Origin of the sequence: Conyzicola nivalis (genome assembly GCF_040548875.1) — a bacterium.
In the GTDB taxonomy this organism is placed as follows: domain Bacteria; phylum Actinomycetota; class Actinomycetes; order Actinomycetales; family Microbacteriaceae; genus Conyzicola; species Conyzicola nivalis_A.
This window is the reverse complement of the sequence record NZ_JBEPSJ010000001.1, coordinates 786,602-842,953: the sequence shown is the minus strand read 5'-3', so window position 1 is coordinate 842,953 and position 56,352 is coordinate 786,602. Positions and strand designations below refer to the sequence as shown.

At 67.4% G+C, this 56,352-nt stretch carries 55 protein-coding genes and 1 riboswitch (2 of these 56 only partly in view); of the genes, 31 read left to right on the top strand and 24 right to left on the bottom strand.

Annotated elements, in window-relative coordinates; genetic code table 11:
* The 9 genes from uvrC to ABIE21_RS04075 form a co-directional block, all read left to right on the top strand.
* On the top strand, positions 1-699 hold the 3' end of the coding sequence (gene uvrC / locus ABIE21_RS04115) for an excinuclease ABC subunit UvrC (protein ID WP_354023506.1). The gene continues 1,221 nt to the left of window position 1, outside the view; 699 of the gene's 1,920 nt are visible here — the last part of the coding sequence; its start codon lies off the left edge, out of view; it ends in the stop codon at positions 697-699.
* Positions 700-769: 70 nt separating this feature from the next.
* On the top strand, positions 770-1,642 hold the full coding sequence (rapZ, locus tag ABIE21_RS04110) for an RNase adapter RapZ (protein ID WP_354023505.1): 873 nt from the start codon (positions 770-772) through the stop codon (positions 1,640-1,642).
* 61 nt (positions 1,643-1,703) lie between these two features.
* Positions 1,704-2,684 (top strand): DNA-binding protein WhiA, encoded by a 981-nt coding sequence (gene whiA / locus ABIE21_RS04105; RefSeq protein WP_354023504.1) that lies wholly within the window; start codon positions 1,704-1,706, stop codon positions 2,682-2,684.
* Positions 2,685-2,821: 137 nt separating this feature from the next.
* Positions 2,822-3,448 (top strand): superoxide dismutase, encoded by a 627-nt coding sequence (locus tag ABIE21_RS04100; RefSeq protein WP_354023503.1) that lies wholly within the window; start codon positions 2,822-2,824, stop codon positions 3,446-3,448.
* A gap of 88 nt (positions 3,449-3,536) precedes the next feature.
* Positions 3,537-4,544: a type I glyceraldehyde-3-phosphate dehydrogenase gene (gap, locus tag ABIE21_RS04095; protein WP_354023502.1), complete on the top strand. Its 1,008-nt coding sequence runs from the start codon at positions 3,537-3,539 to the stop codon at positions 4,542-4,544.
* Positions 4,545-4,584: 40 nt separating this feature from the next.
* Positions 4,585-5,799: a phosphoglycerate kinase gene (locus ABIE21_RS04090; RefSeq protein WP_354023501.1), complete on the top strand. Its 1,215-nt coding sequence runs from the start codon at positions 4,585-4,587 to the stop codon at positions 5,797-5,799.
* On the top strand, positions 5,790-6,596 hold the full coding sequence (gene tpiA, locus ABIE21_RS04085; RefSeq protein WP_354023500.1) for a triose-phosphate isomerase: 807 nt from the start codon (positions 5,790-5,792) through the stop codon (positions 6,594-6,596). The genes ABIE21_RS04090 and tpiA overlap by 10 nt, the downstream gene beginning before the upstream one ends.
* A 98-nt stretch (positions 6,597-6,694) precedes the next feature.
* The gene (gene secG / locus ABIE21_RS04080) at positions 6,695-6,943 is read left to right on the top strand and encodes a preprotein translocase subunit SecG (RefSeq protein ID WP_354023499.1); all 249 of its coding nucleotides are present in this window, start codon (positions 6,695-6,697) and stop codon (positions 6,941-6,943) included.
* Between the two features lie 22 nt (positions 6,944-6,965).
* Positions 6,966-7,334 (top strand): RNA polymerase-binding protein RbpA, encoded by a 369-nt coding sequence (locus ABIE21_RS04075; protein ID WP_354023498.1) that lies wholly within the window; start codon positions 6,966-6,968, stop codon positions 7,332-7,334.
* A 270-nt stretch (positions 7,335-7,604) separates the two neighbouring features.
* Here ABIE21_RS04075 and pgl read toward each other — a convergent pair whose 3' ends face one another.
* Genes pgl through tkt form a run of 6 tightly spaced genes read right to left on the bottom strand, consistent with a single transcriptional unit; the run spans position 7,605 to position 15,807 of the window.
* Positions 7,605-8,402: a 6-phosphogluconolactonase gene (pgl, locus tag ABIE21_RS04070; protein ID WP_354023497.1), complete on the bottom strand. Its 798-nt coding sequence runs from the start codon at positions 8,400-8,402 to the stop codon at positions 7,605-7,607.
* Positions 8,399-9,406, bottom strand: coding sequence for a glucose-6-phosphate dehydrogenase assembly protein OpcA (locus ABIE21_RS04065; protein ID WP_354023496.1), 1,008 nt, complete (start codon positions 9,404-9,406; stop codon positions 8,399-8,401). The genes pgl and ABIE21_RS04065 overlap by 4 nt, the downstream gene beginning before the upstream one ends.
* A complete protein-coding gene (zwf, locus tag ABIE21_RS04060; protein WP_188509402.1) occupies positions 9,403-10,944 on the bottom strand; it encodes a glucose-6-phosphate dehydrogenase in 1,542 nt (513 codons plus the stop codon). The genes ABIE21_RS04065 and zwf overlap by 4 nt, the downstream gene beginning before the upstream one ends.
* 28 nt (positions 10,945-10,972) lie before the next feature.
* A complete protein-coding gene (locus ABIE21_RS04055) occupies positions 10,973-12,571 on the bottom strand; it encodes a glucose-6-phosphate isomerase (RefSeq protein WP_354023495.1) in 1,599 nt (532 codons plus the stop codon).
* Entirely contained in the window at positions 12,568-13,680 is a 1,113-nt protein-coding gene (gene tal, locus ABIE21_RS04050; protein WP_354023494.1) for a transaldolase, read from the bottom strand. Before tal ends, ABIE21_RS04055 begins: the two co-directional genes overlap by 4 nt.
* A gap of 33 nt (positions 13,681-13,713) precedes the next feature.
* Positions 13,714-15,807, bottom strand: a complete 2,094-nt coding sequence (tkt, locus tag ABIE21_RS04045; RefSeq protein WP_354023493.1) for a transketolase — start codon at positions 15,805-15,807, stop codon at positions 13,714-13,716.
* A 294-nt stretch (positions 15,808-16,101) separates the two neighbouring features.
* On the opposite strand from tkt, the gene ABIE21_RS04040 reads away from it, so the two are divergent.
* A complete protein-coding gene (locus tag ABIE21_RS04040) occupies positions 16,102-17,022 on the top strand; it encodes a heme o synthase (protein ID WP_354023492.1) in 921 nt (306 codons plus the stop codon).
* Between the two features lie 76 nt (positions 17,023-17,098).
* On the opposite strand, the gene ABIE21_RS04035 is transcribed toward ABIE21_RS04040, so the two are convergent.
* Positions 17,099-18,049: a COX15/CtaA family protein gene (locus tag ABIE21_RS04035; protein ID WP_354023491.1), complete on the bottom strand. Its 951-nt coding sequence runs from the start codon at positions 18,047-18,049 to the stop codon at positions 17,099-17,101.
* A gap of 283 nt (positions 18,050-18,332) precedes the next feature.
* Between ABIE21_RS04035 and sufB the strand changes: the two genes are divergently transcribed.
* From sufB to ABIE21_RS04000, 7 genes are read left to right on the top strand one after another with little or no spacing between them, the layout of a single operon-like run.
* Complete coding sequence (gene sufB / locus ABIE21_RS04030) at positions 18,333-19,751, top strand: Fe-S cluster assembly protein SufB (protein WP_354023490.1); 1,419 nt, start codon at positions 18,333-18,335, stop codon at positions 19,749-19,751.
* A 50-nt stretch (positions 19,752-19,801) separates the two neighbouring features.
* Positions 19,802-21,016 carry a Fe-S cluster assembly protein SufD gene (sufD, locus tag ABIE21_RS04025; RefSeq protein WP_354023489.1) on the top strand — a complete coding sequence of 405 codons (1,215 nt, stop codon included), beginning with the start codon at positions 19,802-19,804 and terminating at the stop codon, positions 21,014-21,016.
* Positions 21,016-21,360, top strand: a complete 345-nt coding sequence (locus ABIE21_RS04020; RefSeq protein WP_354023488.1) for a non-heme iron oxygenase ferredoxin subunit — start codon at positions 21,016-21,018, stop codon at positions 21,358-21,360. The genes sufD and ABIE21_RS04020 overlap by 1 nt, the downstream gene beginning before the upstream one ends.
* A gap of 10 nt (positions 21,361-21,370) precedes the next feature.
* Positions 21,371-22,135: a Fe-S cluster assembly ATPase SufC gene (gene sufC / locus ABIE21_RS04015; RefSeq protein ID WP_354023487.1), complete on the top strand. Its 765-nt coding sequence runs from the start codon at positions 21,371-21,373 to the stop codon at positions 22,133-22,135.
* A gap of 4 nt (positions 22,136-22,139) precedes the next feature.
* Positions 22,140-22,469: a metal-sulfur cluster assembly factor gene (locus tag ABIE21_RS04010; RefSeq protein ID WP_354023486.1), complete on the top strand. Its 330-nt coding sequence runs from the start codon at positions 22,140-22,142 to the stop codon at positions 22,467-22,469.
* A gap of 51 nt (positions 22,470-22,520) precedes the next feature.
* Positions 22,521-24,164, top strand: a complete 1,644-nt coding sequence (locus tag ABIE21_RS04005) for a sensor histidine kinase (protein ID WP_354023485.1) — start codon at positions 22,521-22,523, stop codon at positions 24,162-24,164.
* Entirely contained in the window at positions 24,161-25,309 is a 1,149-nt protein-coding gene (locus ABIE21_RS04000) for a GGDEF domain-containing protein (RefSeq protein ID WP_354023484.1), read from the top strand. Before ABIE21_RS04005 ends, ABIE21_RS04000 begins: the two co-directional genes overlap by 4 nt.
* A 24-nt stretch (positions 25,310-25,333) precedes the next feature.
* Here ABIE21_RS04000 and ABIE21_RS03995 read toward each other — a convergent pair whose 3' ends face one another.
* Positions 25,334-25,942, bottom strand: a complete 609-nt coding sequence (locus ABIE21_RS03995) for a hypothetical protein (RefSeq protein WP_354023483.1) — start codon at positions 25,940-25,942, stop codon at positions 25,334-25,336.
* 256 nt (positions 25,943-26,198) lie between these two features.
* On the opposite strand from ABIE21_RS03995, the gene ABIE21_RS03990 reads away from it, so the two are divergent.
* Positions 26,199-27,587, top strand: coding sequence for a glycosyltransferase family 2 protein (locus tag ABIE21_RS03990; RefSeq protein ID WP_354024401.1), 1,389 nt, complete (start codon positions 26,199-26,201; stop codon positions 27,585-27,587).
* Between the two features lie 70 nt (positions 27,588-27,657).
* Here ABIE21_RS03990 and ABIE21_RS03985 read toward each other — a convergent pair whose 3' ends face one another.
* The 3 genes from ABIE21_RS03985 to ABIE21_RS03975 all read right to left on the bottom strand — a co-directional run bounded on the left by ABIE21_RS03985 (position 27,658) and on the right by ABIE21_RS03975 (position 30,366).
* The gene (locus ABIE21_RS03985) at positions 27,658-28,632 is read right to left on the bottom strand and encodes a response regulator transcription factor (RefSeq protein ID WP_354023482.1); all 975 of its coding nucleotides are present in this window, start codon (positions 28,630-28,632) and stop codon (positions 27,658-27,660) included.
* A 56-nt stretch (positions 28,633-28,688) separates the two neighbouring features.
* Positions 28,689-29,672, bottom strand: a complete 984-nt coding sequence (locus tag ABIE21_RS03980; RefSeq protein WP_354023481.1) for a glycoside hydrolase family 6 protein — start codon at positions 29,670-29,672, stop codon at positions 28,689-28,691.
* A gap of 85 nt (positions 29,673-29,757) precedes the next feature.
* Positions 29,758-30,366: a biotin transporter BioY gene (locus ABIE21_RS03975; RefSeq protein WP_354023480.1), complete on the bottom strand. Its 609-nt coding sequence runs from the start codon at positions 30,364-30,366 to the stop codon at positions 29,758-29,760.
* Positions 30,367-30,506: 140 nt separating this feature from the next.
* On the opposite strand from ABIE21_RS03975, the gene ABIE21_RS03970 reads away from it, so the two are divergent.
* A complete protein-coding gene (locus tag ABIE21_RS03970) occupies positions 30,507-32,105 on the top strand; it encodes an ABC-F family ATP-binding cassette domain-containing protein (RefSeq protein WP_354023479.1) in 1,599 nt (532 codons plus the stop codon).
* Between the two features lie 28 nt (positions 32,106-32,133).
* Here the strand turns inward: ABIE21_RS03970 and ABIE21_RS03965 are convergent, their stop codons facing one another.
* Genes ABIE21_RS03965 through ABIE21_RS03955 form a run of 3 tightly spaced genes read right to left on the bottom strand, consistent with a single transcriptional unit; the run spans position 32,134 to position 33,550 of the window.
* Positions 32,134-32,976 (bottom strand): SURF1 family cytochrome oxidase biogenesis protein, encoded by an 843-nt coding sequence (locus tag ABIE21_RS03965; protein ID WP_354023478.1) that lies wholly within the window; start codon positions 32,974-32,976, stop codon positions 32,134-32,136.
* A complete protein-coding gene (locus ABIE21_RS03960; RefSeq protein WP_354023477.1) occupies positions 32,973-33,206 on the bottom strand; it encodes a hypothetical protein in 234 nt (77 codons plus the stop codon). The genes ABIE21_RS03965 and ABIE21_RS03960 overlap by 4 nt, the downstream gene beginning before the upstream one ends.
* Positions 33,203-33,550, bottom strand: a complete 348-nt coding sequence (locus ABIE21_RS03955; RefSeq protein WP_354023476.1) for a DUF3099 domain-containing protein — start codon at positions 33,548-33,550, stop codon at positions 33,203-33,205. Before ABIE21_RS03955 ends, ABIE21_RS03960 begins: the two co-directional genes overlap by 4 nt.
* A 78-nt stretch (positions 33,551-33,628) precedes the next feature.
* Here ABIE21_RS03955 and fabG point away from each other — a divergent pair, with 78 nt between their 5' ends.
* Complete coding sequence (fabG, locus tag ABIE21_RS03950) at positions 33,629-34,351, top strand: 3-oxoacyl-ACP reductase FabG (protein ID WP_354023475.1); 723 nt, start codon at positions 33,629-33,631, stop codon at positions 34,349-34,351.
* A 55-nt stretch (positions 34,352-34,406) separates the two neighbouring features.
* Here fabG and serB read toward each other — a convergent pair whose 3' ends face one another.
* Entirely contained in the window at positions 34,407-35,045 is a 639-nt protein-coding gene (gene serB / locus ABIE21_RS03945) for a phosphoserine phosphatase SerB (protein ID WP_354023474.1), read from the bottom strand.
* A 53-nt stretch (positions 35,046-35,098) separates the two neighbouring features.
* Complete coding sequence (locus ABIE21_RS03940) at positions 35,099-36,340, bottom strand: glucose-1-phosphate adenylyltransferase (protein WP_354023473.1); 1,242 nt, start codon at positions 36,338-36,340, stop codon at positions 35,099-35,101.
* Between the two features lie 45 nt (positions 36,341-36,385).
* On the opposite strand from ABIE21_RS03940, the gene glgA reads away from it, so the two are divergent.
* The 3 genes from glgA to ABIE21_RS03925 all read left to right on the top strand — a co-directional run bounded on the left by glgA (position 36,386) and on the right by ABIE21_RS03925 (position 38,788).
* Positions 36,386-37,576, top strand: a complete 1,191-nt coding sequence (glgA, locus tag ABIE21_RS03935; RefSeq protein WP_354023472.1) for a glycogen synthase — start codon at positions 36,386-36,388, stop codon at positions 37,574-37,576.
* A gap of 57 nt (positions 37,577-37,633) precedes the next feature.
* Entirely contained in the window at positions 37,634-38,416 is a 783-nt protein-coding gene (locus ABIE21_RS03930; RefSeq protein ID WP_354023471.1) for an ABC transporter ATP-binding protein, read from the top strand.
* A 123-nt stretch (positions 38,417-38,539) separates the two neighbouring features.
* Entirely contained in the window at positions 38,540-38,788 is a 249-nt protein-coding gene (locus ABIE21_RS03925) for a type B 50S ribosomal protein L31 (protein ID WP_354023470.1), read from the top strand.
* An 84-nt stretch (positions 38,789-38,872) separates the two neighbouring features.
* Here the strand turns inward: ABIE21_RS03925 and ABIE21_RS03920 are convergent, their stop codons facing one another.
* From ABIE21_RS03920 to treS, 3 genes are all read right to left on the bottom strand, one after another.
* On the bottom strand, positions 38,873-39,196 hold the full coding sequence (locus tag ABIE21_RS03920; protein ID WP_354023469.1) for a DMT family transporter: 324 nt from the start codon (positions 39,194-39,196) through the stop codon (positions 38,873-38,875).
* An 8-nt stretch (positions 39,197-39,204) separates the two neighbouring features.
* Positions 39,205-39,269, bottom strand: a riboswitch (guanidine-III (ykkC-III) riboswitch).
* Positions 39,270-39,337: 68 nt separating this feature from the next.
* Positions 39,338-40,030 (bottom strand): exonuclease domain-containing protein, encoded by a 693-nt coding sequence (locus ABIE21_RS03915; RefSeq protein ID WP_354023468.1) that lies wholly within the window; start codon positions 40,028-40,030, stop codon positions 39,338-39,340.
* Between the two features lie 9 nt (positions 40,031-40,039).
* The gene (gene treS / locus ABIE21_RS03910) at positions 40,040-41,764 is read right to left on the bottom strand and encodes a maltose alpha-D-glucosyltransferase (RefSeq protein WP_354023467.1); all 1,725 of its coding nucleotides are present in this window, start codon (positions 41,762-41,764) and stop codon (positions 40,040-40,042) included.
* 106 nt (positions 41,765-41,870) lie between these two features.
* On the opposite strand from treS, the gene ABIE21_RS03905 reads away from it, so the two are divergent.
* Positions 41,871-42,797: an alpha/beta fold hydrolase gene (locus ABIE21_RS03905; RefSeq protein WP_354023466.1), complete on the top strand. Its 927-nt coding sequence runs from the start codon at positions 41,871-41,873 to the stop codon at positions 42,795-42,797.
* Here the strand turns inward: ABIE21_RS03905 and ABIE21_RS03900 are convergent.
* Positions 42,794-43,423: a histidine phosphatase family protein gene (locus tag ABIE21_RS03900; protein ID WP_354023465.1), complete on the bottom strand. Its 630-nt coding sequence runs from the start codon at positions 43,421-43,423 to the stop codon at positions 42,794-42,796. The genes ABIE21_RS03905 and ABIE21_RS03900 overlap by 4 nt on opposite strands.
* Before the next feature lie 41 nt (positions 43,424-43,464).
* A complete protein-coding gene (locus tag ABIE21_RS03895; protein ID WP_354024400.1) occupies positions 43,465-44,316 on the bottom strand; it encodes a Sir2 family NAD-dependent protein deacetylase in 852 nt (283 codons plus the stop codon).
* Between the two features lie 130 nt (positions 44,317-44,446).
* Here ABIE21_RS03895 and ABIE21_RS03890 point away from each other — a divergent pair, with 130 nt between their 5' ends.
* The 4 genes from ABIE21_RS03890 to ABIE21_RS03875 all read left to right on the top strand — a co-directional run bounded on the left by ABIE21_RS03890 (position 44,447) and on the right by ABIE21_RS03875 (position 49,353).
* Positions 44,447-45,259: a TrmH family RNA methyltransferase gene (locus tag ABIE21_RS03890; RefSeq protein ID WP_354023464.1), complete on the top strand. Its 813-nt coding sequence runs from the start codon at positions 44,447-44,449 to the stop codon at positions 45,257-45,259.
* A gap of 61 nt (positions 45,260-45,320) precedes the next feature.
* Positions 45,321-46,877, top strand: coding sequence for an APC family permease (locus tag ABIE21_RS03885; RefSeq protein WP_354023463.1), 1,557 nt, complete (start codon positions 45,321-45,323; stop codon positions 46,875-46,877).
* A 14-nt stretch (positions 46,878-46,891) separates the two neighbouring features.
* Positions 46,892-48,118 (top strand): D-alanyl-D-alanine carboxypeptidase family protein, encoded by a 1,227-nt coding sequence (locus ABIE21_RS03880; protein WP_354023462.1) that lies wholly within the window; start codon positions 46,892-46,894, stop codon positions 48,116-48,118.
* A 134-nt stretch (positions 48,119-48,252) separates the two neighbouring features.
* Positions 48,253-49,353 carry a fatty acid desaturase family protein gene (locus ABIE21_RS03875; protein ID WP_354023461.1) on the top strand — a complete coding sequence of 367 codons (1,101 nt, stop codon included), beginning with the start codon at positions 48,253-48,255 and terminating at the stop codon, positions 49,351-49,353.
* A gap of 77 nt (positions 49,354-49,430) precedes the next feature.
* Here the strand turns inward: ABIE21_RS03875 and ABIE21_RS03870 are convergent, their stop codons facing one another.
* Positions 49,431-50,204: an SGNH/GDSL hydrolase family protein gene (locus tag ABIE21_RS03870; RefSeq protein WP_354023460.1), complete on the bottom strand. Its 774-nt coding sequence runs from the start codon at positions 50,202-50,204 to the stop codon at positions 49,431-49,433.
* A gap of 165 nt (positions 50,205-50,369) precedes the next feature.
* Between ABIE21_RS03870 and ABIE21_RS03865 the strand changes: the two genes are divergently transcribed.
* The 3 genes from ABIE21_RS03865 to ABIE21_RS03855 all read left to right on the top strand — a co-directional run bounded on the left by ABIE21_RS03865 (position 50,370) and on the right by ABIE21_RS03855 (position 53,946).
* Positions 50,370-50,636 (top strand): GlsB/YeaQ/YmgE family stress response membrane protein, encoded by a 267-nt coding sequence (locus tag ABIE21_RS03865; protein WP_354023459.1) that lies wholly within the window; start codon positions 50,370-50,372, stop codon positions 50,634-50,636.
* 84 nt (positions 50,637-50,720) lie between these two features.
* Positions 50,721-51,977, top strand: coding sequence for a DNA polymerase IV (gene dinB / locus ABIE21_RS03860; protein ID WP_354023458.1), 1,257 nt, complete (start codon positions 50,721-50,723; stop codon positions 51,975-51,977).
* Positions 51,978-52,143: 166 nt separating this feature from the next.
* A complete protein-coding gene (locus ABIE21_RS03855; RefSeq protein ID WP_436232320.1) occupies positions 52,144-53,946 on the top strand; it encodes a DEAD/DEAH box helicase in 1,803 nt (600 codons plus the stop codon).
* 259 nt (positions 53,947-54,205) lie between these two features.
* Here ABIE21_RS03855 and ABIE21_RS03850 read toward each other — a convergent pair whose 3' ends face one another.
* Complete coding sequence (locus tag ABIE21_RS03850) at positions 54,206-54,409, bottom strand: cold-shock protein (RefSeq protein ID WP_131418413.1); 204 nt, start codon at positions 54,407-54,409, stop codon at positions 54,206-54,208.
* A gap of 155 nt (positions 54,410-54,564) precedes the next feature.
* Positions 54,565-56,352: the 3' portion of an error-prone DNA polymerase gene (locus ABIE21_RS03845; RefSeq protein ID WP_354023457.1), read on the bottom strand. It continues 1,707 nt past the right edge of the window; only the last 1,788 of its 3,495 coding nucleotides appear in the window; its start codon lies beyond the right edge, outside the window; its stop codon occupies positions 54,565-54,567.

Sequence of the window (56,352 nt, the reverse complement as noted above, 5' to 3'; positions counted from 1 at the left end):
GTCTCCCACCTCAGCGGCACAAACATCGTCGCCTCGATGGTGGTGTTCGAAGACGGCCTTCCCCGCAAAGACCAGTACCGCCGATTCTCGATCGCCGACTCGACCGACGACACCGAGTCGATCTACCAGACGCTGATGCGCCGGCTCGCCCACCTCGACGACGAACCAGACGCGGGGGAGGCCGCCGAGGCGGCTATCGCCCTGTCGACGGATGCCACGGCGGTGGTCGGCGGGGACGACGTCGCGATAGAGCGCAAGCGGTTCGCCTACCGTCCCAACCTGATCATCGTCGACGGCGGCCAGCCCCAGGTAGCCGCCGCCCAGCGCGCACTCGACGACTCGGGGGTCACGGGCATCCAGCTCTGCGGAATCGCGAAGCGACTCGAGGAGATCTGGCTCCCCGACTCCGACTACCCCGTCATCCTGCCGCGCAACAGCGACGCCCTGTTCCTGTTCCAGCGCATCCGCGACGAGGCCCACCGCTTCGCGATCACCTACCAGCGCCAACGCCGCAAGTCCGACATCACGTCGAAGCTCGCCGACATCCCCGGCCTCGGCCCGGCACGCGTGAGCGAACTCCTCAAGCACTTCGGGTCGGTCACGCGGCTCCGCGGCGCCGACGTGGAGGCGATCACCCAGGTCAAGGGCATCGGAACCGCTCTCGCGCAGCAAATCGTCGACGGTCTGCGCAACCCGTGAACCCGCCGCTCGGTATCCTTGAGAGCGTATGAATCTTTTCGAGCGTGCAAACCATGAAAGTTCGTGACGAATGAGCAACAGGGATCGCCAGGAACTGCTCATCGTGACCGGGATGTCGGGGGCCGGCCGTTCGACGGTCGGTAACGCTCTCGAAGACCTCGGCTGGTACGTGGTCGACAATCTCCCGCCGCAGATGCTCCGCCCCCTCGTCGAGCTTGCCCAGCACGCCGGAAACGCGCTGCCGCGCATCGCGGCGGTGGTCGACGTGCGCGGAGGAAAGCTCTTCGCCGACGTCAAGGACGCCGTCGAGACGATGAGGGCGAACGCGAACGTGCGTGTGCTCTTCCTCGAGGCGACGGATGCGGTGCTGGTGCGACGCTTCGAGCAGGTGCGTCGCCCCCACCCGCTGCAGGACGACGGCACCCTGCTCGACGGCATCACCGCCGAACGGGAGCTGATGCAAGACCTGCGCTCGAGCAGCGACATGATCGTCGACACCTCGGAACTCAACATCCACCAGCTCGCGACGAACATCCAGGAGCGGTTCGCCGAGGCCGAGGCGCCGGGCGCCCAGGTCACCATCCTGAGCTTCGGATTCAAGTACGGGCTCCCCGCCGACGCCGACCTCGTCGCCGACGCACGCTTCCTCCCCAACCCCTTCTGGAACCCAGAACTGCGCCCGCACACGGGCCTCGACGCAGAGGTCAGCGACTACGTGCTCGGGCAGGAGGGCGCCCGCGAGTTCATCGACGGCTACGCCGCCGCTCTCGCTCCCGTGCTCGCCGGCTATCAGCGCGAGAACAAGAGACACGCTACGATCGCAGTTGGATGCACAGGGGGCAAACACCGATCGGTGGCCGTCGCTGAAGAACTGGCGACGTTGCTACGCGGCCTGCCTGGCGTCGCCGTCAGCGTGAAGCACCGCGACCTCGGGCGCGAGTAGCGCTCAGCACGTCCACACGACTTTCCAGCACCCCTGGACTTGGAAGAAAAGAGACTATTCAGTGGCACTAACGGCCGACGTCAAAGAAGAACTCGCGCGGCTTGAGGTCAGCAAGACCACGGTGCGGGCAGCCGAACTCGCCACGATCCTGCGTTTCTCCGGCGGGTTGCACATGATCTCCAACCGCATCGCGGTGGAGTCCGAGCTCGACTCCGCGCCGCTCGCCCGTCGCGTGCGCAAAGACCTCGCGGAGCTCTACGGCGTCCGCAGCGAGGCCGCGGTGATTCCCGCCTCCGGCACGCGCCGCAGCAACCAGTACGTGGTCCGCGTCGTCGAAGGCGGAGAGACCCTCGCCCGGCAGACCGGACTGCTCGACGCCCGCCGTCGCCCGATCCGCGGCCTGCCGAACAAGCTCACCACCGGATCCCGTGACGAGATCGCCGCCGTCTGGCGCGGCGCCTTCCTCGCAGCGGGCTCGCTCACCGACCCCGGCCGTTCCGCCGCCCTCGAGGTCACCTGCCCCGGCAACGAGGCGGCGATGGCCCTCGTCGGCGCCGCAGGCCGTCTCGGCGTGCAGGCCAAGAGCCGCGAAGTGCGGGGCGTGCACCGCGTCGTCATCCGCGACGGTGAGGCCATCGGCACGATGCTGGTGCACATGGGCGCCACCGCGAGTGTCGAGGCCTGGGAGCAGCTGCGTCAGCGCCGCGAGGTGCGCGCCACGGCGAACCGCCTGGTGAACTTCGACGACGCCAACCTGCGCCGCAGCGCGCAGGCCGCGGTGGCCGCGTGCGCCCGTGTGGAGCGCGCGCTCGAGATCCTCGACGACACCACACCGAAGCACCTGAGGTACGCGGGCGAGCTGCGGCTGCGTTTCCGCGACTCCAGTCTCGACGAGCTCGGCCACCACGCCGACCCGCCCATGACCAAGGACGCCGTCGCCGGACGAATCCGCCGCCTGCTCGCGATGGCCGACAAGCGAGCCAGCGACCTCGACATCCCGGGTACCGACGCGAACCTGCCGCCCGACATGGACGACGTCTAACCGACGACGGATAGTGCCCAATCGTCACAAGCGGAAGCATCTCAGGGTGCGGATGGTTGTGGTGAGTAGACTGGAAAAGTCACCCCGGCGAGATCAAACTCACTGTTCCGGGGCCAATTTTGCTAGGAGAAAAATCGATGGCTGACTACACCCTTCCCGACCTTCCCTACGACTACTCGGCCCTGGAGCCGAGCATCAGCGGCGCCATCATGGAGCTGCATCACAGCAAGCACCACCAGGCGTACGTGACCGGCGCGAACACCGCCCTCGCGCAGCTCGCCGAGGCTCGCGACAGCGACAACCTCGCCTACGTCAACAAGCTCGAGAAGGACCTCGCGTTCAACCTCGGCGGACACGTCAACCACTCGATCTTCTGGACCAACATGTCCCCGAACGGCGGAGACAAGCCCACCGGCGACCTCGCCGCGGCGATCGACGACCACTTCGGCTCGTTCGACAAGTTCACCGCCCACTTCACCGCGACCGCCATGGGCGTTCAGGGCTCCGGTTGGTCGGTTCTCGCCTGGGACTCCATCGGCCAGCGCCTCATCATCGTGCAGTTCTTCGACCAGCAGGGCAACCTGCCCGCCGGCATCGTGCCGCTGCTGATGCTCGACGTCTGGGAGCACGCGTACTACCTCGACTACAAGAACGTGCGCGCCGACTACGTCAAGGCGTTCTGGGCGATCACCAACTGGGAGAACGTGCAGCAGCGCTTCGACGTCGCACGCGTGAAGACGGAAGGCCTGCTGCTACTCTCGTAGCGGCATCGTGGCCGGGGCCTCGAGCCCCGGCCTTTCAGCAGAATCCACCACCTGTGCGCCTCAAGGCGCCTGAAAAACTGGAGTTTCATTGAGCGTCAAAATCGGTATCAACGGGTTCGGCCGCATCGGCCGCAACTTTCTTCGCGCCGCACTCGCCACGGGAAGTGATCTCGAGATCGTCGCCGTGAACGACCTCGACAACCCCGCCGCCCTCGCGCACCTGCTCAAGTACGACACCGTCGGAGGCCGCCTCGACGCGACCGTCACGGTCGACGGAGACACGATCTACGTTGACGGCAAGCCGATCAAGGTGCTCGCCGAGCGCGACCCCGCCCTTCTGCCCTGGGGCGAGCTGGGCGTCGACGTCGTCATCGAGTCGACCGGCCGCTTCACCAAGTCCGCCGACGCGCGCAAGCACATCGAAGCCGGCGCCAAGAAGGTCATCGTCTCGGCTCCCGCCTCGGGCGACGACGTCGCGACGCTGGTTCTCGGCGTCAACGAGGACACGTACGACTCCGCCATCCACGACATCATCTCCAACGCCTCGTGCACCACGAACTGCCTCGCGCCGCTCGCAAAGGTGTTCATGGAGAACTTCGGCATCGAGCGCGGCCTGATGACCACGGTCCACGCCTACACCGCCGACCAGAACCTCCAGGACGGCCCGCACAGCGACCTGCGCCGCGCTCGCGCCGCCGCAGCGAACATCATCCCCACCTCGACCGGTGCGGCCAAGGCCCTCGGCCTGGTCATCCCCGAGCTCGTCGGCAAGCTCGACGGCTACGCCCTGCGCGTTCCCGTGATCACCGGCTCGATCACCGACCTCACGGTCACCGCTTCGCGCCCCGTCACGGTCGCCGAGGTAAACGCGGCGTACAAGGCTGCGGCCGAGGGTCCCCTCAAGGGCATCCTCAAGTACACCGAAGACGAGATCGTCTCCAGCGACATCGTGGGCGACCCGCACTCCTCGATCTTCGACGCCGGCCTCACCAAGGTGATCGGCGACCAGGTCAAGGTCGCTTCGTGGTACGACAACGAGTGGGGCTACTCCAACCGTCTCGTCGACATCACCAAGTACGTCGCAGACCGCCTCTAGCGGCTCGTCACCACCACAAGAGAACTGGATACACCCGACCGTGTCGCTTCGTACCATCGACAGCCTCGGCGACCTGAGCGGCAAGCGTGTCCTCGTCCGCTGTGATCTGAACGTTCCGTTGAAAGACGGACAGATCACGGACGACGGGCGCATTCGTGCCTCTCTGCCGACGCTGAACGCACTCATCAACTCCGGCGCTCGCGTCGTCGTGGTCTCCCATCTCGGGCGACCCGAAGGCGCGCCGGACGCCAAGTACAGCCTCGCTCCCGTCGCACAGCGACTGAGCGAGCTGCTCGGCAAGGGTGTCGTGTTCGCAAGCGACACGGTCGGTTCCGCCGCCGGGGAGGCCGTCTCCGGCCTCGCCGACGGCGACATCGCCCTGCTCGAGAACCTGCGTTTCAACGCGGGGGAGACGAGCAAAGACGGCGCGGAGCGGGAGGCCTTCGCCGGCCAGCTCGCCGCGTTCGCCGATGCCTTCGTCTCCGACGGTTTCGGCGTCGTGCACCGCAAGCAGGCCAGCGTCTACGAGGTGGCGCAACTGCTGCCCAGCGCGGCCGGCCTGCTGATCCAGACCGAGCTCGAGGTCCTCGAGCGCCTCACCCGTACCCCCGAGGCGCCGTACACGGTCGTCCTCGGCGGCTCGAAGGTCTCCGACAAGCTCGCCGTGATCGGCGCGCTGCTCCCCAAGGTCGACACGCTGCTCATCGGCGGCGGCATGCTCTTCACCTTCCTCGCGGCCCAGGGCCACAAGGTGGGCGCCAGCCTGCTCGAGACCGACCAGATCGACGCCGTTAAGGGATACCTCGCGGAGGCGGAACGCCTCGGCGTCGAGATCGTCCTCCCCACCGACATCGTGGTCGCCTCGAAGTTCGGCGCAGACGCAGAGGTGGTCACCACCGCGGCCGACGCGATCGAACAGACGCCGTTCGGTTCATCCGGTCTCGGCCTCGACATCGGCCCAGACACCGGCGAGCGATTCGCCGAAGTCATCTCGGCCTCGAAGACCGTGTTCTGGAACGGTCCCATGGGCGTCTTCGAACTCGCACCCTTCGCCGCAGGCACCGAAGCGGTCGCCGCGGCCCTCACCACGATCGACGGCTTGGGTGTAGTCGGTGGTGGCGACTCCGCCGCCGCCGTGCGCGCCCTCGGCTTCACAGACGACCAGTTCGGTCACATCTCAACCGGTGGCGGCGCCTCTCTCGAGTTCCTCGAGGGCAAGCGACTGCCAGGCCTGGAGGTCCTCGGATGGCAGTAGTACCCGGCACGGCGCACAAGCGCGTGCCCTTCATCGCAGGCAACTGGAAGATGAACCTCGACCACCTACAGTCGATCGCGTTCGTGCAGAAGCTCGCCTGGAGTCTCAAAGACGCCCGCCACGACTTCGGCTCGGCCGAGGTCGCGGTCTTCCCGCCCTTCACCGACCTCCGTTCGGTGCAGACGCTCATCTCCGCCGACAAGCTCGAGCTCGCGTTCGGCGCCCAGGACCTCTCGGCCCATGACTCCGGCGCATACACCGGCGAGATCTCAGGGGCATTCCTCAAGGCGCTCGACTGCCAGTACGTAATCATCGGACACTCCGAGCGCCGCACACTGCACAACGAGACCGACGAGGTCGTCGCCGCCAAGGTGGCAGCCGCACTGCGTCACGGGCTCGTCCCGGTGATCTGTGTCGGTGAGACCGCCGAGGACCTCGAGAAGCACGGGGCGAGCGCGGTTCCCGTCGCCCAGCTGCGTGCCGCCCTCGCCGGCGTCACCGGAGCGGTCGACATCGTCGTCGCGTACGAGCCGGTCTGGGCCATCGGCTCCGGCCAGGCCGCAACGCCCGACCAGGCCGAGCAGGTCGCCGCGAAACTGCGCGAGACGCTCGTCGAGATTCTCGGCGACGACGTCGCAGCCGCCACCCGCGTGCTCTACGGCGGCTCGGTCAAGGCCGCCAACATCGCCTCGTTCATGCGGGAGCCCAACGTCGACGGTGCTCTTGTCGGAGGCGCCAGCCTCGACCTCGACGAGTTCGCCAGCATCTCGCGGTTCCACAAGCACGTCGGCACCTGATTTAGCGCAATAGACAATTCGGCGCTACCCCGCTCCAACGGGGCGCCGACGCGCAGATATACTACTTGAGGCCCACCGGCCGCTTCGAAAGGTTACCCGTGGAAATTCTCCAGGTCGCGTTGCAAGTCGTTCTCGGCATCACGAGTCTCTTGCTGACGCTTCTCATCCTCCTGCACCGCGGTCGCGGCGGCGGTCTCTCCGACATGTTCGGGGGTGGAGTGACCTCGAACCTGGGTGCATCCGGTGTCGCTGAACGCAACCTCAACCGCATCACGGTGATACTCGCCGTCGTGTGGATCACTTCGATCGTCGTACTTGGTCTCATCACCAAGTTCACTGGTCAATAGGAACTAGTCAAAAGGGGGCACCGTGGCTTCAGGAGGCAGTGCGATTCGCGGATCGCGTGTGGGCGCAGGCCCAATGGGGGAGCAAGACAGGGGTTACCACGCCGAGCGCGTGCAGATCTCCTACTGGGACGAACTCGGCAACGAGACGGTGCGTCACTTCGCCGCCAACCTGCCCGACGACGAGATCCCCCTCACGATCGACTCGCCGCAGAGCGGTCTTCCCGCCGGCCGCGACAAAGACAACCCGCCGTCGGTCGCCAAGCTCGAGCCGTACAAGACGCACCTCGCCTACGTGAAGGAGCGTCGCACCGAAGAGGAAGCCGAGTCCCTTCTGGGCGACGCCCTCTCCCAGCTCCGCGCCCGTCGCGGCAGCGCTCCCGCGGCCCAGTAGTCGCGCGCACGTCGCTGGCCGTCATCCCTCGGGGTGGCGGCCATCCGTCGTTAAGCCGCCCGAGGCATCCGCCCGACCGCTGCGTATTTGCGATCTCTGCCAAATGAAGGAAAATGCACCCCGTAGTCACGCATCGAGTGCGATCGGCGGGGTTACGCGGCAGATTCTCCTTCATTTGGCAGGTAAGCGCGGCATGTGACAGGGGCGCGAGCGGGCACGAAAAAGGCCGGCCCTCGGATGATCCGGGGCCGGCCTTGTTCGTACGGGGTGCTACTCGGTGGCGTCGGCGGCCGTCCAGAAGATCTCCGTCGCGGTGAGGTTCTCGGGAACCTCCGCGGTGGCCTCCTTGTCGACGTAGTACAGCGTGCTGCGGCGTCCCTCGATGCCCGCGGCGGGCACCTCGTTGATGCTCGCACCCGCGAGGCTGAGCCCCAGCGCTGACGCCTTGTCGGCGCCGGCCAGGACGAGCCAGATGCGCGTCGACGAGTTGATCACCGGGAGGGTGAGCGACAGGCGCTCCGGCGGGGGCTTCGGGGCGTTGCGCACGGAGACGACGGTCGCCTCCGTCTCGCGGATGCCCGCCTGCTCGGGGAACAGCGACGCGATGTGCCCGTCGGGCCCGACACCCAGGAACGTGATGTCGAACCGGGGGAGCGAGGCGCCCTCGACCGCGTGCGCGGCCAGTTCGAGGGCGTACAGCTCTGCCGCGGCCTCCAGCTCGATACCGTCGTCCGACGCCGGGAACGCGTGGATCATGCTCTGGTCGATGTCGAGGTGGTCGAGCAGCGCCTCGCGGGCCTGGGTCTCGTTGCGCTCGGCGTCGCCGCGGGGGAGCCAACGCTCGTCACCCCACCAGAAGCTGACCTGCGACCAGTTGATGGTGTCGCGAGCCGGAGACTCGTTGATGGCGCGCAGGACCGCGCTGCCCATCGTGCCACCGGTGAGGACGACGGTTGCTTCACCGAACTCGTCGATCAGGTCGACCATCTTCGTCATGAATCTCGCAGCAACCGATGCTGCGAGTGCTGCCTTGTCTGGGTGCACGAGCACCCGTCGTCCTACTGTCACGCGGTGGCCACTCCGGTCTCTTCGTCGATCTTCACTGCTGCGATCGTACCCGTGTGGAGGTGCGGCGTGACCTTGCCGAGCTGGCCGAGTCCACTTTGGATGACATCGCCGAACAAGTCGTCGGGGTCGAGCCTGCGCAGTTCCTCCGACAGGCAGTCGCGCAGGCTGCGGCGCGGCAGCGAGATGTCGTGCGTCGGCTGGTTGGGCTGGATTAGCGTCGCGACGTTCACGAGCGTGCGCTCGAGCTCGATCGGGCCGCTCGCGCGCTCCAGGACGACGCCCTGGATGCCGCTCGATCCGTGCGACTTGTTCGTGACCTCGAGGTTCACGTCGACCTGGAGCTGCAGCTGCAGCCAGGCGGCGAGCAGCACCGTCGAGGGCGAGTCGGCCGCGCCGTGCACGGTGACACCCGTGACGGTCTCGTACGGCGGCTGGTCGAGCACGGCGGCGAGCTGGGCGCGCCACAGCGTGAGGCGGGTCCAGGCGAAGTCGGTGTCGCCCGGCGCGTACGTCTGGGCGACGTGCACGAGCGCGGCGGCGGGGTTCGAGCTGGATGCGGCGTCGGTGATGCGGCGCTGGGCGATGACGCCGAGCGGCGACTTCGAGGCGTTCTCCGGTGCGACTCCGGGCCACCAGGCCACGACGGGGGCGTCGGGCAACAGCAGCCCCGTGACGAGGCCCTCCTGGTCGCTCGCGGTCTCGCCGTAGGCGCGCACGACGATGACCTCGCTCGCGCCGGCGTCGCCGCCCACGCGGATCTGTGCGTCGATGCGGGATTCGGACGAATCATCCGCCCCCTGGCTCGTCGAGATCACGATGACGCGCATCGGGTGCTCCCGCGACGCGTCGTTGGCGGCCTCGATGGCCTCTTCTTCCTCGCCGAGCTTCGTCGAGATGACGAGCGTCAGGACGCGGCCGAGGGCGACGGCGCCGCCCTCCTCGCGGATCTTGACGAGCGCCTTCGAGATCTTGCTGGTGGTCGTGTCGGGAAGGTCGACAATCATGGTCGTCTCCATACTCTGCCGTCGCGGGCTAGAAGGTCGTCTGCGGACTGCGGTCCCCAGGTGCCCGGTCGGTACTGCTCTGGCTGGCCCTGCGTCTCCCAGAACTCCTCGATCGGGTCGAGGATCTTCCAGCTGAGCTCGACCTCCTCGTGACGGGGGAACAGCGGCGGGTCGCCGAGCAGCACGTCGAGAATGAGCCGCTCGTAGGCCTCGGGGCTCGCCTCGGTGAAGGCGTGGCCGTAGCCGAAGTCCATGGTCACGTCGCGCACCTGCATGGTGGCGCCGGGAACCTTCGAGCCGAAACGAATGGTGACGCCCTCGTCGGGCTGCACGCGGATGACGATCGCATTCTGGCCGAGGGTGCCGGTCTGGCTCTCGGCGAACAGGTTCTGCGGAGCGCGCTTGAAGACCACGGCGATCTCGGTGACGCGACGGCCCAGACGCTTGCCGGCGCGGAGGTAGAACGGAACACCGGCCCAGCGACGCGTGCCGATGTCGAGGCGGATGGCCGCGAAGGTCTCGGTGAGCGACTCGGGGTTCATGCCGTCTTCGTCGAGGAAGCCGACGACCTTCTCGCCGCCCTGCCACCCACCGGAGTACTGGCCGCGTGCGGTCGAGTTGCTCAGGTCGGCCGGAAGCTTGACCGCGGCGAGCACCTTCTCCTTCTCGGCGCGCAGGTCGGCGGCGTTGAACGAGATGGGCTCCTCCATCGCCGTGAGGGCGAGGAGCTGCAGCAGGTGGTTCTGGATCACGTCGCGCGCAGCGCCGATGCCGTCGTAGTAGCCGGCGCGGCCGCCCACACCGATGTCCTCGGCCATGGTGATCTGAACGTGGTCGATGTAGTTGGCGTTCCAGATCGGCTCGTACATCTCGTTGGCGAAGCGCAGCGCCAGGATGTTCTGCACCGTCTCCTTGCCGAGGTAGTGGTCGATGCGGAACACGCTGTCGGGCGGGAAGACGCTCTCGACGACCGCGTTGAGCTCGCGGGCCGTCTTCAGGTCGCTTCCGAAGGGCTTCTCGATGACGACGCGGCGCCAGTGTCCGTCCTGTTGTTCGGCGAGGCCGGAGTTGCGCAGCTGCTCGGTGACCTGCGGGAACGACTTCGGCGGGATCGACAGGTAGAACGCGTGGTTTCCCATGGTTCCGCGGTCGCGGTCGAGTTCCTCGATCGTCTCCTTGAGCCGGTCGAACGCCTCGGCGTCGTCGAACTCACCCTGCACGAAGCGGATGCCGAGCGCCAGCTGGCGCCAGACGTCCTCATCGAACGGGGTGCGAGCGTACTGCTTGACGGCCTCGTAGACCTCTTTCTCGAAGTCCTGGTCTTCCCAGTCGCGGCGCGCGAAGCCGACGAGCGCGAAGCCCGGGGGCAGCAGGCCGCGGTTGGCGAGGTCGTACACGGCTGGCATCAGCTTCTTGCGTGACAGGTCGCCTGTCACGCCGAAGATGATGAGTGCGCTCGGACCGGCGATGCGGTTGAGGCGACGGTCGGAAGGAATCCTGAGCGGATTGAATTCCGGTGTGATATCCACGGGGGACATGCAGCTCCTTGGTGCTTTCTACTTGTTTCTAGCTGAGCGCTGCGATGAGCGCGGGAAGCTGCGTCGCCGCGTCGGTGAGCGTGATGGTGAGCACCGGGCGGCCGTGGTCGGCGAGAACGCTCGCGTCGCCGGCGGCCTGGGCCTGGATGAGCTGTCCGAAGGTGAACGGGCGCTCGGGGATCTCGAGGTCTTCGCCCGCCACCTCGGTGATCTGGATGAACACGCCGACCGCGGGGCCGCCCTTGTGGAACTGTCCGGTCGAGTGCAGGAACCGGGGTCCCCAGCCGAACGTGACGGGGCGCTGGGCGCGCGCCGCGACGCTGTTGCGCGTCTCGGCGAGCTCTGGGTACTTGACCCGGTCCATGTAGGCCTGGATCGAGACGTAGCCGTCTTCGCCGAGGGTGGACAGAACGGATGCCACGGCTCCAGCGAGATCGGACACTCCGGTCACCACGGCCTCGGTGCCACGCACCTCGATGCCGCCGTCGGTGAACGCGGGTGCGACGGGCTCGGGGCGCGCGTCGAGCAGGCCGCGCGTCGCGATCTTCGCCGACTCCACGTCGGGCTGGTCGAACGGGTTGATGCCGAGCAGACGACCGGCGACGACGACCGCGTACTCCCAGGTGAGCATGAGCGCGCCCAGGGTTCCGGTGATCTCGATGTCGCCCTCGTTGAGGTGCTCGGTCGCCTTGTAGTCGCCGACGAGGCGGATGACCTGAAGGTCGGCCAGGTTCTGGTCGAGCTCGGGCGCGTCCGCGGGCAGCACGACGGGCAGGATGCCCTTGCCGATCTTGCCGGTCGACTCGGCGATGAGCTGTTCGATCCAGTCGCCGAAGCCCACGATGTGGGTTCCGTCGGAGACGATGCCGAGCTTGTCCTTGAGCGGACGCGTGCCGGCGATCGCCGCGCCGAGGATGAGTCCGGGGTTGGACTCCTCGTCGATGGCGAGCGAGTACGACATGGCGTCGGCCTCGTCGAGCAGCTGCTGGATGTCGACGCCGGCGAGTCCGGACGGCACGAGGCCGAACGCGGTGAGCGCGGAGTAGCGGCCGCCCACGGTGGGGTCGGCGTTGAACACGCGGTAGCCGTCGGCGCGGGCGGAGACGTCGAGGGGGGAGCCGGGGTCGGTGACGACGATGATGCGGTCGATCGGGTCGATGCCCGCATCGCGGAACGCCTTCTCGTAGACGCGCTTCTGGCTGTCGGTCTCGGTCGTCCCGCCCGACTTCGACGAGATCACCACGGCGGTGGTCGGGAGGCGGTCGGCGAGGGCCGAGAGCACCTGGCTCGGGTCGGTCGCGTCCAGCACCGTGAGCTCGACGCCCTCGGTCTTGGTGATGACCTCGGGGGCGAGCGACGAGCCGCCCATGCCGCCGAGCACGAAGTGGTTGACACCCGCGGCGCGGAGCTTGTCGCGCAGCGCCAGGATGTCGGGCACGAGGGGGGTGGATACCGAGACGGACTCGGTCCACCCGAGGCGCTTCGCGGCCTCTTCCTCGGCGTCGGCACCCCAGAGGGTCGAGTCGAGCCCGGTGATGCGGCTCGCGACCAGGTCGTTGACCAGCTGAGGGACGATGCGGTCGACGGCCTCCTTGGCCGCGCCGCTCACTGCGATCTTGACACTCACTTTGCTGCCTCGAGGGCGGCCGTGACGGTGTCGAGCAGTTCGTTCCACGACACGATGAACTTCTCCACGCCCTCCTTCTCGAGCAGCGCGGTCACCTCGTCGTAGGAGATGCCCTGCGCCGCGATCGCGTCGAGCACGGCGTTCGCCGCAGCGTAGGAACCGGTGATCGAGTCGCCGGCGATGACGCCGTGGTCGAAGGTGGCCTCGAGCGTCTTCTCGGGCATCGTGTTGACGACCTCGGGGGCGACGAGCTCGACGACGTAGGTGGTGTCGAGAACCGCGGGGTCCTTCACGCCGGTCGAGGCCCAGAGGGGGCGCTGCTTGTTCGCACCGGCGGCGAGGAGCACCTGCGCGCGCTCGGTGGTGAAGGCGGCCTGGTAGACCTCGTAGGCGAGCTGGGCGTTGGCGACGCCGGCCTTGCCCTTGAGGGCCTTGGCCTCGTCGGTGCCGATCGCGTCGAGACGCTTGTCGATCTCGGTGTCGACGCGCGACACGAAGAACGATGCGACCGAGTGCAGGGTCGACAGGTCGATTCCGGCGGCCTTGGCCTTCTCGAGACCGCTCAGGTAGGCGTTGATGACCTGGCGGTAGCGCTCGAGGCTGAAGATCAGCGTGACGTTGACGCTGATGCCGGCGCCGATCGTCTCGGTGATGGCCTCGAGGCCCTCGATCGTCGCGGGGATCTTGATGAGCGCGTTCGGGCGGTCGACCTTGGCCCAGAGCTGCTTGGCCTGGGCGATGGTCGCTGCGGCGTCGTGTGCGAATCCGGGCTCGACCTCGATCGACACGCGGCCGTCGAAGCCGTTCGTGGTGTCGAAGATCGGACGGAAGACGTCGCTGGCGGCGGCGACGTCGTCGGTGGTGATCTCGAAGACCGCGTCGGTGACGTTGGTTCCGGCCTTGGCGAGCTGGGCGACCTGCTCGTCGTAGGCCTCGCCCTTGGCGAGGGCGCCGGCGAAGATCGTCGGGTTGGTGGTCACGCCGACGACGTTGCGCTCGGCGATGAGCTTCTCGAGCCCGCCCGAGGCGATGCGCTCACGGGAGAGGTCGTCGAGCCAGATGCTGACGCCGGCGGCCGAGAGGTCGGCGGTGGGGGTGGTGTTCGTCATAACTTCTTCTCTTCTTTCTTAGTGCTCAGCAGCTCAGATGGCTGCGAGCGAGTCTTTGGCGGCGGCCACTGCGGCTTCTGTGGTCATACCGAACTCACGGAACAGGGTCTTGTAGTCGGCGGATGCGCCGAAGTGCTCGATCGAGACGCTGCGGCCGGCGTCGCCGACGTACTTGTCCCAGGTCAGGCTGATTCCGGCTTCGATCGACACGCGGGCGGTGACGCCTGCGGGGAGCACCGACTCGCGGTACTCGGCGGTCTGCTCCTCGAACCACTCGAGGCTCGGGGCGGAGACGACGCGGGCGTTGACTCCCTCGCCCTTGAGGACCTCGCGGGCCTCGACGGCGATCTGCAGCTCGGAGCCGGTGGCGATGAAGATCACGTCGGGGGTTCCGTTCGGCGCCTCGGCGAGAACATAGGCACCCTTGGCGACGTGCTTGGCCGACGCGAAGGTGTCTCCGCTGGCCTCGTCCTCGCCGCGAGCGAACACCGGGATGTTCTGGCGGGTGAGGGCGATACCGGCGGGACCGTTGCGGCGCTCGAGGATCGTCTTCCAGGCCCAGGCGGTCTCGTTCGCGTCGCCGGGGCGAACGATGTCGAGTCCGGGGATTGCGCGGAGGGTCGCGAGCTGCTCGATCGGCTGGTGGGTGGGGCCGTCTTCGCCGAGGGCCACGGAGTCGTGGGTCCAGACGTAGATGGCCGGCGCCTTCATGAGCGCGGCGAGACGCACCGCGGGGCGCATGTAGTCGCTGAAGATGAGGAACGTGCCGCCGAAGGGGCGCGTGTTGCCGTGCAGCACGATGCCGTTCAGGATCGCGCCCATGGCGTGCTCACGGATACCGAAGTGCAGGACGCGACCGGCCGCGCTTGCCGACCACTCGTGCGTCGACCACTTCTCGGGAACGAAGGAGCCAGCACCGTTGATCGTGGTGAGGTTCGACTCTGCGAGGTCGGCCGAGCCGCCCCAGAGCTCGGGGATGACGCCGGCGAGGGCGTTGATGACCTTGCCGGAAGCGGCGCGGGTCGACACCTCGGTGCCGGCCTCGAAGACGGGGAGGGCCTCTTCGACGCCCTCGGGCAGGTCGCCCGTGAGGATGCGGTCGAGCAGGGTCTTCTTCTCGGGGTTGGCGGCGGCCCACGCGTCGAACTGCTCGTTCCACTCGTTGTGCACCGCGGTGCCGCGCTCGAGGGCGAGACGGGTGTGCGCGATGACCTCGGGCGCGACCTCGAAGGTCTGCTCGGGGTCGAAGCCGAGAACCTGCTTGACCGCGGCGAGCTCGTCGGCGCCGAGAGCGGATCCGTGGATCTTGCCGGAGTTCTGCTTTTTCGGGCTGGGCCAGCCGATGATGGTCTTGAGGATGATGAGCGACGGCTTGTCGGTGACGCCCTTGGCGGCCTCGATGGCGTCGTTCAGCTCGGCGACGTCTTCGACGTACTCGCCGGTCTTCTTCCAGTCGACGACCCGCACGTCCCAGCCGTAGGCCAGGTAGCGGGCGTGCACGTCTTCGGTGAACGCGATGTTGGTGTCGTCCTCGATCGAGATCTGGTTCGAGTCGTAGATCGCGATGAGGTTGCCGAGCTCCTGGTGGCCCGCGAGGGAGGATGCCTCGCTCGTGACACCTTCCTGGAGGTCGCCATCGCCGGCGATCGTGTAGATGAAGTGGTCGAAGGGGCTCGTTCCGGGTGCCGCCTCCGGGTCGAACAGGCCGCGCTCGTAGCGGGCGGCGTAGGCGAAGCCCACGGCGGAGGCGAGGCCCTGGCCGAGGGGGCCGGTGGTGATCTCGACACCGTCGGTGTGGCCGTACTCCGGGTGGCCGGGGGTGAGCGAGCCCCAGGTGCGGAGCGCCTTGAGGTCGTCGAGCTCGAGGCCGTAGCCGCCGAAGTAGAGCTGGATGTACTGGGTGAGCGAGCTGTGTCCGACCGACAGGATGAAGCGGTCGCGACCGATCCACTCGTTGTCGTTGGGGTCGCGGCGCATGATCTTCTGGAAGAGGAGATAAGCGGCGGGTGCAAGGCTCATCGCGGTGCCGGGGTGACCGTTTCCGACCTTCTCCACGGCGTCAGCCGCGAGAATTCGGGCGGTGTCTACGGCCTTGTTGTCGATGGAATCCCACTGGAAAGCTGCCACGTGATTGATGACCCTTCATATTGCACAGCAGCAAATCAGAGCGATCACTGCGGAGAGGTTTCTGCTTGCCGTCGTCTCATTAATGGACACTGACGTCATCGGCATTCCCGCGGCAGGTGGCGGACAGCTCCATATGCTGAGATGTCCGGGGGTGCTGCCGTCGGGTGGCAAGCACAATCAAGTATAGGGAGTGCTGAGAGCGGCGGTGCAGAGTATGACGCCCGACACGCATCGGCCCTTTGCCCGATGAGCGCTTAGAATTAGTCGAACTGCACAGCTGTCGATAGAGGAGTCATGGACGTAGCCGTTGAGAGCCGCCCAACCACCGGGCGGATCGGATTTGCCCGTAAGGCAAAGGCCTACGTCTCGCTGACGAAACCGCGCGTCGTCGAGCTGCTGCTCGTCACCACCGCCCCCGTCATGATTCTGGCGCAGGGCGGGCTGCCCGATCTCTGGCTGGTGATCGCCACCCTCATCGGCGGTTCGCTGAGCGCCGGGTCCGCGAGCGCGTTCAACTGCTACATCGACCGCGACATCGACCGGTTGATGAAGCGCACGCAGAAGCGCCCGCTCGTCACGGGGGAGCTGTCCGACCGTGAGGCTCTCGTCTTCGCCTGGGTCATCGGCGTGGCATCCATCGTCTGGCTCGGTGTCTTCGCCAACTGGCTCGCCGCGTCCCTCTCGCTGCTCGCGATCCTCGTCTACGTGTTCGTCTACACGCTGTGGCTCAAGCGCCGCACCGAGCAGAACATCATCTGGGGCGGAATCGCCGGGTGCTTCCCCGTGCTCATCGGCTGGGCCGCCGTCACCGGTTCGCTCACGTGGGCGCCGGTCATCCTGTTCGCCGTCATCTTCCTCTGGACGCCCCCGCACTACTGGCCGCTGTCGATGAAGTACCGCGACGAGTACCAGGCCGCCAGCGTGCCGATGCTCGCCGTGGTGCGCGGCCGACAGATCGTCGGACTGCAGGTAATCCTCTACGCGTGGGCCACCGTCGCCTGCTCGCTGCTGCTCATCCCCGTCGCCGACATGGGCATCGTCTACTCCGTGGTCGCCGTCGCCAGCGGTGTCTGGTTCATCTACGAGTCGCACCGCCTGTACAACCAGGCGATCCGCCACGACACCGTGACGCCGATGCGCGTCTTCCACAGCTCGATCACCTATCTGACGCTGGTGTTCCTGGCCGTGGGCATCGACCCGCTGCTGCCGTTCTAGCCGGCCGTATCTCTCGGGCCGCGCCGCTCTTCGCGCGTCCCAGCGTTGCGGGAGCCGGTGGGGCAGGCGCCGTGCGTCAGACCCGGTCGGCGAGGAGCGGAGCGTCGGATGCCGCGGCCGCGGGCTCCACGACCGCGCTGCGCAGCGACAGCACCACGACGGTCATCGCTCCCACGAGCGCGCCGGCGAGCACCATGTGGGCTCCCACCAGAACTTCGGGGAGGCCGAGCCGCGCCTGGGTGATACCCACCGCGATCTGAACGAGCTCGACGGCGAGCAGTATCAGCGTGAACCGGCGCAGCCGCGCGTTCGTCCCCGCCACGGTGAACGCGCCGAGCACGAGCAGCACGGTGCCGCCGAGCGTCGCATACGCCGGCCACGAGTGCAGGTGCTGCAGGAAGTCGGTGTCGAGGCCGTTGCGGGGGGTGTCGGCGTCGCCGGCGTGCGGGCCGGAGCCCGTGGTGAGGATTCCCACGATCACGGTCATCGCCACGAGCAACGACGTGAGGTACGCCAGAGCGGTGTACCAGCGCGGCATCGACATGACCGCGCCACGCGGCCCGTAATACACGCGGAACACCAGCATCGCCGTGAGCACGACGAGAGCGACCGACACGAGGAAATGCAGACCGACGATGTAGGAGTTCAGGCCGGTGAGCACCGTGATGCCGCCGATGACGGCCTGGAGCGGAATCGACAGCCCCTGCAGGAGTGTGATCACGAACAGATCGAGACGCTCGGCGCGCATGCGGATCACGGCGAGGAAGGCGAGGATGGCGATAAGCACCACCACACCGGTCAGCGCGCGGTTCGCGAACTCGATCACGCCGTGGATACCCATTTCAGGGGTGTTCGTGAGCGAACCCTCGACGCACTGCGGCCACGTCGGGCAGCCGAGCCCCGACCCGGTCAGCCGCACGGCGCCGCCGGTTCCGATGAGGAGCAGCTGGATCACGAGTGAGGCCCACGCGATGAAGCGCACCCGGGCGTCGACGACCGTCGGGAGCAGTCCCACGAGGCCGCTCAAGCGTGGCGCGTCGGCTTTCACAGCGGTTCCTCCTGTTATTTGCGGTGACTCCCTGTAAGATTGACGGGTTCGCAGAACGCAGCCCGTGCCGGGGAGTCGATGGAGACTTGCGACCAAGCAGCATCTGCTTTGGATCGTGTGTCTTGAGTTCAAGTCTAAGCAAGCCGCAGGTGCATTGATCACCCGCTCGCCCAGGCACGCTTCACGAAATTCCCGGCAGTTGGCTGTGTGACGGAATACCGCCGCGGCCAACTCGGTTGCTGCCGGTAGGAAAGAGGTAACTATGACTGACGTGCTGATCGACCGCCCCGAACTGAACAGTCTCGGACAGTACGAGTTCGGCTGGTCCGACTCCGATGCCGCAGGCGCTTCCGCTCGACGCGGAATCAACGAGGAAGTCGTCACCGACATCTCGAAGCTGAAGAACGAAGCCGACTGGATGCTCAAGCTGCGGCTCAAGGGCCTCAAGCTCTTCGGCATGAAGCCCATGCCCACGTGGGGCGCCGACCTCTCCGGCATCGACTTCGACAACATCAAATACTTCGTGCGCTCCACCGAGAAGCAGGCGCAGACCTGGGAAGACCTCCCCGACGACATCAAGGACACCTACGAGAAGCTGGGCATCCCCGAGGCCGAGCGCAAGCGCCTCGTCTCCGGTGTCGCCGCCCAGTACGAGTCCGAGGTCGTCTACCACACCATCAACGCAGAGCTCGAGGCTCAGGGCGTCATCTTCATGGACACCGACACGGCGCTCCGCGAGCACCCCGAGTTCTTCGAGGAGTACTTCGGCACCGTCATCCCCGCCGGCGACAACAAGTTCGCGGCGCTGAACACGGCCGTATGGTCGGGCGGATCGTTCGTCTACGTCCCCAAGGGCGTGCACGTCGAGATCCCGCTCCAGGCCTACTTCCGCATCAACACCGAGAACATGGGCCAGTTCGAGCGCACGCTGATCATCGCCGACGAGGGTTCGTACGTGCACTACATCGAGGGCTGCACCGCGCCGATCTACAAGAGCGACTCGCTGCACTCCGCCGTCGTCGAGATCATCGTGAAGAAGAACGCGCGCGTTCGCTACACGACCATCCAGAACTGGTCGAACAACGTCTACAACCTCGTCACCAAGCGTGCGATCGCCCACGAGGGTGCCACCATGGAGTGGATCGACGGCAACATCGGCTCCAAGGTGACCATGAAGTACCCGTCGATCTACCTCGTCGGCGAGCACGCCAAGGGCGAGACGCTCTCGGTCGCCTTCGCCGGCCCGGGACAGCACCAGGACGCCGGCGCCAAGATGATCCACATGGCGCCGTACACGACGAGTTCGATCGTCTCGAAGTCGATCGCCCGCGGCGGCGGTCGAGCGGGCTACCGCGGTGAGGTGAGGGTGGATGCCGCGGCTCACCACTCCGCGAACACCGTGAGGTGTGACGCGCTGCTGGTCGACACCATCTCGAGGTCCGACACCTACCCGGCCATCGACATCCGCGTCGACGACGTGCAGCTCGGCCACGAGGCCACCGTGTCCCGCGTCAGCGCAGAGCAGCTTTTCTACCTGCAGTCGCGCGGCATGCCGGAAGACGAGGCCATGGCCATGATCGTGCGCGGGTTCATCGAGCCCATCGCCCGCGAGCTGCCCATGGAGTACGCGCTCGAACTCAACAAGCTGATCGAGATGAGCATGGAAGGCAGCGTAGGTTGACCCTCCTCCACTCGTCGAACGTTCGTGCACTGAAAGGACTTGTCGGCTAAATGACCGTCGTCACACCCGAAACCAACCAGCACGGCGCGAAAGCGCACAGCGACGGCGGCTGGGACGCCCCCGAGGGCGCCTACGTTCCCGTGCAGACCCGGTCGGCACGCTTCAAGTCGAACGACCCGAGCGAGCACCCGGCCGTCGACGGCCGTGAGGCGGAGTGGAAGCTCACACCCGTGCCGTTCGTGCGCGAACTCATCGACGGCGAGCTCGACGGTTCGCCGTACGCGTTCCTCGCGACGCAGACCGAGGGCGCGGACGCCGAGTGGATCGACCGCACCGACGCCCGCATCGGCGTCGCCGGCCAGGCCGAGGAGAAGTCGTCGGCGAACGCCTGGAACTCCTTCGAGAAGGCCATGTCGATCACGGTGACCGGCGAGGAGCCGAGCGAGATCACCGTGTCGCGCTCGATGCTCGGCACCACCGCGCGCGGCGCCCACACCGTCATCACCGGCACCAGGCACAGCCGTGGTCGCGTCATCCTGCAGAACACGGGCGACGCGCGTCTCGTCGAGAACGTCGAGATCGTCGTCGAAGACGGCGCACACCTGACCGTCGTCTCCGTGCAGGAGTGGTCCGACGACGCGCTGCACCTCGCGACGCACTTCGTCACCGTCGGCCGTGACGCCACATTCCGCCACGTCGTCGTCACGCTCGGCGGCAAGGTCGTGCGCGTGAACCCGTCTGTCGCCCTGGCTGGCGAGGGCGCGGACGGCGAGCTGTTCGGCCTCTACTTCGCCGACGCCGGCCAGCACCTCGAACAGCGCGTCTACATGCACCACGAGGGCGCGAACACCAAGGGCCGCGTCAACTACAAGGGCGCGCTGCAGGGCGAGGGCGCGCACACGGTCTGGGTGGGCGACGTGCTGATCGGCCCGAACGCCGCCGGCACCGACTCCTACGAGCAGAACCGCAACCTCGTGCTGAGCGAGGGCACCCGTGCCGACTCCATCCCGAACCTCGAGATCGAGACCGGTGAGATCCTCGGTGCCGGTCACGCGAGCGCTACCGGCCGTTTCGACGACGAGCAGCTCTTCTACCTGCAGGCCCGCGGAATCACGGAACAGGAGGCGCGTCGTCTCGTCGTGCTCGGCTTCCTCACCGAGATCATCCAGAAGATCGGCAAGCCCGAGCTCGAGCAACGTCTGCAGGCGTCGATCGACGACGAGCTGAACCGCAGCGCCGCCGGCACGGGCGGGGGAGCGAAGTAGTGCCTCCCGTATCCAAGGTCTGTACCGTCGCCGAGCTGACCCCCAATACCGCGCTGCGCGCGGTCGTCGACGGTAAGCCCATCGCCGTGGTGATGGACTCGGCCGGCGCGGTCCACGCGCTCGGCGACACGTGCACCCATGGCGATATCTCGCTCTCCGAGGGTTTCGTCGAAGACGACACCCTCGAGTGCTGGGCGCACGGCTCGAAGTTCGAGCTGACCACGGGCAAGCCCCTCACACTCCCGGCATACGAGCCGGTCCCCGTCTACACGGTCTCCATTGTCGACGACGACATCTTCGTCGACACCACCCCGATCGACCACAGCGACTCCGTCGCCGTTTAGGAACGAACACATGTCAGTACTTGAAGTCAAAGATCTCCGCGTCAGCGTCGAGACCGAGCAGGGCACGAAGGAAATCCTCAAGGGCGTCGATCTGTCGATCGCCGAGGGCGAGATCCACGCGATCATGGGCCCCAACGGCTCGGGCAAGTCGACGCTCGCGTACACGATCGCCGGTCACCCGAAGTATCACGTCGAAGGCGGTTCGGTCACTCTCGACGGCGTCGAGGTGCTCACGATGAGCGTCGACGAGCGCGCCCGCGCGGGTCTCTTCCTCGCAATGCAGTACCCGGTGGAGATCCCCGGCGTCACCGTGTCCAACTTCCTCCGCACCGCCAAGACGGCTATCGACGGAGACGCCCCGGCGCTCCGCCCGTGGCTCAAAGAGGTCAAGGAGGCCATGACCGGCCTGCGCATGGACAAGACGTTCGCCGAGCGCAACGTCAACGAGGGATTCTCCGGCGGCGAGAAGAAGCGCCACGAGATCCTGCAGCTCGAGCTGCTGAAGCCCCGCTTCGCCATCCTCGACGAGACCGACTCCGGCCTCGACGTCGACGCGCTCAAGATCGTCTCGGAGGGCGTCAACCGCGCCAAGGAGAACACCGGGCTCGGCCTGCTCCTGATCACTCACTACACGCGCATCCTCCGCTACATCAAGCCCGACTTCGTGCACGTCTTCGTCGACGGACGCGTCGCAGAGGAGGGCGGCCCCGAACTGGCCGACCGTCTCGAAGACGAGGGCTACGATCGCTATGTCTCGACCACCGGCGTAGCCTAGATCCATGGCCACCGCTCTCGCTCCCGCGCTCTTCGACCAGGTCGAAGAGGCGTTGAAAGACGTCATGGACCCCGAGCTCGGGGTCAACATCGTCGACCTCGGTCTGATCTACGATCTGACCTGGGACGACGAGAACAACGCCCTCATCATCAGCATGACGCTGACGAGTGCCGGCTGCCCGCTCACCGACGTGCTCGAGGAGCAGACCGCGCAGGCGCTCGACAACGTCGTCGACGCGTTCCGCATCAACTGGGTGTGGATGCCGCCGTGGGGGCCGGAGAAGATCACCGACGACGGACGCGACATGATGCGGGCGCTCGGATTCGCCATGTGACACGGCCTCCCTTGAGGAGGGCCGAGCAGCTAGTGACGTAGTCTCTTTTTTATGGACCGCAACACTAGTACTCGGGGTTCGGCCCAGGCCACCAGGATCGCGCGCTCGATCACCAACAGCCAGCTGCTGATCTCGGCGGCTCTGCTCGCGTTCGCCGTCGTCGTCTTCGCCGTGCAGGCGAGCGCCTTCCAGGAACCGCTGTTCTTCGGGTCGCTGCTGATCGTCTTCGTGCTGACGGGCGTCGCGCTGACCGTGAACTGGAACAGGCGCAGCAAGCGGTGGGCCGTGCTGCTGCCCATCCTCGACATCTTCGCCATCGTCGGGATGAGGGAGGCCGAGCCCGAACTCGGCGCCGGCCTGTTCCTGGTGCTGCCCGTGATCTGGATGGCGCGCAACTTCCGTCTCGCCGGCGCGATCGGCGCCGTGACCCTTTCGACGGCCCTGCTCTGGCTGGCCGGCGCGGCCGACTCCGGAGTCTTTTCGTTCGACTTCGGCACGCATGTGCTGCTGCCGATGACTCTGGTGTTCATCGCAACCACCACCTACGCCACCAGCCGTCGCAGCCAGAGCCAACGCGACCTGCTGCGTCAGCAGTCCGCCCTCGTCGAATCGGCGCTCGTGCGGGCGCGCGACCAGGAACGCATCCTCGACGAGGTGATCAACGCGGTCGAGTTCGGCGTGCTCGCGTTCGACCGCGACGGAGCTGCCACGCTGCGCAACAACGCACACGAGCATTCGCTGCGCGAGTTCGGCGCTCCGCGCTCGGCGGTCATCCACCCGACCATCTACCGGCCGGACGGCACGACGGTCTTCGACGAGGCCGACCGCCCGTACGCGCGGGCCCTCGCCGGCGAGGAGTTCGAGAACGCGGTGTTCTGGGTCGGCGCCCCCGGCGACGTGCGCGCCGCATACTCCGCCACGGCCCGTCAGATCTCCCGCGCGGACGGCGAACCAGACGGAGGCGTCGTCGTCGTCCGCGACATCACCACCGAGCTCGAGGCAATCAGGGCACGCGAGAACCTCGCCGCGTCTGTCAGCCACGAGCTGCGCACACCGCTGACGTCGATCATCGGTTTCCTCGAACTCGCCGTCGACTCGCCCGAGCTGACCGACGAGACCCGCCGCATGCTCGAGATCGCGGCCCGCAACTCCGAGCGCATGCTGTCTCTCGTCACCGACCTGCTGCAGACCGCGAGCGATAAGGACGGCACGCTCACGCTCGCGATGGCGGAGTGCGACATCGCCGAGATCGCACGACAGTCCATCGACTCCGCCCAGATCGCCGCCGGTCATCGCGAGATCACGATGACCGCGGTCGTCGACCGGCCCGCGGTCACGGTCGCTGACCCGCTGCGTATCCGGCAGGTTATCGACAATCTGCTGACCAATGCCGTGAAGTACAACCGCACGGGCGGCACGATCACCGTCTCCGTGGAGGCCACGGAAGGCAGCATCCGCGTCGACGTCACAGACACCGGTGTCGGCGTCTCGGCCGACGACCAGGCCCACCTCTTCGACCGGTTCTTCCGCGCCGGCGCCGCACGCACGTCGGCGATCGTCGGAACCGGCCTCGGGCTCAACATCAGCCGCGACATCGCCAAGCTGCACGGCGGAAAACTCACCGTGCGCAGCGAGGTCGGCGTCGGAAGCACCTTCACGCTCCTCATCCCGGCCACCGCTAAGGACACCGCATGAGCCTCGACACCCTGACCCTGCTCTACGCGAGCGGGCTCGTCGTGACGGCGGCCGGCGCCTCCTTCGTGATCAGCTCGATCCTCCGCCGCGACGACCGGGTCGCGCGGCTCTGGGGGCTCGGATTCATCTCCGGCATGCTCGCCACCATCGCCTACGCGGTGTGGGGCTACAGCCCCGACCTGTGGTGGGCGACCGGCGTCGGCAACTCGGCACTCACCTTCGCGGTCGGGGCGATGTGGGCCGGATGCCGCGTCTACAACGGTCTCCGTTCGTGGCTCTGGCTCGTCGGCATCGTGGCCGCCGTCGTCCTGTTTGCCGTCGTGGTGCGTGGCCCGGACGGCGGCGGCTGGGCCGGTGCCGCCGAGATGTTCGTCGCCATCGCGGTGCTCGCGGCGGCCGCGGCTATCACCACCCTGCAGGGCGCGCTCAGGCCCCGCATCAACGCCCGCATCCTCACCGTTGTCTTCACCGCGGTCTCGGCGTTCTATCTCGCCCGCGCCGTGGCATTCCTCGGTTTCGGCGAGTCGAGCGACGAGTTCCTCGTCTACTTCGGCACGGTCAATACCACGCTGCTCAACATCGGGTTCCTCACCCTCGCCTCGATCTCCTTCTCCGTGCTGCAGAGCGAGCGGAGCCCCGACCAGCGGCGCGAGAAGTCCAGCGACCGCGACTCGATGGCCGGTGTCTCCTCTCACCGTGTCTTCGAGCAGCAGGCCGGAGACTGGCTACGACGGGCGCACCGCTCGGACGAGGCGCTCACCCTCGCCGTGTTCGACGTCGAGAACCTCGACCAGATGAACGTGGCGCTGGGTTCGGAGTTCGGAGACCGGGCCATCCAGACCGTGGGCTGGGTCACACGCGACAACGTGCCGACGACGAGCCTCGTCGGTCGCCTGTCGCCGCGCCGGTTCGCCGTGCTGACCCCCACGCCCTCCGTGGGTCGCGACCGCGCGATCGCGGAACGCGTGATGACCGCCCTGGCCGAGAACCCGATCGACGAGATCGAGGGGGTTCGCGCCATCGCGAACTTCGGCGTGGCGAGCACGGGCGACTCCGGCTACGACTACGCCGACCTCATCCGAGCCGCTGTCGCCCGGGTGCGCGACGATCTCGACACGGGAGAGCCGCGGGCGCGCGTCGGCTAGCGCAGCGCCCTCTGCGTAGGGGCGCTACTCGGCGGGCGCGATGGCGATCGTCAGCAGGTCGGTGGCCGTCTGTTTGGCGAACTCGGCCGATGTGGGCGTCGTCTGCAGCAGCAGCTCGTAGGTGATCGCGAGCGAGATGGACGTGGCCGCCGGGTCGAGCGCGGGCAGGACGAAGCTCTGGCTGTAGCTGTAGGGGGCCTTCACCTGGTACCCGGGCGCGACGCTCGCCTGGTCGACGAGAGAATCGGGAGATGCCAGAGTGCCCTCCGGCCCGGTCACCGCGGCCACGACGGAGACCTGGGACAGGTAGACGCGTTGCCCCTCGTCGTTGGCCAGTGTCGCGCTGAGCGAGAGGTTGAGGGGCTTGTTCGCTCCGGAGGTCCACTCGTCCATGGGCAGGTCCGACCAGTAGTTCACGGCCACACCGATGTTGCCCGCGGTGAGGTCGCGGGTGACCGATCCGGTCGCCAGGTCGTTCTCGACGCTCGTGATCGCGCCCGACGTAGGTGCCGGCGTCGCAGACGGGTCACCGAGGAAGGGCGCCGCACCGCAGCCCGAGAGGGCGAGGGCGCTGACGAGAGCCACGCCCGCCGTCGCGGCGATCCTGAACCTGGCCATCGAGGCGTTCTTCATAGTCGTTCTCCTGTCATCAGCCGTGCTCGCGCTTTCTCGAGCTGGTCGATCTTGAGCAAATCCTTGGCGGATGCTGCGTGCACCCAGGAGTGAAACCTGATCACGCTCCGTCAGACTGACATTACTAGTCGATGTGGGGCAGATCTCCCACGACAACGACACACCAGGTCAGCGGCCGCCCGGCCGGCAGGGGAGAACAGCAGTGACTACGACACACGCAGACGGGCCGACCGAGCGCGACGGCTACGACTTCGGCATCGACGCCGTCGGGTTCGCCTCCTCCGTCGAGTCGATGGCCGTGCACCGTCCGACCATCGGCTGCGTCATCCCCGCGTACAACGAGGAGGACTCCATCGCGGCCGTCCTCGAATCGCTGCTCGCGCAGACGCGCCTTCCCGACGTGATCCACGTGATCGCCAACAACACGACCGACAAGACGGTCGAGATCGCGAGCCGCTACGCCGGACCGCACTTCCGCGAGATCGACGGCGAGGAGCAGTTCACCGAGGTCTACGTGCACGACATCGGCACCAACAAAGACAAGAAGGTCGGTGCCCTCAACTACGGCTACACCCTCGTCGAGGCCTGCGACTTCCTCCTCGGCGTCGACGGCGACACGACCGCCGACCCCGATGCGGTGCGGCACCTCGAGGCAGAGATCTCCTCCGACACCAGGATCGGTGGCATCTCCGCGATCTTCAGCATCGACGACAGCCCGTTCACGGGCCCGATCGCGCCGTTCCTCATCGCCGGTCAGCGCGCACAGTTCGCCGCCTTCAACATGCAGAACATGCTCCGCGGCCGCAACATGGCCGTGCTCGGCGGCCAGTTCTCGATCTTCTCGACCCTGGCGCTCCGCCAGGCGATGAAGGACAACCACCAGTCGAGCCCCTGGGTGAAGGACAGCGAGGTGGAGGACTCGCTGCTGTCGCTGCAGATCAAGAGCGCGGGCTTCCTCACCAAGATCAGCGCGCAGGCCCGCGCCGACGTCGGCGGCATGACCACCATGCGTGGACTCGACGCCCAGCAGGTGAAATGGAACTTCGGCGCCATCGAGCTGATGTGGCCCGGCCAGCGCGGCGACACGAAGGGCCAGCCGCTGCACCCGAACCTGCGCCTGCGCTGGCTCGAGAACCTCTCGATGGCCGTCAACGCGTTCACCCGGCTGATGTTCATCGTTCTGCTGATCGCGTCGCTCTCGATCGACGCGTTCGTGTTCAGCCCGATCTGGCTCGTGCCCCCGGTCATCGCGACGCTCCTGAACATCCGCACGGCGGTGGCGATGAAGAAGGTCAACTACCGCGACATCCTGTTCGCTGCCACGCTCGCGCCGGCCGAGATCTACATGTGGGTGCGCCTCGGCCACTTCTTCCGCGCCTGGACCAAGTTCCTCAGCCGCAAGCAGACCGACAACTGGGCGGCTCAGGCCAAGGCCGAGCGCGGCTCGGGCAACGGCTATCTCGTGCCGATCATCGTCCTCGTGCTCAGCGGCGCAGCGCTCGTCTTCACGTGGTTCCAGCTCAACTCCATGGTGCAGTCGACGATCCTGTGGATCGGATGGCCCATCCTGGGCGTCATCACGGCCATCCAGACCTTCACCATGCTTCTCAAACTCGTACAGCGCCAACGCGGCTACAAGGTCTGAGAGAAGAAGTCCGACCCGAACGGACGCCCGAGTCTCTGACCCGGACAGACACCCCCGCGGCGTCCGGCAGCTACTCGCTGTCGGGCGCCGTCAGTCGGTATCCGACGCCACGCACCGTCTCGATCCAGCGCGGTGCGTTGACGTTCTCCGACAGCTTCTTGCGCAGGTTTCCCATGTGCACCTCGATGGCGCGCTTGTCGGCCTCGCTCACCAGATAGCTGGTGACATAGCTCTCGCCGCGGAGCAGCAGGGCCAGATCCGGCTTCGTGCGCACCCGGCGGTTCGACTGCAGCAGCGCCGCGAGCAGGTCGAATTCGCTTCGCGTGAGTTCGAGTTCACCGCCGCGGAGACGTACGACGCGGGTCTCGATGTTCAGCCAGAGCCCGTTGTGCTCGAGCCACCCGGACTGATCGGCGGGCGGGGCGGATGCCGCGGGTGCGGCTGTCGGGGTCACCGGTACCGCTTGGAAGGCGCCCTGCGGCACCGGCTCCTGGCTGCCCGCGAATGCCGGGGGAGCGGCGTGGCGGGGCTGGGAGGCCGGAGCGGGAGAAGCCGCGGCCGACGGCGCCTGCAGGGGGACGACGGGAGCGGCGGCCGGCAGGGCCGCCGGGGGCATAACTGCAGAGGGGTGGGCCACGGGAGGGAGAGCGGCCGGGCCGCCGCCGACTCGCGGCCGGCGCAGCATCGCGTCGATGCGAGCGCGCAGCACCCGGGGGCGGAACGGCTTGACGAGGTAGTCGTCGGCCCCCGACTCGAGCCCCTGCAGGGTGTCGATCTCGTCTTCGAGTGCGGTGAGCATCACGATGTACGTCGAGCTGAAGGCGCGAATGCGCTTCGCCGTCTCGAAACCGTCCATCCCGGGCATGTTGACGTCGAGCGTGGTCACGAGCGGGTCGAACTGCCGCACCGCGGCTACGCCGTCGAGACCGTTCGCGGTGGGTATCGCGTGGAAGCCCGCCTGAGTGAGCACATCGACCAGCAGCTGCCTGATGTCTGCGTCATCGTCGATGACAACGGCGAACCGTGGACTTGATGCGCTTTCCATTTGCCGATGGTATCAACGCGAAACGAAATACTTTTCGTTTACTCTGCACCGGCGCGTCAGTCGCGCACGAGGTCGAGCGCACCGGCGTTCCACCATTCGCCGGCCGGTGGTCCTCCGTTGCACTCGCCGTCGCTCTCGCCCGGCGTCTTGATCCAGAGGTCGGCGTCGTGGTGTCCGTCATCGGATGCCGCGGGCACGTCGCCGACGGCCCGGCCGGACGGATTGCACCATTCGCCGTTCGACCCGTTGCCGTTGCGCCCGGTGTCGACCACGAAGTGCGCATCGCCGGTGAGAGCGCTGACCTTTTCGGCGTACGCGACCTCGTCGGCGGTGGTGTTGTAGTTGGACACGTTGGTGGCGAAACCACGCACCCGGTCGACGCCGGCGCGCTTCAGGATGTCGGCCGTCTCGGCCGCGGGGTGCCAGTTCGAATGCCCTCCGTCGAGGTAGACGACCGCGCCCGAGTCGGAGAGGCGGTCGATCGCATCCTGGGTGGTGACGATGCGCGAGTCGATGTTGCCGCACTCGTTCGCCAGGGCGAGTGAGTCGGGTTCGAGCACCACCGCGCTCGTCTCGGTGCCGAGCCCCTCCGCGATCGCGGAGATCCAGAGCGGATACTCCTCGGCGCTGAGCCCGCCGGCCGACTGATTGCCGCAGTCGCGTTCGGGAATGCCGTAGACGACGAAGGTGGCGACCGTGTCCGTCGCCGCGGCATCCGCGACGACGCCCCGCACGTACGCGGTGATCGACGCGGCGGGGTGTTCCTCGGGAACGAGCCAGATCGCCTGCGGCGTTGCCGCCAGCTCCTGGATCGGGCCCGCGCTGTCGCCGCTCGCAGAGGCTGCCGCTCGCACCGCGGACGAGTCGGGGTTCACATAGAACCTCCCACCGCCCAGGGGGTTGTCGTCGGTACTCGAGGCTGGCTGCACGCTGTTCACGAACCACGAGCCACCGGCGACGAGCAGGAGAACCGCGGCGACGACTATGGCTATGACGCCCTTGCGATCGATCCGCCACGGGCTGGTGGTCTTAGGTGCCACGACGGATCCTCCCGGAGCCTGATGATGGAGCGGAAGGCCCCCACCAAACCGGTGAGGGCCTTCCGAGGTGCCGAGCGAACGAGCCTCAGACGGCTTCGTTCGCCTTGCGCTCGTCGGAACGGTGGACGGCGAGCCAGATAACGCGCATCACCGAAGCGGCGAAGACGGCCTTGATGATGCCGCCGACGATGAACGGGTACAGGCCGCCCTGGAGAGTGGCCTCGAGGTCCAGTCCGAGGGCGATCGACAGCCAGGTCATGCCGAACACGAAGGTGACGACGGTGCCGGCGAGGAACGCCGCGATGCCGCCGAAGATCTTGTGGTCCCACTTGCGCTCGGCGAGGTAGCCGGTGAGCGCTGCGGCGAAGATGAACCCGACGATGTAGCCGCCGGTCGGTCCGAGGATGACGCCGATGCCCTGCGCGCCCTCACTGTAGACCGGCAGGAAGAGGCCGAGCACCGCGTACAGGGCCATGGCCAGGGCACCGCGGGTCGCACCGAGCGCTCCACCGACGATGAGCACGGCCGCGGTCTGGCCGGTGATCGGCACCGGGTAGAGCGGAACGACGACCTGGGCCGCGATCGCGGTGAGTCCCGCGCCGGCGGCGATCATCACGGCGTCCGTGGCCAGGCTGCGGCTGAACAGGCGGTCCGCGAGGGTCGGGCGGCCGGTGGCCAGGGTCAGTGTCGTCATGAACGCTCCTTGGTGTGCTGTTCTGGGTGCCGCGCCCATTGTGCATGGGCAGAAAGCTTTACGGTCTGCACAAGTAGACTATCTGTCTCACCCCCTTCTTCTGTGTTGTCGAAACACGCCTAAACAATTGGACTTTGCCTGTGCTTTCCGTTCACGATCTCGAATTACGGGTGGGCGCGCGAGTGCTCATGGATGAGGTCAACTTCCGCGTTGACAAGGGCGACAAGATCGGTCTCGTCGGGCGCAACGGTGCCGGCAAGACCACCCTGACCAAGACCCTCGCGGGCGAACTGCAGCCGTCCGGCGGCCGCATCGACCGTTCCGGCGAGATCGGCTACCTGCCCCAGGACCCGCGCTCGGGCAACCCGGAAGACCTCGCACGCACCCGCATCCTCGACGCCCGCGGGCTCGGCACCCTGCTCATCGGCATGAACAAGACCATGCTCGACATGGCGAGCACCGACGCGGCAGTCAGCGCCGAGGCGATGCGCAAGTACGGCAACCTCGAGGAACGCTTCACTGCCCTGGGCGGCTATGCCGCAGAGGCGGAGGCGGCGTCGATCGCCAGCAACCTCAGCCTCCCCGACCGCATCCTCGACCAGCCGCTCTCCACGCTGTCGGGTGGACAGCGCCGCCGCATCGAGCTGGCCCGCATCCTCTTCTCCGGCGCCGACACGATGCTGCTCGACGAACCGACCAACCACCTCGACGCCGACTCCGTCGTCTGGCTGCGCGACTATTTGAAGAGCTTCCAGGGCGGTCTGATCGTGATCACCCACGATATTGCGCTCGTGGAGGAGACCGTCAACAAGGTGTTCTACCTCGACGGCAACCGCCAGGTCATCGACGTCTACAACATGGGCTGGAAGAACTACCTGCGCCAGCGTGCCTCCGACGAGGAACGACGCAAGAAGGAACGCGCGAACGCCGAGAAGAAGGCATCCGTGCTGCAGACGCAGGCCGCGAAGTTCGGCGCGAAGGCGTCGAAGGCGGCGTCGGCGCACCAGATGGTCGCCCGCGCCGAGAAGCTGCTCGCCGGCCTCGACGAGGTGCGCACCGTGGAGCGGGTCGCGAAGCTGCGCTTCCCCGAGCCCGCGCCGTGCGGCAAGACGCCGCTGATGGCGTCGAACCTGAGCAAGAGCTACGGCTCGCTCGAGATCTTCACCTCCGTCGACCTCGCGATCGACCGCGGCTCGAAGGTCGTCATCCTGGGACTCAACGGCGCCGGAAAGACGACGCTGTTGCGGATGCTCGCCGGCGTCGACAAGCCGGACACCGGTCAGATCGAGCCGGGGCACGGCCTCCGCGTGGGCTACTACGCCCAGGAGCACGAGACCATCGACGTGAAGCGCACCGTCCTGCAGAACATGGTCTCGTCGTCGCCGAGCATCACCGAGATGGAGGCCCGCCGGGTGCTCGGCTCGTTCCTGTTCACGGGCGACGACGGCCACAAGCTGGCCGGAGTGCTGTCCGGCGGCGAGAAGACCAGGCTCGCCCTGGCGATGATCGTCGTCTCGGGCGCGAACGTGCTGCTGCTCGACGAGCCCACCAACAACCTCGACCCGGCAAGCCGCTACGAGATCCTGGACGCCCTGGCGAACTACTCGGGTGCCGTCGTCCTCGTCAGCCACGACGAGGGTGCCGTGGAGGCGCTGAACCCGGAGCGCGTGCTGATCCTGCCCGACGGCGTGGAAGATCACTGGAACGCCGACTACCTCGACCTGATCACGCTCGCCTGATCGATCCGACCTGAGGGACCGGCACGGGTCAGCGCCCGGCGTCGATCAGCTCGTCTTCGATCTCGGCGTCGGTGCGTGCTCGCGTGGCGTCCTTGGCGCGACGGGCCTCGGCGCGCTCGATCTCGTCGGGGTCTTCCTCGTTCACGCGACGGTACTCCTGGCGGAGGCCGTAGCCGAGGCCGAAGAACCCGAAGAGCGCGAACACGAGCCACTGGAACGCGTAGGAGAGGTGCGGGCCCTCGTCTCGCACCGGCTTCGCCGCCGCGAGAGGACGCTCGGCCGGGGCGGGATCCTCGCTCATCATCAGCCCGTACGCGCCCGTGAACGTGGGCCGGTCGAGCCGGTCTGCGATGTCGTCGAGCTGGATCGATGCGATCTGCCCGGCGGGCGCCGATCGTCCGGGCAGCGTCGGCTCGCCCGGCTTGAGCCGCGCGGTGACCGTCACCTCGCCCGAGGGGGCCGCCGGGATCTCATCGGGGGAGTCCTGGAGCCTGCCGGTGGGCAGTCCGCCGCGGTCGACGATGAACACGCTGCCGTCGGCGAGGAGCAGGGGCGTGAGCACTTCGAAGCCGGGCCCGCTGTTGTACGGGCGGTTGCGCACGAGCAGCTCCTCGTCGGAGAGGTAGGTTCCGGTAATCGTCACCGGCGTCCACTTCTGGTCGGGCGAGAACGCATCCAGGTCGCCGAGCACGTCGGCGAGCGGCACGGGTTCGGCCGAGTAGTTATTGTCGATTCGACCGAGCTCGACGAGTGCGGTGTCGCGGCGGTCGAGCTGCCACAGGCAGAGGCCGACGCAGACGAGCGCGAAGACGACGGCGAGGGCGAGGTAGCGGGCCCAGTGCCAGGTGAATGCGAAGCTCCAGCCGTTCACGCGTTCTCCTCGACCCGGCTGACGGTGGTGCCCAGCGGCGTCGTCACGACGGGAAAGCCGCGGGTCGCGAGATAGTCGTGCAGAAACCCGCGGTGCTCGTCGCAGGCCAGCCACACCTTGACCCGGTCAGGCGTGTGGATGCGCGGATTGCGCCAGTTGACGTTCCACGCCGCGTCAGCACGACAACCCGCCTTGGAGCAGCGCAGGTCGTCGATCGCACCGCCGATCACGCGTCGTTCTCCGGTGCGGATCGTGGCGGTTGCGGTTGCTCTGGTCTCCACTGCTCCGACTGCCACTGCTGCGGCGCGCGCGGGTCGACGAGCGGCACCAGTCCGCCGGGACGCTCGACCACGCTGGGCGCTCCCCCCGAGACGTTGTTCGCGAGGACGACGGCGACATAGGGCAGCACGATCGCGCCGATCCCCACCACGAGCAGCCACCAGCCCTGTACGACGAACAGCAGCAGCACGCAGATGACCCGGATCGTCATCGCGATCGTGTACTGGATCATGCGCTTCCGCCGGTCGTCGGCAGGCGACACCGGGAGCGAAGTGATGGACTGCTGGGTCTTCATGTCCTGGGCTCTCAGGGGCCGCTTGGCCCCGCTCCATCAAGCTTAAGTCTTTTCTCCGCTGACAGTAGGCTGGTCCCCATGACTTTTAGCGCACCGAATCCCCGTACCGTTCTGATCACGGGAGGCAACCGGGGAATCGGTCTCGCTATCGCGGAGGAGTTCGTCGCCCAGGGGCACCGCGTGGCCGTGACGGCGCGGTCTGGGCAGGGACCGGAGGGCACGCTGACGGTGCGTGCGGATGTCACGGACGCGGCGAGCATCGACGCGGCGTTCACCGAGGTGGAGGCCGCGTACGGCCCCGTCGAGGTTCTCGTGGCCAACGCCGGCATCACGCGCGACCTGCTTCTCATGCGCATGACCGAGGAGGACTTCACCGACGTCGTCGACACCAACCTCACCGGAGCCTTCCGCGTGGTCAAGCGCGCGTCGAAGGGCATGATGAAGGCGCGTTTCGGCCGGATCATCCTCGTCTCGAGCGTGGTCGGCCTGCTCGGCTCGGCCGGACAGATCAACTACGCCGCATCCAAGAGCGGGCTCGTCGGTCTCGCCCGATCCGTGACCCGCGAGCTCGGCTCGCGCGGCATCACCGCCAACGTGGTCGCCCCCGGCTTCATCGAGACCGAGATGACGGCGGTGCTCCCCGAGGCGACGCAGGCCGAGTATCGCAAGTCGATCCCGGCCGGTCGCTTCGCCACGACGGACGAGGTCGCGAAGGTCATCGCCTGGCTCGCGAGCGACGACGCCGCCTACATCTCCGGCGCGGTCATCCCCGTCGACGGCGGTCTCGGCATGGGCCACTGACCCGCCCCTGATCGAGCCTTCTGACCGGGCCCGGCTCCGACCGACCCCGTCGGAATCAGCCGCGCAGCCCCAGCAGCGGCAACAGCGCGCTGAGGTCGCGGACGTCGATCAGCACGTGCGCCTCGTCGCGCACGGGGGCCTTCGCGTCGAATCCGACGGCGAGGCCGGTGATCGCCATCATCTCGAGATCGTTGGCGCCGTCGCCGACGGCGACGGTCTGGCTGAGCGGGATCCCGAAATCGTCGGCCCACTCGCGCAGGGTGTCTGCCTTCGCCTTCGCGTCGATGATCGGACCGACCAGGCCGCCGGTCAGCACCCCGTCGACGACCTCGAGTCGATTCGCGCGCCAATGGTCGAGGCCCAGGGCCTCCGCCACCGGGTCGAGCAGCTCGTGGAAACCCCCGGAGACGACGGCGACCCTTCCGCCGGCCGACTGCACGCCTGCGACCATCTCCGGCACGCCGGCGGTCACGGTGATCCGCGGGGCGACGTCGTCGAAGACGCTCGCGGGCAGTCCCTTCAGGGTGGCTACGCGCGAGCGAAGGCTCTGTTCGAAGTCGAGCTCGCCGTTCATGGCGCTGAGGGTGATCTCGGCGACCCGGGGGAGTGTGCCCGCTACGTCGGCGAGGAGCTCGATCACCTCGTTCTCGATGAGGGTGGAGTCGACGTCGAGAACTACGAGAAACCGTGCCATGGGCGCGCTGCGGCCTTCCTGGTGCTTAGGTCGAGCTACGCGCGGGGCGGCAGCTACGGCGAGACGTGAACGCCCTTGCCCACGATGGTGATGCCGGACTCGGTGACCGTGAGGCCACGCGCGCGGTCGGAATCCGCGTCGACGCCCACGTGCGCGCCGGCCTCGATGACCACGTCCTTGTCCAGAATAGCGCGGCGCACCACGGAGTTCGGCTCGATCCTCGCACGTTCGAACACGATCGAGTCGACCACCATGGCGCCCGACTCGACCGTGGTCCACGGGCCGAGCACGCTTCGCTCGATGTGCGCGCCGGAGAGCAGGGAGCCCAGCGAGACGATGGAGTCGATCGTGGTGCCGAGGTAGCCGCGCGCGTCGCGCACGAACTTGGCGGGAGGCGAGTTGAGCTGCTGGCTGAAGATCGGCCATTCGCGGTTGTACAGGTTGAAGATGGGAAGCGCGGAAATCAGGTCCTGGTGCGCCTCGAAGAAGGAGTCGATCGTACCGACATCGCGCCAGTAGTAGCGGTCGCGGTCGGTGGAACCCGGAACGTCGTTCTGGTTGAGGTCGTAGACACCGGCGGCTCCACGAGAGACGAAATCGGGAACGATGTCGCCGCCCATGTCGTGGTTCGAGTCGCTCCGTTCGCCGTCACGCAGCACGGCGTCGATGAGGATGTCGGCGTCGAAGATGTAGTTGCCCATCGAGGCCAGCACCTCGTTCGGAGAGTCGGCGAGGCCGACCGCGTCCTTCGGCTTCTCGAGGAAGGCGTCGATCTTGGTCGGGTCGTCCTTGTCGAGCTGGATGACCCCGAACTGGTCGGCGAGGCTGAGCGGCTGGCGGATCGCGGCGACGGTGAGACCGCGCCCCGACTCGATGTGCGCCTCGATCATCTGGCTGAAGTCCATGCGGTAGACGTGGTCGGCACCGACGACGACGACGATGTCGGGCTTCTCGTCGCGGAGCAGGTTCAGGCTCTGCAGGATCGCGTCGGCGGATCCGCTGAACCAGCGCTTGCCGAGACGCTGCTGGGCGGGTACGGATGCCACGTAGGCGTCGAGCAGCCCGGAGAGCCGCCAGGTCTGCGAGATGTGACGGTCGAGGCTGTGCGACTTGTACTGGGTGAGCACGACGATCTTGGTCAGACCCGAGTTGATGAGGTTGCTCAGCGCGAAGTCGATCAGGCGGTAGCCCCCGCCGAAGGGCACAGCGGGCTTGGCCCGATCGGCGGTGAGCGGCATCAGCCGCTTGCCCTCTCCACCAGCAAGGACAATTCCAAAGATCTTCTTCGACGCCATGGCTACAGAGTATGCGAGCGAGCGAGGCTGTACTACCGTCTGACTATGCGAGTCGATCTAATTTCACGTGAGTATCCACCGGAGGTGTACGGCGGAGCCGGCGTGCACGTCGCAGAGCTCGTCAAGGCGCTCAGGGCGTCGGGCGACGATCTCGACGTGCGTGTGCGCGCCTTCGGGGCGGCCAGAGACGAGACCGGCGTCTCGTCGTATCTCGTGCCTGCAGAGCTCAAGAACGCCAACCCCGCACTGGCCACGCTCGGGGTCGATCTCCAGATCGCCCAGGACGTCGCGGGCGCCGATCTGGTGCACTCCCACACCTGGTACGCCAACGCCGCCGGCCATCTCGCCTCGATGCTGCACGGCATCCCGCACGTGGTCACCGCGCACAGTCTCGAGCCGCTGCGACCGTGGAAGGCCGAGCAGCTCGGCGGCGGCTACCGCGTCTCGAGCTGGATCGAGAGCACGGCGTTCGCGAGCGCCGCGACTGTCATCGCGGTGAGCCACGGCATGCGCCGCGACATCCTGCGTTCCTACCCGTTCCTCGACGAGGAGAAGGTGACGGTCGTGCACAACGGCATCGATCTCTCGCAGTGGAAGCGGGTGGACGATGCCGATCTGGTGAGCGGCCTGGGCATTGACCCGAGCCGCCCGTCCGTGGTATTTGTGGGCCGCATCACCCGGCAGAAGGGCCTGCCGTACCTGTTGCGTGCCGCCGCGCTGCTTCCGCCGGAGGTGCAGCTCGTGCTGTGCGCCGGCGCCCCCGACACCCCGGAGATCCTCGCCGAGGTGCAGGCCGGAGTCGCCGTCCTGCAGCAGGAGCGCACGGGCGTCGTCTGGATCGACCGCATGCTCAGCCGGCACGAACTGTCGGCCGTCCTCACCCAGGCGACGACCTTCGTCTGCCCGTCGATCTACGAGCCGCTCGGCATCGTGAACCTCGAGGCCATGGCGTGCGGCGCCGCGGTCGTCGGCACCGCCACCGGCGGAATCCCCGAGGTGATCGACGACGGCGTCACCGGCCGCCTCGTTCCCATCGAACAGCTGCAGGACGGCACAGGCACTCCGACCGACCCCGACAGGTTCGTGCGGGATCTCGCCGCCGCTCTCACCGAGGTCGTGTCCGACCCCGAGTCGGCGAAGCGGATGGGGGAGGCGGGCCGCCTCCGCGCCGAGACCGAGTTCGGCTGGGACCGCATCGCCGCCCGGACCCGTGAGATCTACGCCGCACTAACCTGAGTATTCGTGTGCGGCTGCACCTGAAGTGCGGCCGCACGCGTCTAAGCTGGAGTCACCATGGCAAGCGTTCTTGAGCTCTCTGACGTCTCCGTCGTCCGCGACGGCAATACCATCCTCGATTCGGTCTCGTGGGCGGTGGATAGCGCGGAACGGTGGGTCGTACTCGGCCCGAACGGCGCAGGCAAGACCACGCTGCTCTCGATCGTCTCGGCCTCGATCCACCCCAGCTCCGGGGTGGCCCGAGTGCTCGACGACACACTCGGCAAGGTCGACGTCTTCGAGCTGCGCCCGCGGATCGGGTTCGCCTCGACCGTCCTCGCCCGGCGGGTTCCCGAGAGCGAGACCGTGCTCGACGTGGTGCTCACGGCCGCGTACTCGGTGACCGGCCGGTGGAACGAGCAGTACGACGACATAGACACCCGCCGCGCGCGTCGTGTGCTCTCCGAATGGAAGCTCGACCACCTCGAGGGCCGCCGGTTCGGCAGCCTGAGCGACGGCGAGCAGAAGCGCGTGCAGATCGCCCGCGCGGTGATGACCGATCCCGAGCTGCTGCTGCTCGACGAGCCGGCCGCGAGCCTCGACCTCGGCGCCCGCGAGGAGCTGCTGCAGCTGCTCGGCGGTTACGCGAGCTCGCCGCAGGCGCCCGGCATCGTGATGGTCACCCACCACGTCGAGGAGATCCCTCGTGCCTTCACGCACGCCCTGCTGCTCAAGCAGGGTCGCATCCAGGCCTCCGGCCCGCTCGACCAGGTGATCACCGACGAGCACCTCAGCGAGACCTTCGACATGCGCATCTCCGTCGAGAACCACGACGGCAGATTTGCGGCACGCGCCGTCTAGTCAGCCTCGGAGCCCACGAATCTGGTAGGCTCAGTCTTTGGCTTGGGGCACCATCGGTGCCCGCCTCACGAACTTTCGTCTCAGCAGTTTTTATAACGCTCGAATTGAAACCAAGGAAAATCCATGAAGACCGACATCCACCCCACGTACAACGCGGTTGTTTTCCGCGACCTCGCCTCGGGCGAGACGTTCCTGACCCGTTCGACGGTCGGCAGCGACAAGACGATCGAGCTCGACGGCGTGACCTACCCGGTCATCGACGTGGAGATCTCCTCCGCCTCGCACCCGTTCTACACGGGCAAGCAGCGCATCATGGACTCGGCCGGCCGCGTCGAGAAGTTCAACTCGCGCTACAAGGGCTTCAACAAGTAGTCCTCCCCACACGCACGAAAGGGCGACGAGCTTCGGCTCGTCGCCCTTTCGTCGTCTGCGGCGGCCGGGCGCGGCGCGCGACTCCTAGTGCTCGCCGCCGACGAGCTTGAGGCCGATGACACAGCCGACGATTCCGAGCACGAGCAGCACCTTGACGATCGAGGCGGGCTCGCCGCCGAAGACCATCGCGTAGAGCACCGTGAGCGCGGCCCCGATGCCGACCCAGATCGCGTAGGCGGTGCCGGTGGAGATGTCGCGCATCGCGAAGGCCAGGCCCGCCATGCTGAGCACGAGGCCGACCCCGAACACGACGGTCGGCCAGAGCTTGGTGAAGCCCTCCGACTTGCCGAGCGCGGTCGCCCAGACTGCTTCGAGCACACCGGACAGGATGAGGATGATCCACGACATGACTTTCCCTTGGCCAGTCTTGTCGCGTTCCGGGTACTGATCCGTCGTCCGGGGCCGCGTGCCGCGGCCTATTCCTCCACGATAGCAACGGATCGTGTGCAGGGCCTGTGCACGGCACCGGCCCCGCACGATCGTGCGTTGTTACAGACGCTGCGGCCAGGCGCCCGATGTCTCGAACAGCGGATCCTTGGTGCGGCGCATGTAGTCCTGGAAGCTCGCGGACTGCTCGGCGCACCAGCCGACCTGCAGGGCGTGCAGCGCTGCCCCGTCGATCGCCAGCTGTGCCCCGTACTTGCCGGCGAGCGCCTGGGCGATGCGGCCGGCGGCGACGGCGTCTGCGCCGGCGTCGTGGGCGTCAGTCAGCGGCACCCCGTAGACGAGCGCAGCCGCCTCGAGGGTGCGCTTGCCCTTGCGGTACTTGTCGACGGCGCGGTCGAGCACGAGCGGGTCGATGATCGGCACCGGTTCGTGCAGGGGCGTGACACCGTGGCGCACCGCCTCGTGGTGCAGCAGGGACAGGTCGTACGGCGCGTTGTAGATGGTGATCGCCAGACCGCGCGCCACGAGCTGCTCGAGCTGGGCGACGATCTCGGCCACGACCTGCGCGGCCGGCCGGCCCTCGGCGCGGGCGCGCTCGGTCGTGATGCCGTGCACCGCGCTCGCCTGCGCCGGGATCTCGATGCCGGGGTCGGCGAGCCACGAGTGCTCCTCGACGACGGCCCCGGAGGAGTCGATCACGCCGACATGCGCGGAGACGATCCGACTCGTCTGCACGTCGATGCCGGTCGTCTCCAGGTCGAATACTCCGAGATTGTCAAACCACAGGTTGCTCATGCCGTCACTCTAAACGCGACCACCGGCAAAGTGCGCTCCGCCCACGTGCAGCCAGTAGAAGCTCTGGGTGCCGAGAGTCAGGCTGAGCGCGCCGTCTTCGCCGATGGTGGGGAACTCGCCGCCGCCGAAGAGGTCGTAGAGCGGCTCGCCCGGGTTTTCGGGGTCGCGGATCGTGACCGAGACCGGGTTGTGCGCGAAGCTGAAGACGCAGAGCACCTTCTCGGGCATGTCGCCGAAGTGGGTGCCCGAGCCCTTGTACTCGCGCACGAAGGCGAGCACCGACTCGTGGTCGGTCTCGAGCACACGCAGGGTGCCCAGCCCGAAGGTGGGGTGGCCCTTGCGCACGTGGATCACATTGCGGATCCAATGCAGCAGCGAGCGCGACTGCGCGAGCTGCGCCTCCACGTTCACCTGCTGGTAGTTGTAGACCAGCGACTGCACGACCGGCAGGAAGAGCTTGCCGGGGTCGGCGGTCGAGAAGCCGGCGTTGCGGTCGGGGGTCCACTGCATCGGGGTGCGCGAGGAGTCGCGGTCGGGGAGCCAGATGTTGTCTCCCATGCCGATCTCGTCGCCGTAGTAGAGGAACGGGCTGCCCTGAAGCGAGAACAGCAGCGCGTGCGCCAGTTCGAGCTCGGCGCGGGAGTTGTCGAGCAGGGGCGCGAGGCGACGGCGGATGCCGATGTTGGCGCGCATGCGCGGGTCGTAGGCGTACCAGCCGTACATGGCCTGTCGGTACTCCTCGTTCACCATCTCGAGCGTGAGCTCGTCGTGGTTGCGCAGGAAGACACCCCAGCCCGCGCCATCCGGAATCGCCGTGTGCTCGGAGAGCACGCGCACCAGCTCGCCCGCCTGCTGCGAGCGGAGGGAGTAGAAGATTCGCGGCATGACCGGGAAGTCGAAGGCCATGTGGCACTCGGGGTCCTCGTTGGTTCCGAGGAACTCGGCGACCTCGTTGGGCCACTGATTGGCCTCGGCGATCATGACCCGGCCGGGGTACTCGGAGTCGACCATCGCGCGCAGCTTCTGGATGAACGCGTGCGTGGCAGGCTCGCCCTCGCCGTTGCCCTCCTCGGTCTCGTAGAGGTAGGGGATCGCGTCGAGGCGGAAACCGTCGACGCCCAGGTCGAGCCAGAAACGCACGATGTCGAACATCGCCTCGTGCACTGCCGGGTTCTCGAAGTTGAGGTCGGGCTGATGCGAGAAGAAACGGTGGAAGAAGAACTGGCGACGCTCGGAGTCGAACGCCCAGTTCGACTCCTCGGTGTCGACGAAGATGACGCGGATGTCCTTGTACTTGTCGTCGGTGTCGCTCCAGACGTAGAAGTCGCCGTAGGGGCCCTCGGGGTCGGAACGGGACTGCTGGAACCACTCGTGCGCGTCGGAGGTGTGGTTCACGGGGAGGTCGATGACGACGCGCATGTTGCGCTCGTGCACCTTCGTCACGAGGTCGCGGAACTCGTCGAGGGTTCCGAAGTCGGGGAGGATCGACATGAAGTCGGAGACGTCGTAGCCGCCATCGCGCAGCGGCGAGTTGAAGAACGGGGGAAGCCAGAGAGCGTCGATTCCCAGCCACTGGAGGTAGTCGAGCTTCTGCACAACCCCCTGCAGGTCGCCGGAGCCGTCGCCGTTACTGTCGACGAAGGAACGGACCATGACCTCATAGAACACCGCACGCCGGTACCACTGGGGGTCGAGCGCGAGCCCGGGCAACTGAATGGGGGCGGTGAAGGTCACTGTGCTCCTCGGAACTGGGGGGTGGGGCACGCGAATGCGTGTCGAAACGAGTCTAGGGGGGCCCGGCAAGCGCTTGTGCAGCGACCCGTGCATAGACTGAACACCGATGTCTGTTGAATCCCCCTTCGCCGCCCTGCTCGACGAGCTGCCCACCCGCCACGAGGTCGTGCGGGTGCTCGGCAGCGACACCCACTACTGGGTCTACGGGCCGGAAGACGCGGCGACGACGATCGTCATCGCCCACGGCTACCGTGGCGAGCACCACGGCCTCGAGCCCGTCGTCGCGCACCTGCGGGGCGTGAAAATCGTCAGTCCCGATCTTCCCGGCTTCGGCGAGTCGTCGGCGATGACCGGTGCCAAGCACGACATCGCCGGGTACGCCGCCTGGTACGCCGCCTTCCTCGACTCCCTGGGCCTGAACGGCACCGCCGTCGTGCTCGGGCACTCGTTCGGCTCCATGGTGACCTCGTACGCCGTCGCGAACAGGCTCGTGTCGACACCCAAGCTCATCCTCGTCAACCCGATCGCCGCATCCGCCCTCGACGGACCGAGCAAGATCCGCACCCAGGGCACGGTCGTCTACTACCGGCTCGCGATGGCGCTTCCCGAACGGGCCGGCCACTGGCTGCTCGACAACTGGCTCGTGATCCGTTTTATGAGCCTCTCGCTGGCGAAGACGAAGGACAAGGCGCTGCGCCGGTTCATCCACGACCAGCACCACACGTACTTCGGACGCTTCTCCGACCGCACGACTGTGGTCGAGGGCTTCGAGGCGTCGATCAGCACCGACGTCACCTCCGTCGCCGCCGACATCCCGGTCCCGACGCTGCTGATCGGCGCCGAGCTCGACCTCATCACCACCGTTGCCCAGCTGGAGACGCTGAGGGACGAGATGGCGGATGCCACACTCCACGTCATCCCCGATGTGGGGCATCTCATCCACTACGAGAAGTCGCGCGAGGCGGCCGAGATGATCGTCGACTTCCTCGGCGCGGGCAGCCTCGCCGACGAGCGGCGCGCCGCCTCGAGCTAGACGAGCGACTCGCGCGACTCGATCGCGTTCTGCTCCTCGATGTCCTCTGTGGCGCAGGCCAGCGACTCGACCTCGATCGGGTCGTCGAAGGCGATGAGGTCGAGCGTGCCGTCGGTGTGACGGAAGCTGTGCACAGAGCCGTTTCGGATCGGCTCGGGGTGCGCGTCGGGTGCGACGGTGCCCAGAATGGTGCGGATGACCCCGCCGTGGCTCACGAGCACGATCGACTCGCCCGGATGGTTCTCGGCGAGGGCGATGATCGCCGGCAGGGCGCGGGCGGCGACCTCCTCGCGTGTTTCACGCCCGGGGATGTCTGCGCCGGCGAAGCGCGAGTCGATCTCGTCGCCGGTCAGACCCTCGGCGTCTCCGTAGTTGCGCTCGGCGAGCTGCGGCACGGCCTGCGGGGAGGGCAGGCCGAGTTCGCGGGCGATGATCTCGGCGGTCTCGAAGGCGCGCGAGAGCGGGCTCGCGTACACGCCGTCCCACTCGCGGCTGGCCAGAAGCGCGCCGGTGACGGACGCCTGTTCGCGCCCGGTCTCGTTGAGGGGGATGTCAGTGCTGCCCTGGATGCGGCGCTCACGGTTCCAGTCGGTCTCGCCGTGACGGACGAGGTAGATCATGGTCATGCGGCTCCCCGTTCGGGAACCGGGATCCCGTGACGCGCGCGTCAGTCGCGCAACCGCTCCAGGATCGAGACGAGCGTCTCGGAGGTTCCTGCGTCGATCTTAACCGCAGCGCGGGTGTCGCCCTTCGTGATTCCGCGGTTGACGACCACGACGGGCAGCTTCTTCTTCACAGCCTGGTCGAGCAGACGGATGCCGGAGTTCACCATAAGCGACGACCCGGCGACGATGAAGGCCTCGGCGCGCTGCACGAGCGCGGACGCCTCGGTGAACTTCTCAAGCGGGACGAACTCCCCGAAGAACACGACGTCGGGCTTGAGCAACCCGCCGCAGACGCTGCACTCGGGAATCACGAAGTCGGCGACCGAATCGATCTGCACGTCGCCGTCGGGGGAGAGCGGGATGGTTTCGGTGTCGTCGAGCCACGGGTTCGCCGCGGCGAGGCGCGCGGCGATGTCGCCGCGGGCGTAGTACTGCCCGCAGGTGAGGCAGCGGACGCGGTCCATCGAGCCGTGCAGGTCGACGACGCGCTGCGATCCCGCACGCAGGTGCAGGCCGTCGACGTTCTGGGTGATCACGCCGTTGACGATCCCCGCCGACTCGAGCCCGGCGATGGCCCGGTGGCCGGCGTTCGGCCCGGCCGCGGCGAACCGCTTCCAGCCGAGGTGGCTGCCCGCCCAGTAGCGCTTGCGGTAGTCGAGGTCGCCGAGGAACTGCGAGAACGTCATGGGTGAGCGCACGGGGGCGCCCTCACCGCGGTAGTCGGGAATGCCGGAGTCGGTGCTCAGGCCCGCCCCGGTCAGGATAGCGACCTGGCGCCCGCGCAGCAGTTCGACCGCCTGGTCGAGCCGTGCGGCTGCTCCGGCCTCGGGGGCAGGAGAATGTACCTGCGGAATGGTCACGCGGCTCTCCTCCCGGTAGCGAAGCTCACCCCAGACTAAACGCTCCAGCTTTCCGATATGTTTCCGATTGCTGGCAGTGTTCGCTTCCGGCACATCCCACCCCCAGTCGAACGGACGTCCACGCATGCGCATCGAGAGAATCACCGACCTCGAGCGGACCGAGCTGCGGGACTTCAAGTCGCTGACGGATGTCGCGCTGCGACGCGTGAGCGAACCCGCGGGCGGGCTCTACCTCGCCGAGTCCACCAAGGTGATCGAACGGGCACTCGCCGCCGGCCACCGGCCCCGGTCGTTCCTGCTGATCGAGCAGTGGCTGCCCGACGTGGAGCGCCTGCTCGCCGACTACGACTTCGACGACGTGCCGGTGTTCGTCGGTCCTGCCGAGCTGCTCAAGCAGCTCACCGGCTTCGACATGCACCGCGGGGCGATCGCCTCGATGCACCGCCCGCCGCTGGCCGACGTCACCGAGCTGCTCGCCGGCGCCCGCCGTGTAGTCGTGCTCGAGGACATCGTCGACCACACCAACGTCGGAGCGATCTTCCGCTCGGTCGCCGGCCTCGGCGCCGACGCCGTGCTGATCACGCCGCGCTGCGCCGACCCGCTCTACCGCCGCAGCGTGCGGGTGAGCATGGGGACCGTGCTGCAGGTGCCGTGGACCCGGCTGCCCGAGTGGCCCGAGGGAGCGGAGCTGCTGCGAGCGGCCGGCTTCCACATCGCGGCGCTCGCGCTGGCTGACGACGCCGTGGAACTCGACGCCTTCGCCGCATCCGCACCCCACAAGGTCGCCGTGCTGCTCGGTTCCGAGGGCGACGGCCTCACCACGGCCGCGATGGAGAACTCCGACACCGTGGTCACCATCCCGATGATGCACGGCGTCGACTCGCTCAACGTCGCCGCGGCGAGCGCCGTCGCGCTGTACACGCTGCGGGTCCGGTAGGGATTCCCCGCCGCCGACGCCGGTTGTAGGCTCTCGCTACCGCACCCGAGGGGAGACGATCGTGCCCGGCCAGAACACGTCAGTACCGGCGACCGCGGCTCCCGCCGCAGGCAAGGGACTCGCCGCGGGAACGCTGGGGCTCTTCGGCTCGACCGTGATCGGCCTCGCCTCCACCGCGCCGGTGTACTCGCTCGCCGCGACCCTCGGCTTCGTCGTGCTCGCGGTGGGCGCTCAGGCGCCGATCGCATTCATCGTGGCGTTCGTGCCGATGTTCCTCATCGCGTTCGCGTATCGCGAGCTCAACCGCGAGATCCCCGACTGCGGCACGACGTTCACCTGGGCCACGAAAGCCTTCGGCCCGTGGGTGGGCTGGATGGGCGGCTGGGGCGTCGCGGTCGCCGGCATGGTCGTGCTCGCGAACCTCGCCCAGATCGGAGGCAAGTACTTCTGGCTGCTCGTCAATCCCGAGCTCGCGCTCGACGGGATGGTCGTGACGCTCACCGGGGTCGTCTTCATCGCCGTGATGACGTGGATCAGCTACCGCGGCACCGAGATCGGCGAGAAGCTGCAGAACGTGCTGCTCGGCATCCAGTACCTCGCCCTGATCGTCTTCGTGGTCGCGGCCGTCGTGGCGATCGCGACGGGCACCGCCCCCGCAGGCTCCACTACGCCGCAGCTCGACTGGTTCAACCCGTTCGCGTTCACGTCGTTCTCCGGTTTCGTCGAGGCGGTGCTGCTCGCGCTGTTCATCTACTGGGGATGGGACACCTGCCTCGCGCTCAACGAGGAGACGAAGGACCCGGAGCGCACCCCCGGCCGTGCCGCCGTGCTCACCACCGTGATCCTGCTCGTCACCTACGTGGGTGTGACGGTCGCCGCCATGGCCTACGCGGGACTCGGCACCGGCGGGGTGGGCCTCGGCAACGAGACCAACGCCGAGGACGTGTTCTTCGCGTTGAAGGATGTCTTGTTCGGCCCATGGGCGTGGCTGCTGGTGGTCGCCGTGATGGTCTCCGCGGTCTCGTCGACGCAGACCACGATCCTGCCCACCGCGCGGGGGACCCTCGCGATGGCGGCCTACAGGGCTCTGCCGAAGAGATTCGGCACGGTGCATCCGCGCTACAAGACGCCCGCCTTCTCGACCTTCGTCATGGGGGTCGTCTCCATCGTCTTCTACGTGGGTATGACGATCATCAGCGAGGACTTCCTCTCCGACACGATCCTCTCGCTCGGCCTCGCCATCGCCTTCTACTACGCGATCACCGGCTTCTCCTGCGTCTGGTACTTCCGTAGGGAGCTGTTCTCCAGCGCCCACAACGTCGTGTTCAAGCTGGTCTTCCCGCTCGTCGGCGCGCTCTCGCTCACCGCCGCCTTCGTCTTCTCGGCGATCGACATGTTCGACCCGGACTACGGCTACACGGTGATCTGGGGCGTCGGCGGCGTCTTCGTCGTCGGTATCGGCTCGCTCGCGCTCGGCGTCGTGCTGATGGCGCTCTGGTTCGTCTTCCCCCGCTCGAAGCCGTTCTTCCGCGGCGAGAGTCTCAATCGCGAGACGCCGATCCTCGTGCCCGAATCGGAGCACGCGCCCCTGCGTTCAGTCGACGGTGGGCTCGCCTGACCTAGCATTGACGGATGCCACCCTCCCGACGCCAGATCCTCCGTCGTCGACGGGTGGCGGTATTCGGCGCACTCGCCGTCGTCGTCGGCACCGTCTTCTACCTGCCGATGACCCTGCTCGCACCGCTCGGCCCCGTCGAGGCCGCGGTCACGCCCGTGGCCGTGACCGCGCAGCCCGCGGCAGCCCTCGAATGGCCGACGCTCGGAACCAGCGCCGTGGGGGCCATCGGTTTCGCGAGCACGCTGGGCACCGGCGGCGCGGCCGAGGCCGCACCCATCGCATCCATCACCAAGGTCATCACGGCGCTCGTCGTACTCGAGGCGAAGCCGCTGGCGGTCGGTGACGCGGGACCGAACATCGAATTCACCGCGAAGGACGTGGCGATCCGGGACGCATACCGTGCCGTCAACGGGGCCACCGAGCCGGTCACGGCGGGCATGGTGCTGAGCCAGCGCCAGGTCATGGACATCATGCTCATGGAGTCGGCCAACAACTACGCCGAGTCGCTCGCCACGTGGGCATACGGCTCGATGGCCGACTTCGTGCCGGCGGCCAACGCCTGGCTCGCCAAGAACGGCTTGAACTCCACCACCATCAGCGAGCCGACGGGGATGTCGCCGCAGAACGTGAGCACGGCCAGCGACCTCGTGGCGCTCGGCAAGCTGGCGCTGGCACACCCCGTGGTCGCCGAGATCGTCGGAACGGCGAAGGAGGCGGTGCCCGTGCTGGGCGAGATCGAGAACAGCAACTCGCTGCTCGGCATCGACGGCATCAGGGGAATCAAGACCGGAACGCTGGACGAGGCGGGCGCCTGCCTCCTCTTCGCCTCCGATTTCGTGATCGGCGGCAAGACGGTCACGATCGTCGGCGCCGTGCTCGGCGGAGTGAATCACCGGGCGCTCAACGAGACCGTGCGGGTCCTGCTCGCCGACGTGGAGGAGAGCTTCCACGAGGTCGCGCTCACCACGGCGGGGGAGAGCTTCGGCACCTACACCACGCCGTGGGGAGACACGGCGGCGCTGGTCGCGGCGAAGGATTCCGCGGTCGTGGTCTGGGCGGACACGCCCATCGCGACCGAGACGCGCGTCGACGCGGTCGGAGTGGCGAAGAAGGGCACGGATGTCGGCGAGGTCACCTTCACCGTCGCCGGGGAGACCATCACGGTGCCGCTCGAACTCGCGGCGACCATCGACGATCCCGGTCCGTGGTGGCGGCTGACCAACCCGGCCGCGCTCTTCTAAGACACACGCGTCGTCGAAAGTAAATGGCTCGCGCCGTGCACCGCTTTCCCAGTGTTCGCCCCTAGACTGACGGACATCCGCAAGAGCTCAAGCTCGCCTCCGTGACTGGGAAGTCGATAGACCATCGAGGTCCAGTGACGAATTCAGCTTCACAACCCAGTGCGCGCATCATCAAGACCGGACAGCGTGGGCTCAACAACCCCGTGTCCGAGTTCTCCGCGCTTCTGCACACCGTGCGCGACGCGGGTCTCCTGCACCGCAAGCGCACGTTCTACATCCTCAACTTCGCCGTCATCACGTTGCTCATGGGCGCGTCCTGGTACGGCGTGGTGCTGCTCAGCGGCACCTGGTACACCCTCATCCTCGCCGCCGTGATGGGCATCCTCTTCACGCAGTACGCCTTTATGGCTCACGAGGCCAGCCACCGCCAGGTGTTCGAGTCGGGCAAGGCGAACGACCTCACCGGTCGTGTGCTCGCCGACCTGTTCGTCGGCATCAGCTACTCGTGGTGGATGACCAAGCACACCCGCCATCACGCCAACCCGAACACCGCGGGCAAAGACCCCGACATCGAACCCGACTTCATTATCTTCCAGAAGGAGCACGCGGCGGAGGTCAAGGGTCGCGTCGCGACGTTCCTCGCCCGCCGTCAGGGCTGGCTGTTCTTCCCCGTGCTGATCTTCGAAGGCATAAACCTGCACCAGCACGCGTTCAAGACGGTCCTGTCGCCCGGCAAGGTCGACAAGCGGTCGCTCGAGATCATCCTGCTGGCCGTGCGTCACGCCGCGTTCATCACCGCCGTGTTCCTGGTCATGCCGCTCGGAATGGGCTTCGCCTTCCTGGGCGTGCAGCTCGCCGTCTTCGGCCTCTACATGGGTGCGTCCTTCGCCCCCAACCACAAGGGCATGCCTGTGCTGCCGAAAGACAGCAAGGTCGACTTCCTGCGCCGCCAGGTGCTGACGAGCCGCAACATCCGCGGCGGCTGGGCCATGAACATCTTCATGGGCGGCCTCAACTACCAGATCGAGCACCACCTGTTCCCGAGCATGCCCCGCCCGCACCTCAAACGTGCGCGCGAGATCACCAAGGAGTACTGCCAGAGCAAGGGCATCCTCTACACCGAGACCAGCATCCTCGAGTCGTACGCGATCGTCGTCGCCTACCTCAACCGGGTCGGTCTCTCGGCCGGAGGCGACCCCTTCGACTGCCCGGCAGCCATGCGGTACGGTCGCTAACAGCGTTAACTAAGAACGGGGATCGAGCTCAGGCTCGATCCCCGTCTTACGTTGAGCGCGGACTGCCGGGGTAGGCTTCAGCCCTGCTCGGGCCAGACCGGACGCTTCGCGGTCACGTTGTCTCCGGACGACTGGTGACGGATGCGCCGCAACACCCACGGCACGAGGTGCTCACGCGCCCAGCCGAGATCCTCGACCCGCGCGTGGCGCCACGTCGACGCGGGCAGTGGCTCCGGCGCGTACGGCGCGAGGTCGTTCTCGACGTTGAGCGTCGAGAGCACCATGCGCGCGATGGTGTGATGACCGATCGGGGAGAAGTGCAGACGGTCGGGAGCCCACATCCGCGGGTCCCGCAGTTCGCGCAGCGGCCACATGTCGGCGACGACGGCGTCGTGGCGTTTCGCTATCCCTCGCAGGTTCTCGTTGTAGATGGCGACCTTGCCGCGGTGCCTGCCGAGCACGGGCGTCGTGCCGATGTCGGGACCGTTGAAGAGCACCACCGTCGCCCCGCCCGACGACAGCCGCTCGACGGCCTTCTCGAGGCGCTCGGCGATGTTGTCGGGATCGGTTCCGGGGCGGATGATGTCGTTGCCGCCAGCCGAGATGGTGATGAGATCGGGGCGCAGCTCCAGGGCCGGCTCGATCTGCTCGTCGATGATCTGCTGCAGGAGGCGCCCACGGATCGCGAGGTTGGCGTACGCGAAGTCGCCCGTCTGCTGGGCGAGCACCTCGGCCACACGGTCGGCCCAACCGCGGAAACCGCCGGGGCTTCCCGGCTCCGGATCCCCGATCCCCTCGGTGAAAGAGTCGCCGAGGGCGACGTAGCGGGTCCATGGGTGCTGCTCAGTCATTACTTAAGAGTGCATCACCTTTGCCACTAACGCCAGTCGCCTAGCACAGTGGTTGACTCGTGGGCAATGGAGAGTGCATCATTTGCCCCCTTTTATAGGCACATGCTTAGCTATTTGACGGTTCCGAGACCCGGGACCGCAAGAATGACCGACTGGGAGGTCGTCATGGGAATCATTGGCTGGATAGTGTTGGGCCTGATCGCCGGAGCTATCGCGAAGGCTATTCTGCCGGGCACACAGGGCGGAGGCTGGCTCATCACGCTGGTACTCGGTGTGGTTGGTGCTCTCCTCGGCGGCTTCATCGGAAGCGCCATCTTCGGCATCGGACTCGAGGAATTCTGGTCGATTCAGACCTGGCTCGTCGCGATCGCCGGATCGATCCTCGTTCTGCTGATCTACGGTCTCCTGACCCGCGGATCGCGTCGCGCGTAGTCGCGAACATCAGCGCCCCCGCCTCACGGCGGGGGCGCTTTCGCGTTAAGCGCGCATGTCGGCGCACACTGCGATGATGGAACCATGAGCAAGCAGGACGGCAGTGGCAGGCAGGTAACCGCTGCCGGCGTCGACGACGCCAGCGCCACGGTGCTGCACGTCGACATGGACGCGTTCTTCGCCTCGGTCGAGCTGCTGGAACGCCCCGAGCTGCGGGGCAGGCCCGTGATCGTCGCCCACGACTCGGCGCGTTCCGTCGTCACCGCCGCCACCTACGAGGCGCGCAAGTTCGGCGTGAACTCGGCGATGCCGCTCGCGATAGCAAAGCGCAGATGTCCGCAGGCGATCATCCTCGAACCGCACTTCGACCGCTACACACACTTCTCGGGGCTCGTCATGGCCATCTGCGACGACCTCACACCCTCGGTCGAGCGGCTCGGAATCGACGAGGCGTTCCTCGACGTCGCCGGCTCGCGCAAGCACATCGGACCGCCGACGACGGTGGCCACCATCCTTCGCCGTAGGGTGCTCGACGAGACCGGTCTGGTCTGCAGCGTGGGTGCCGCGGCCACCAAGTTCGTGGCGAAGCTGGCGTCGAGCAAGGCAAAGCCCGACGGCCTGCTGGTGATCCCGAAAGACGGCACACTCGACTTCCTCCACCCGCAACCCATCAGCGGGCTCTGGGGTGTCGGGGGCAAGACCGAGGAGACCCTGGTGCGGCACGGCCTGCGCACCATCGGCGACCTGGCGCAGACCCCCGTGGCCTCGCTCAAGAGCATGGTGGGCGTCGCGGCCGGCGAGAAGCTGCACGACCTGGCGTGGGGCATCGATCCGCGCACGGTGCAGCCCCGCGCCGTCGAGAAGAGCGTCGGCCACGAGGTCACATTCGAGACCGACGTCACCGATCCCGCCGTCATCCGCCGCGAGCTGCTGCGGCTCTCATCGATGGTCGCGGTGCGGCTGCGTGGCGGAGGGGCGGTCGGGCGCACCGTCGTGCTCAAACTGCGGTTCGGCGACTTCACGACGATCACCCGGTCGCGCACCCTCGCCGAGGCGACCGACCTGGGCCGGCGCATCTACGACGAGGTGTGCGAGGTCTACGAGGCCACGGGCAAGCAGTACGCGCGTGTGCGGCTCGTGGGAGTGCGCGTCGAGCAGCTGTCGGAGGGTGGAGGCGGCCAGCTCGGCCTCTGGGACGACAACGACGGATGGCGCGAGGCGGAAGACGTCATGGACGCGGTGAGCGCGCGTTTCGGCCGCGGAAGCGTCACCCAGGCCTCCCTGCTCGGCAATAATCGCGGACGCGAATCCGAGGCAAAGGGATTCGCCCGTGACGCCTGAGTTCACGCGGATCGGCGTCTGTCCGGGCTCCCTCACGCCCCCGCGGCGGAACGAGAATGGACGGTGACGGTCCGCCGCGCGGGTAATATTCCATCAAGTGAATACTCCATCAGCAGCCTCGACCTCGGTGCCGGAGCAACGGGAGACGACACCCGAATTCACGGGAATGCCGGGCTCCATGTCTAGCGGGGTGTTCCACCCACACGTCGGCACGTTCGCGGCCGAGCACCTCTCTCCGTCGTACCCGGAACGCGCGGCCAGAGGCACAGCGAGCGCGCTGCGGGCCTGGCAGGCCGAGGCGCTCGACCTCTACTTCGAGAAGGAGCCCCGCGACTTCCTCGCCGCCGCGACGCCCGGAGCAGGCAAGACGACCTTCGCGCTCCGTCTGGCCACCGAGCTGATCGCGCGCCGCGAGGTCGACCGCATCACCGTGGTCGCCCCGACCGAGCACCTCAAGCGCCAGTGGGCCGAGGCGGCGCACCGGGTGGGCATTCGGCTCGACCCCGCCTACGCCAACGGGCAGGCCTTCGGCGGTCGCCGATTCCACGGCATCGCCGTGACGTACGCGCAGATCGCCGTGCGCCCCCTGCTGCACCGCACCATCACGGAATCGGCGCGCACCCTCGTCATTCTCGACGAGATCCACCACGGCGGCGACGCGCTCAGCTGGGGCGACGCCATCCGCGACGCGTTCGGCCCGGCCACCCGCCGCCTGTCGCTCACCGGCACCCCGTTCCGGAGCGACACCGCGCCCATCCCGTTCGTCAGCTACGCGCCAGACAACAAGGGCATCCGCACCTCCATCACCGACTACAACTACGGCTACGGGCGTGCCCTCGCCGACGGCGTCGTGCGCCCCGTGATCTTCATGGCCTATGCGGGCAAGATGCGCTGGCGCACCAAGATGGGCGACGAGATGGAGGCCCGGCTCGGCGAGGGCGACACGAAAGACATCACCTCCCAGGCCTGGCGCACCGCGCTCGCGCCGGAGGGCGACTGGATCCCCGCGGTGCTCAAGGCGGCGGACCGTCGGCTGAGCGAGGTGCGCCAGTCGGTCCCCGACGCCGGCGGCCTGGTCATCGCCACCGACCAGAGCACGGCACGGGCGTACGCGTCGCTGCTGCAGAAGCTCACCGGCGAGATGCCCACGATCGTGCTCTCCGACGAGAAGGAGTCGAGCGAGCGCATCGACGTGTTCTCCAAGGGCACGCAGCGCTGGATGGTGGCGGTGCGCATGGTGTCGGAGGGCGTCGACGTGCCACGCCTCGCGGTGGGTGTGTACGCGACATCCGCCTCGACGCCCCTGTATTTCGCTCAGGCCGTCGGCCGCTTCGTGCGCACCCGGCGCCGCGGCGAGACCGCGACCATCTTCCTGCCCAGCGTCCCCAGCCTGATGGCCCTCGCCTCGACGCTGGAGCTCGAGCGCGACCACGCCCTCGACCGCGAGACGACGGACGACGGCCTGCTCGACGACGGTCTGCTCGACGCGGAGAACCGCGAGGAGAAGGCGTCGGAGGACACCCTGCAGGACGAGTTCACCTGGGAGGCGCTCGAGTCGGAGGCGAACTTCGACAAGGTGCTCTACGAGGGCGGCGAGTTCGGCTTCGCGGCGGAGATGGGCAGCGACGAGGAGCTCGACTTCATCGGCATCCCCGGGCTCCTCGAACCCGACCAGGTGCGCGAGCTGCTCAAGCAGCGGCAGGCCCGCCAGTCGAAGAGGTCGGGGGAGCGGCAGAAGGCGCTGCCTCCCGAGGAGCGCGACGGGCCGGCGTTGTTCCGCACCCTCAAGGAGCAGCGCACGCTGCTCAACAGCCTCGTCGGTATCCGCTCGAAGATGAGCGGAGAGCCGCACGGTCTCATCCACGCCGAGCTGCGGCGGGTGCTCGGCGGCCCGGCGGTGGCCCAGGCCAGCGTGACGCAGCTGCAGGCGCGGATCGACTACCTGCGGAAGCGCGTACGCGGGCAGTAACCCTCGCCTGCCCTGTACGGCGCGCACCCCGCGTCATCCCTCCCTCTGAAAACGAAGGACATGCCGCGTGTACGGGGTCGATTCGGCGTTATCCGACCGGTTTCGCGGCCGAACTCCTTCGTTGTGGGAGAGCGGGCCGGGCGGCGGCGGCCGGGCTGCGGCGGTTCGGCGGCGGCGGCGGTTAAATGAAGAACGGCCCCGGCATAGGACCGGGGCCGTTCTCTACTGCTATCTTGCCTGTGCTTCTTTACTGCAAAGACTAGAGGGAGCGGATGTTCTCCGCCTGGGGACCCTTGGGTCCCTGGGTGATGTCGAACTCAACCTTCTGGTTCTCATCGAGGGACTTGTAGCCGCCGCTCGCGATTGCTGAGTAGTGGGCGAAAACGTCCGGGCTACCATCCTCGGGAGCAATGAAGCCGAAGCCTTTTTCTGCGTTAAACCACTTTACGGTGCCAATTGCCATGTAAAACTCCTCCAGGAGCGTTCTTCTTGGCTCCGATTGTCGGAACCTTGCCGACAAGCTCGATTAAGCCTGCCAGTTCCCGCTAAGGGTATATGAGTTCTGGGGGTGAATGGGGGAAAACGGGCAAAACTCGATAAGAAAATGTTTTCTTATCTCTAACGGAAGTCGCGGGAACTCGTCTGCTGGGCCAGTCCGAGGGCCTCGATCCGGTCTGCGACAAGGTTTATCACCCCTTCCGGGGAGCGTTCGAGGATGCCGCGCACCACCATCGCCGAGGCGTCGCGCGCGACACGCCGATAGCGGTTCCAGACACCCACCGAGCAGATCACGTTGACGAGCCCGGTCTCGTCTTCGAGGTTGACGAAGGTGATGCCGCTCGCGGTCGCCGGCCGCTGGCGGTGGGTGACGACCCCGCCCACCTCGATGCGGCGTCCGGACTCGGCGGTCTGCAGCGCCGCCGCCGAGAGCACCCCCCGGCGCTCGAGCAGGTGACGCACGTGGCGGATGGGGTGGTCGGCCGTCGAGATTCCCGTCGCCCACAGGTCGGAGCTGAGCTGTTCCGCCTCGGTCGGCATCGCGAACAGCGGAGGCTGCACGGTGACGATCGAGCCGGGGAGGAACTCTGCGCGGTCCTGCGCGGCGCTGCCCGCGCTCCACAGGGCCTCGCGCTGCGTGAGGCCCAGCGAGTCGAAGGCGCCGGCCGCCGACAGCATCTCGAGCTGCGCCGTCGTGACGCCGACGCGTCGCACGAGGTCGGCCATGGTCGTGAACGGTCCGCCGCGGTCGCGCTCGGCGACGATGCGTTCGGCGAGCGGCGTGCCGATGCCCTTGACCTCGTCGAGGCCCAACCGCACCGCGAATCTGCCGTCGCGGCGGTGCGCGTCGTAGTCGAGGGGGATGCCGCGGTCGAAGAGGGGAACCGCCGGCTGCGTGCGGTGCAGGCAGGCCGGGTCGCCGGTGGCGGGGCTCGTCGCTTCGACAGGCTCAGCGCCCGCTGGCGGCTCAGCGCCCGCGACAGGCTCAGCGCCCGCTGGCGGCTCGGCGACCGGCTCGAGCCCCGCCGCCACGCCCGACCTGAGGATGTCGGGACGGAGCACCTCCACCCCGTGCCGCCGCGCGTCGGCCACGAGGCTCTGCGGCGAGTAGAAGCCCATCGGCTGGGCGCGCAGCAGCGAGGCGAGAAACGCGGCGGGGTAGTGCAGCTTCATCCAGGCGCTGGCGTAGACGAGGAGCGCGAAGCTCAGCGAGTGGCTCTCTGCGAAACCGAAGCTCGCGAAGGCCTGGATCTTCGAATAGATCTCGTCGGCGACGTCGCCGGTGATCCCGTTGCCGGCCATTCCGGCATACAGCTTGCCGCGCAGCGACTCGATGCGCTCGATGCCTCGTTTGGAACCCATGGCCCGTCGCAGCAGGTCGGCGTCTTCGCCGGTGCATCCGCCCACCGCCATCGCGACCTGCATCAGCTGCTCCTGGAAGACCGGCACCCCCAGGGTGCGTTCGAGCGGCTCCTTGAGCTTGGGGTGCAGGTAGGTGATCTCCTCCGTTCCGAGCTTGCGGCGCACGAACGGGTGCACGGCGCCGCCCTGGATCGGGCCCGGTCGCACCAGCGCGATCTCGACCACGAGGTCGTAGAACCTGCGCGGCTGCAGCCGGGGGAGCAGCCCCATCTGCGCGCGCGACTCGACCTGGAACACCCCGACCGCGTCGGCCCGGCACAGCATGTCGTAGACGCCGGCCTCTTCTTTGGGGATCTCGTCGAGCCCGATCTCGTCGCCGACCGACTCACGCACGATATCGAAGCCGTGCTGCAGGGCGGAGAGCATGCCGAGCCCGAGCAGGTCGAACTTGACGAGGCCCATCCAGGCGCAGTCTTCCTTGTCCCACTGCACGACGGTGCGGCCCACCATGCGTCCGCGTTCGATCGGCACGACCTCGCCGACGGG

Bases quoted from the DNA above. Each gene is read 5' to 3' on its own strand.
- rapZ (WP_354023505.1), top strand. From the start codon at position 770: ATGAGCAACAGGGATCGCCAGGAACTGCTCATCGTGACCGGGATGTCG.
- ABIE21_RS04100 (WP_354023503.1), top strand. From the start codon at position 2,822: ATGGCTGACTACACCCTTCCCGACCTTCCCTACGACTACTCGGCCCTG.
- tpiA (WP_354023500.1), top strand. From the start codon at position 5,790: ATGGCAGTAGTACCCGGCACGGCGCACAAGCGCGTGCCCTTCATCGCA.
- ABIE21_RS04065 (WP_354023496.1), bottom strand. From the start codon at position 9,406: ATGATTGTCGACCTTCCCGACACGACCACCAGCAAGATCTCGAAGGCG.
- zwf (WP_188509402.1), bottom strand. From the start codon at position 10,944: ATGTCCCCCGTGGATATCACACCGGAATTCAATCCGCTCAGGATTCCT.
- tal (WP_354023494.1), bottom strand. From the start codon at position 13,680: ATGACGAACACCACCCCCACCGCCGACCTCTCGGCCGCCGGCGTCAGC.
- ABIE21_RS04040 (WP_354023492.1), top strand. From the start codon at position 16,102: ATGGACGTAGCCGTTGAGAGCCGCCCAACCACCGGGCGGATCGGATTT.
- sufB (WP_354023490.1), top strand. From the start codon at position 18,333: ATGACTGACGTGCTGATCGACCGCCCCGAACTGAACAGTCTCGGACAG.
- sufD (WP_354023489.1), top strand. From the start codon at position 19,802: ATGACCGTCGTCACACCCGAAACCAACCAGCACGGCGCGAAAGCGCAC.
- sufC (WP_354023487.1), top strand. From the start codon at position 21,371: ATGTCAGTACTTGAAGTCAAAGATCTCCGCGTCAGCGTCGAGACCGAG.
- ABIE21_RS04010 (WP_354023486.1), top strand. From the start codon at position 22,140: ATGGCCACCGCTCTCGCTCCCGCGCTCTTCGACCAGGTCGAAGAGGCG.
- ABIE21_RS04005 (WP_354023485.1), top strand. From the start codon at position 22,521: ATGGACCGCAACACTAGTACTCGGGGTTCGGCCCAGGCCACCAGGATC.
- ABIE21_RS04000 (WP_354023484.1), top strand. From the start codon at position 24,161: ATGAGCCTCGACACCCTGACCCTGCTCTACGCGAGCGGGCTCGTCGTG.
- ABIE21_RS03995 (WP_354023483.1), bottom strand. From the start codon at position 25,942: ATGAAGAACGCCTCGATGGCCAGGTTCAGGATCGCCGCGACGGCGGGC.
- ABIE21_RS03985 (WP_354023482.1), bottom strand. From the start codon at position 28,632: ATGGAAAGCGCATCAAGTCCACGGTTCGCCGTTGTCATCGACGATGAC.
- ABIE21_RS03975 (WP_354023480.1), bottom strand. From the start codon at position 30,366: ATGACGACACTGACCCTGGCCACCGGCCGCCCGACCCTCGCGGACCGC.
- ABIE21_RS03955 (WP_354023476.1), bottom strand. From the start codon at position 33,550: ATGAAGACCCAGCAGTCCATCACTTCGCTCCCGGTGTCGCCTGCCGAC.
- fabG (WP_354023475.1), top strand. From the start codon at position 33,629: ATGACTTTTAGCGCACCGAATCCCCGTACCGTTCTGATCACGGGAGGC.
- serB (WP_354023474.1), bottom strand. From the start codon at position 35,045: ATGGCACGGTTTCTCGTAGTTCTCGACGTCGACTCCACCCTCATCGAG.
- ABIE21_RS03940 (WP_354023473.1), bottom strand. From the start codon at position 36,340: ATGGCGTCGAAGAAGATCTTTGGAATTGTCCTTGCTGGTGGAGAGGGC.
- glgA (WP_354023472.1), top strand. From the start codon at position 36,386: ATGCGAGTCGATCTAATTTCACGTGAGTATCCACCGGAGGTGTACGGC.
- ABIE21_RS03930 (WP_354023471.1), top strand. From the start codon at position 37,634: ATGGCAAGCGTTCTTGAGCTCTCTGACGTCTCCGTCGTCCGCGACGGC.
- ABIE21_RS03925 (WP_354023470.1), top strand. From the start codon at position 38,540: ATGAAGACCGACATCCACCCCACGTACAACGCGGTTGTTTTCCGCGAC.
- ABIE21_RS03920 (WP_354023469.1), bottom strand. From the start codon at position 39,196: ATGTCGTGGATCATCCTCATCCTGTCCGGTGTGCTCGAAGCAGTCTGG.
- ABIE21_RS03915 (WP_354023468.1), bottom strand. From the start codon at position 40,030: ATGAGCAACCTGTGGTTTGACAATCTCGGAGTATTCGACCTGGAGACG.
- ABIE21_RS03905 (WP_354023466.1), top strand. From the start codon at position 41,871: ATGTCTGTTGAATCCCCCTTCGCCGCCCTGCTCGACGAGCTGCCCACC.
- ABIE21_RS03900 (WP_354023465.1), bottom strand. From the start codon at position 43,423: ATGACCATGATCTACCTCGTCCGTCACGGCGAGACCGACTGGAACCGT.
- ABIE21_RS03890 (WP_354023464.1), top strand. From the start codon at position 44,447: ATGCGCATCGAGAGAATCACCGACCTCGAGCGGACCGAGCTGCGGGAC.
- ABIE21_RS03880 (WP_354023462.1), top strand. From the start codon at position 46,892: ATGCCACCCTCCCGACGCCAGATCCTCCGTCGTCGACGGGTGGCGGTA.
- ABIE21_RS03870 (WP_354023460.1), bottom strand. From the start codon at position 50,204: ATGACTGAGCAGCACCCATGGACCCGCTACGTCGCCCTCGGCGACTCT.
- ABIE21_RS03865 (WP_354023459.1), top strand. From the start codon at position 50,370: ATGGGAATCATTGGCTGGATAGTGTTGGGCCTGATCGCCGGAGCTATC.
- dinB (WP_354023458.1), top strand. From the start codon at position 50,721: ATGAGCAAGCAGGACGGCAGTGGCAGGCAGGTAACCGCTGCCGGCGTC.
- ABIE21_RS03855 (WP_436232320.1), top strand. From the start codon at position 52,144: ATGCCGGGCTCCATGTCTAGCGGGGTGTTCCACCCACACGTCGGCACG.
- ABIE21_RS03850 (WP_131418413.1), bottom strand. From the start codon at position 54,409: ATGGCAATTGGCACCGTAAAGTGGTTTAACGCAGAAAAAGGCTTCGGC.